The organism is Deinococcus sp. Arct2-2 (assembly GCF_004801315.1).
In the GTDB taxonomy this organism is placed as follows: Bacteria; Deinococcota; Deinococci; order Deinococcales; family Deinococcaceae; genus Deinococcus.
Map to the genome: position 1 here is coordinate 1 of NZ_SSNW01000032.1, position 53252 is coordinate 53252.

At 63.9% G+C, this 53252-nt stretch carries 49 protein-coding genes; 17 read left to right on the plus strand and 32 right to left on the minus strand.

The genetic code is table 11. The annotated features are described in order from the left end of the window. Positions 1-277: 277 nt before the first annotated feature. From E7T06_RS22095 to E7T06_RS13425, 3 genes are read left to right on the plus strand one after another with little or no spacing between them, the layout of a single operon-like run. Positions 278-400, plus strand: a complete 123-nt coding sequence (locus tag E7T06_RS22095; protein WP_276605572.1) for a hypothetical protein — start codon at positions 278-280, stop codon at positions 398-400. After that, a complete protein-coding gene (locus tag E7T06_RS13420; protein ID WP_136366294.1) occupies positions 397-1242 on the plus strand; it encodes a CoA ester lyase in 846 nt (281 codons plus the stop codon). The genes E7T06_RS22095 and E7T06_RS13420 overlap by 4 nt, the downstream gene beginning before the upstream one ends. Beyond that, positions 1206-2189: a carbohydrate kinase family protein gene (locus E7T06_RS13425; RefSeq protein WP_240741057.1), complete on the plus strand. Its 984-nt coding sequence runs from the start codon at positions 1206-1208 to the stop codon at positions 2187-2189. The genes E7T06_RS13420 and E7T06_RS13425 overlap by 37 nt, the downstream gene beginning before the upstream one ends. Before the next feature lie 123 nt (positions 2190-2312). On the opposite strand, the gene E7T06_RS13430 is transcribed toward E7T06_RS13425, so the two are convergent. Further along, the gene (locus tag E7T06_RS13430; protein WP_136366295.1) at positions 2313-2999 is read right to left on the minus strand and encodes a DNA-3-methyladenine glycosylase; all 687 of its coding nucleotides are present in this window, start codon (positions 2997-2999) and stop codon (positions 2313-2315) included. 111 nt (positions 3000-3110) lie between these two features. Here E7T06_RS13430 and E7T06_RS13435 point away from each other — a divergent pair, with 111 nt between their 5' ends. Further along, positions 3111-3596 (plus strand): YbaY family lipoprotein, encoded by a 486-nt coding sequence (locus E7T06_RS13435; RefSeq protein WP_168733533.1) that lies wholly within the window; start codon positions 3111-3113, stop codon positions 3594-3596. 40 nt (positions 3597-3636) lie between these two features. Here E7T06_RS13435 and E7T06_RS13440 read toward each other — a convergent pair whose 3' ends face one another. The 9 genes from E7T06_RS13440 to cdaA all read right to left on the minus strand — a co-directional run bounded on the left by E7T06_RS13440 (position 3637) and on the right by cdaA (position 13130). Next, complete coding sequence (locus tag E7T06_RS13440) at positions 3637-4971, minus strand: GH1 family beta-glucosidase (protein WP_136366297.1); 1335 nt, start codon at positions 4969-4971, stop codon at positions 3637-3639. 86 nt (positions 4972-5057) lie between these two features. After that, a complete protein-coding gene (phoU, locus tag E7T06_RS13445) occupies positions 5058-5702 on the minus strand; it encodes a phosphate signaling complex protein PhoU (RefSeq protein WP_136366298.1) in 645 nt (214 codons plus the stop codon). Between the two features lie 139 nt (positions 5703-5841). Further along, positions 5842-6822 (minus strand): ATP-binding protein, encoded by a 981-nt coding sequence (locus E7T06_RS13450; protein ID WP_136366335.1) that lies wholly within the window; start codon positions 6820-6822, stop codon positions 5842-5844. After that, positions 6819-7508 (minus strand): response regulator transcription factor, encoded by a 690-nt coding sequence (locus E7T06_RS13455; protein ID WP_064015659.1) that lies wholly within the window; start codon positions 7506-7508, stop codon positions 6819-6821. The genes E7T06_RS13450 and E7T06_RS13455 overlap by 4 nt, the downstream gene beginning before the upstream one ends. Before the next feature lie 555 nt (positions 7509-8063). After that, on the minus strand, positions 8064-8522 hold the full coding sequence (gene rsfS / locus E7T06_RS13460; protein WP_136366299.1) for a ribosome silencing factor: 459 nt from the start codon (positions 8520-8522) through the stop codon (positions 8064-8066). Continuing rightward, positions 8519-9970 (minus strand): LCP family protein, encoded by a 1452-nt coding sequence (locus E7T06_RS13465; RefSeq protein WP_240741058.1) that lies wholly within the window; start codon positions 9968-9970, stop codon positions 8519-8521. Before E7T06_RS13465 ends, rsfS begins: the two co-directional genes overlap by 4 nt. A gap of 71 nt (positions 9971-10041) precedes the next feature. After that, entirely contained in the window at positions 10042-10725 is a 684-nt protein-coding gene (gene yqeK / locus E7T06_RS13470) for a bis(5'-nucleosyl)-tetraphosphatase (symmetrical) YqeK (protein WP_136366301.1), read from the minus strand. 353 nt (positions 10726-11078) lie between these two features. Continuing rightward, positions 11079-12101 (minus strand): CdaR family protein, encoded by a 1023-nt coding sequence (locus tag E7T06_RS13475; RefSeq protein WP_136366302.1) that lies wholly within the window; start codon positions 12099-12101, stop codon positions 11079-11081. Between the two features lie 213 nt (positions 12102-12314). After that, positions 12315-13130 (minus strand): diadenylate cyclase CdaA, encoded by an 816-nt coding sequence (cdaA, locus tag E7T06_RS13480; protein ID WP_136366336.1) that lies wholly within the window; start codon positions 13128-13130, stop codon positions 12315-12317. Between the two features lie 335 nt (positions 13131-13465). Here cdaA and E7T06_RS13485 point away from each other — a divergent pair, with 335 nt between their 5' ends. Further along, positions 13466-14200 carry a metallophosphoesterase family protein gene (locus E7T06_RS13485; protein WP_136366303.1) on the plus strand — a complete coding sequence of 245 codons (735 nt, stop codon included), beginning with the start codon at positions 13466-13468 and terminating at the stop codon, positions 14198-14200. Between the two features lie 276 nt (positions 14201-14476). On the opposite strand, the gene E7T06_RS13490 is transcribed toward E7T06_RS13485, so the two are convergent. Further along, positions 14477-15277: a VC0807 family protein gene (locus E7T06_RS13490; RefSeq protein ID WP_136366304.1), complete on the minus strand. Its 801-nt coding sequence runs from the start codon at positions 15275-15277 to the stop codon at positions 14477-14479. A gap of 129 nt (positions 15278-15406) precedes the next feature. Between E7T06_RS13490 and E7T06_RS13495 the strand changes: the two genes are divergently transcribed. Then, positions 15407-15811, plus strand: a complete 405-nt coding sequence (locus tag E7T06_RS13495) for a hypothetical protein (RefSeq protein WP_136366305.1) — start codon at positions 15407-15409, stop codon at positions 15809-15811. A 77-nt stretch (positions 15812-15888) separates the two neighbouring features. On the opposite strand, the gene E7T06_RS13500 is transcribed toward E7T06_RS13495, so the two are convergent. From E7T06_RS13500 to E7T06_RS13515, 4 genes are all read right to left on the minus strand, one after another. Beyond that, entirely contained in the window at positions 15889-16329 is a 441-nt protein-coding gene (locus E7T06_RS13500) for a hypothetical protein (RefSeq protein ID WP_136366306.1), read from the minus strand. A 222-nt stretch (positions 16330-16551) separates the two neighbouring features. Continuing rightward, complete coding sequence (locus E7T06_RS13505) at positions 16552-17856, minus strand: S41 family peptidase (protein WP_136366337.1); 1305 nt, start codon at positions 17854-17856, stop codon at positions 16552-16554. A gap of 311 nt (positions 17857-18167) precedes the next feature. Beyond that, the gene (locus E7T06_RS13510) at positions 18168-19253 is read right to left on the minus strand and encodes a M20/M25/M40 family metallo-hydrolase (protein WP_136366307.1); all 1086 of its coding nucleotides are present in this window, start codon (positions 19251-19253) and stop codon (positions 18168-18170) included. A 326-nt stretch (positions 19254-19579) separates the two neighbouring features. After that, the gene (locus tag E7T06_RS13515) at positions 19580-20005 is read right to left on the minus strand and encodes a hypothetical protein (protein ID WP_136366308.1); all 426 of its coding nucleotides are present in this window, start codon (positions 20003-20005) and stop codon (positions 19580-19582) included. Between the two features lie 244 nt (positions 20006-20249). Here E7T06_RS13515 and E7T06_RS13520 point away from each other — a divergent pair, with 244 nt between their 5' ends. Beyond that, a complete protein-coding gene (locus E7T06_RS13520; protein ID WP_136366309.1) occupies positions 20250-21671 on the plus strand; it encodes a DR2241 family protein in 1422 nt (473 codons plus the stop codon). Positions 21672-21900: 229 nt separating this feature from the next. On the opposite strand, the gene E7T06_RS13525 is transcribed toward E7T06_RS13520, so the two are convergent. Together E7T06_RS13525 and E7T06_RS13530 are read right to left on the minus strand one after the other, a co-directional pair. Next, entirely contained in the window at positions 21901-22398 is a 498-nt protein-coding gene (locus E7T06_RS13525; protein ID WP_136366310.1) for a flavin reductase family protein, read from the minus strand. Positions 22399-22587: 189 nt separating this feature from the next. Beyond that, positions 22588-24279, minus strand: coding sequence for a family 10 glycosylhydrolase (locus tag E7T06_RS13530; RefSeq protein WP_136366311.1), 1692 nt, complete (start codon positions 24277-24279; stop codon positions 22588-22590). 190 nt (positions 24280-24469) lie between these two features. Here E7T06_RS13530 and E7T06_RS13535 point away from each other — a divergent pair, with 190 nt between their 5' ends. Together E7T06_RS13535 and E7T06_RS13540 are read left to right on the plus strand one after the other, a co-directional pair. Continuing rightward, positions 24470-25513 (plus strand): ISAs1 family transposase, encoded by a 1044-nt coding sequence (locus E7T06_RS13535; protein ID WP_136366312.1) that lies wholly within the window; start codon positions 24470-24472, stop codon positions 25511-25513. Positions 25514-25677: 164 nt separating this feature from the next. Beyond that, positions 25678-26130, plus strand: coding sequence for a hypothetical protein (locus E7T06_RS13540; RefSeq protein WP_136366313.1), 453 nt, complete (start codon positions 25678-25680; stop codon positions 26128-26130). A gap of 70 nt (positions 26131-26200) precedes the next feature. Here the strand turns inward: E7T06_RS13540 and dnaX are convergent, their stop codons facing one another. Next, entirely contained in the window at positions 26201-28618 is a 2418-nt protein-coding gene (gene dnaX / locus E7T06_RS13545) for a DNA polymerase III subunit gamma/tau (protein ID WP_136366314.1), read from the minus strand. A 440-nt stretch (positions 28619-29058) separates the two neighbouring features. Between dnaX and mutY the strand changes: the two genes are divergently transcribed. Further along, entirely contained in the window at positions 29059-30117 is a 1059-nt protein-coding gene (mutY, locus tag E7T06_RS13550; protein ID WP_136366315.1) for an A/G-specific adenine glycosylase, read from the plus strand. Here the strand turns inward: mutY and E7T06_RS13555 are convergent. The 4 genes from E7T06_RS13555 to E7T06_RS13570 all read right to left on the minus strand — a co-directional run bounded on the left by E7T06_RS13555 (position 30114) and on the right by E7T06_RS13570 (position 35439). Further along, positions 30114-30680: a 3'-5' exonuclease gene (locus tag E7T06_RS13555; RefSeq protein ID WP_136366316.1), complete on the minus strand. Its 567-nt coding sequence runs from the start codon at positions 30678-30680 to the stop codon at positions 30114-30116. The two genes, mutY and E7T06_RS13555, sit on opposite strands and share 4 nt — an antisense overlap. A gap of 214 nt (positions 30681-30894) precedes the next feature. Next, complete coding sequence (locus E7T06_RS13560; protein ID WP_136366317.1) at positions 30895-32886, minus strand: hypothetical protein; 1992 nt, start codon at positions 32884-32886, stop codon at positions 30895-30897. 178 nt (positions 32887-33064) lie between these two features. Further along, the gene (locus tag E7T06_RS13565) at positions 33065-34708 is read right to left on the minus strand and encodes a hypothetical protein (protein ID WP_136366318.1); all 1644 of its coding nucleotides are present in this window, start codon (positions 34706-34708) and stop codon (positions 33065-33067) included. Further along, positions 34705-35439 (minus strand): roadblock/LC7 domain-containing protein, encoded by a 735-nt coding sequence (locus E7T06_RS13570; RefSeq protein WP_136366319.1) that lies wholly within the window; start codon positions 35437-35439, stop codon positions 34705-34707. The genes E7T06_RS13565 and E7T06_RS13570 overlap by 4 nt, the downstream gene beginning before the upstream one ends. A gap of 418 nt (positions 35440-35857) precedes the next feature. Here E7T06_RS13570 and E7T06_RS13575 point away from each other — a divergent pair, with 418 nt between their 5' ends. From E7T06_RS13575 to rdgB, 5 genes are all read left to right on the plus strand, one after another. Further along, positions 35858-37048, plus strand: a complete 1191-nt coding sequence (locus E7T06_RS13575; RefSeq protein ID WP_136366320.1) for a glycine C-acetyltransferase — start codon at positions 35858-35860, stop codon at positions 37046-37048. Beyond that, entirely contained in the window at positions 37045-37461 is a 417-nt protein-coding gene (locus E7T06_RS13580) for a GNAT family N-acetyltransferase (RefSeq protein WP_136366321.1), read from the plus strand. Before E7T06_RS13575 ends, E7T06_RS13580 begins: the two co-directional genes overlap by 4 nt. Before the next feature lie 262 nt (positions 37462-37723). Continuing rightward, on the plus strand, positions 37724-38467 hold the full coding sequence (ubiE, locus tag E7T06_RS13585) for a bifunctional demethylmenaquinone methyltransferase/2-methoxy-6-polyprenyl-1,4-benzoquinol methylase UbiE (protein WP_136366322.1): 744 nt from the start codon (positions 37724-37726) through the stop codon (positions 38465-38467). A 407-nt stretch (positions 38468-38874) separates the two neighbouring features. Then, positions 38875-41445, plus strand: a complete 2571-nt coding sequence (locus tag E7T06_RS13590) for a polynucleotide kinase-phosphatase (protein WP_136366323.1) — start codon at positions 38875-38877, stop codon at positions 41443-41445. A 917-nt stretch (positions 41446-42362) separates the two neighbouring features. Continuing rightward, on the plus strand, positions 42363-43001 hold the full coding sequence (gene rdgB, locus E7T06_RS13600) for an RdgB/HAM1 family non-canonical purine NTP pyrophosphatase (protein ID WP_136366338.1): 639 nt from the start codon (positions 42363-42365) through the stop codon (positions 42999-43001). A 120-nt stretch (positions 43002-43121) separates the two neighbouring features. On the opposite strand, the gene E7T06_RS13605 is transcribed toward rdgB, so the two are convergent. From E7T06_RS13605 to E7T06_RS13625, 5 genes are all read right to left on the minus strand, one after another. Next, positions 43122-43712: an HNH endonuclease gene (locus E7T06_RS13605; protein ID WP_205750931.1), complete on the minus strand. Its 591-nt coding sequence runs from the start codon at positions 43710-43712 to the stop codon at positions 43122-43124. 79 nt (positions 43713-43791) lie between these two features. Beyond that, positions 43792-44469, minus strand: a complete 678-nt coding sequence (locus E7T06_RS13610; RefSeq protein ID WP_136366324.1) for a MarC family protein — start codon at positions 44467-44469, stop codon at positions 43792-43794. A gap of 63 nt (positions 44470-44532) precedes the next feature. Further along, complete coding sequence (locus E7T06_RS13615; protein ID WP_136366325.1) at positions 44533-45222, minus strand: hypothetical protein; 690 nt, start codon at positions 45220-45222, stop codon at positions 44533-44535. Between the two features lie 245 nt (positions 45223-45467). After that, positions 45468-45872, minus strand: a complete 405-nt coding sequence (locus tag E7T06_RS13620) for a transcriptional repressor (RefSeq protein WP_136366326.1) — start codon at positions 45870-45872, stop codon at positions 45468-45470. Between the two features lie 206 nt (positions 45873-46078). Next, the gene (locus E7T06_RS13625; RefSeq protein WP_136366327.1) at positions 46079-46420 is read right to left on the minus strand and encodes an NAD(P)H-dependent oxidoreductase subunit E; all 342 of its coding nucleotides are present in this window, start codon (positions 46418-46420) and stop codon (positions 46079-46081) included. 75 nt (positions 46421-46495) lie between these two features. On the opposite strand from E7T06_RS13625, the gene E7T06_RS13630 reads away from it, so the two are divergent. After that, positions 46496-47380: an EamA family transporter gene (locus E7T06_RS13630; protein ID WP_136366328.1), complete on the plus strand. Its 885-nt coding sequence runs from the start codon at positions 46496-46498 to the stop codon at positions 47378-47380. Positions 47381-47813: 433 nt separating this feature from the next. Here the strand turns inward: E7T06_RS13630 and E7T06_RS13635 are convergent, their stop codons facing one another. From E7T06_RS13635 to xseB, 5 genes are all read right to left on the minus strand, one after another. Next, on the minus strand, positions 47814-48554 hold the full coding sequence (locus tag E7T06_RS13635; protein ID WP_240741059.1) for an ABC transporter ATP-binding protein: 741 nt from the start codon (positions 48552-48554) through the stop codon (positions 47814-47816). Positions 48555-48872: 318 nt separating this feature from the next. Beyond that, positions 48873-49895, minus strand: a complete 1023-nt coding sequence (locus tag E7T06_RS13640) for an iron ABC transporter permease (RefSeq protein WP_136366340.1) — start codon at positions 49893-49895, stop codon at positions 48873-48875. A gap of 68 nt (positions 49896-49963) precedes the next feature. Next, the gene (locus tag E7T06_RS13645; protein WP_136366330.1) at positions 49964-50836 is read right to left on the minus strand and encodes an ABC transporter substrate-binding protein; all 873 of its coding nucleotides are present in this window, start codon (positions 50834-50836) and stop codon (positions 49964-49966) included. Positions 50837-51414: 578 nt separating this feature from the next. Further along, a complete protein-coding gene (locus E7T06_RS13650) occupies positions 51415-52095 on the minus strand; it encodes a lysophospholipid acyltransferase family protein (protein ID WP_136366331.1) in 681 nt (226 codons plus the stop codon). Positions 52096-52151: 56 nt separating this feature from the next. Continuing rightward, complete coding sequence (gene xseB, locus E7T06_RS13655; protein WP_136366332.1) at positions 52152-52418, minus strand: exodeoxyribonuclease VII small subunit; 267 nt, start codon at positions 52416-52418, stop codon at positions 52152-52154. Between the two features lie 40 nt (positions 52419-52458). On the opposite strand from xseB, the gene E7T06_RS13660 reads away from it, so the two are divergent. After that, the gene (locus E7T06_RS13660; RefSeq protein WP_136366333.1) at positions 52459-53133 is read left to right on the plus strand and encodes a flavin reductase family protein; all 675 of its coding nucleotides are present in this window, start codon (positions 52459-52461) and stop codon (positions 53131-53133) included. Positions 53134-53252 lie beyond the last annotated feature (119 nt).

Below are 53252 nucleotides of genomic sequence, written 5' to 3' on the forward strand. Positions count from 1 at the left end.
CCACAACAACCCCACGCCGCCTGACACGCGATTGGGGTAACCGTGGAAACTCTTGTTCTATGCACTTTTCGTAATTCAATGGAGTCGCTTTGGCAAGAAACTAGAGTGACGCCCTGACGCGGGGCGGGGGCGCTGCAAGCTGTCCCAGTCCCACAGGTGGAGAGGGCAACAACAGAGATTTGGAACTTGCTTTTGCCTTTTCTTAGACCCTTCGACCCTAGACCCTTAGACCTTGCCCCCTCGCCTCCAGTTCATGCCGCCCCGCTACACTGCCCGCATGCCCCGCCCCTTAACGTTCCTGCTGGCCCTGCTGCCCTTGTTGCTGGCCTCCAGCGCGGCTCGATCTGCCCGCAGAAGCCCCAGCAAACGCGCCGCCCGTCTGCACGCTCAAACCAAATGACTGCTCCTGCTCTGTGGCGCTCTGTCCTCTATGTTCCCGGCGACAAGCCCAAAGCCGTAGAAAAGGCGCGGGGGCTGGAGGCCGACGCCGTTATTTTGGACTTGGAAGACGCGGTGGCCCCCGAAGCCAAAGCACAGGCGCGGGAAAATGTGCGGCTGGCGCTGCGGGCGGGTGGCTGGCGCGTGCCCGTGCTGGTGCGAGTAAACGGACTAGGCACCGAACACGAACATGCCGACCGGGAAATGGCGTTGCTGTCGGGCGCGGCAGGGCTGGTGCTGCCCAAAACCGAGGACGCCCGCGCCGTCGCCGCGCTGAGCTTGGGCCTGCCGCTGTGGGCCATGATCGAAACGCCCGCCGGGGTGCTGAACGCCGCTGCCATTGCCGCCGTACCGGGTGTGGCGGGCCTGTTGGTGGGTGCAAACGATCTGGCCCGCGTCCTGCGAACCGAGGCCCACCCCGAACGGTGGCCCCTGTTGCACGCGCTGTCTGCGGTGGTGCTGGCCGCCCGCGCTGCCGGAAAAGTGCCGCTGGACGCCGTGTTCAACGACATTACCGACACGGACAGTTTTGCCCGCGAGTGCGCTCAGGGCCGGATGCTGGGCTTTGCGGGCAAAACGGTGATTCATCCGGGCCAGATTGCGGGGGCCAATGCCGCTTACGGCGTCACGGAGGAACAGGCCGCCGAAGCCCGCGCCCTGTTGGATGCGTGGGAAACCGCCCGTGCAGAGGGCAAAAGCGTGGCCACCCACCGGGGGGCACTGGTGGAACAGATGCACGCAGACGACGCACGGGATAACCTGACCTTGTGGGCACAGCAGACGCAACCGAAATCAACCTCTTGACCGCTCCTCCCCTGCCGCCCGCCCGCGTGGTGGTGGTGGGCGGCGCGAACGTGGATTTGAAGGCCCACACGTTGGCCCCCGTTATTTTGGGCACAAGCAATCCGGGCCTGACCACCCAAACGGCAGGCGGCGTTGGCCGCAATATTGCCGAGAATCTGGCGCGGCTGGGCATAAATGTGTCGCTCGTCAGTGCGGTGGGCCGCGACTATTTGGGCGACGCACTGCTGGCCGATTCCAAAGCGGCGGGCGTGGACATGCGCTTTGTGATGCGGGTCAACGACCAATTGACGGGCACGTACATGGCAACCCTCAACCATGAGGGCGAATTGCTGGTGGCCGTGTCCGATATGACCGTGCTGAACGTGCTGACTCCCACAACGCTGCATGACCGCCGGGCCGTGCTGCGCGGCGCGACGTGGGTGGTGGCCGACGGCAACCTCAGCGAAGCCACCCTCAATCATCTGATGACGCTGGCCGCAGAAGCAGGCGTGCCCGTGGCCTTCGAGCCGGTGAGTGTGCCCAAAGCCCTGCAAATCCGCTCCTCTGTGGCCGCCGGACTCCCGCCGCACACCATCACGCCCAATCTGCTGGAACTCGGCGCACTCGTAGGCCGCACCGTGCCCGACGTGTTGGCCGATATCCGGGCCGCCGCAGAAGAACTACACGCGCAGGGCATTCATACCGTGTGGGTGCGGCGCGGGCAACTGGGGAGCCTGCTGTCTGTGCAGGGAAGCCACACCGAATTGCCCACCATTCCCGCCAAAGTGGCCGACGTGACCGGAGCCGGAGACGCGATGCTGGCCGCTTACCTTGCTGCGCTGCTGGCAGGTGCGGCCCCCACCGAAGCCGCCCGACAAGGCCACGCCGCCGCCGCCCTGACGGTTGAAAGTACCCATACGGTTTCGCCGACGATGACGCGGGGAGCGGTGTTGGAGAGGCTGGGCTAGGAACGTGGGAGGTGGAACGTGGAGCGTGGGAAGGGCGCAGGTAAGCAGAAAGATCAAGGTTTTGGTTCTGAACTTTGGGAACCCCTTTAGAGATTCATTTCACATCTCCACGATCCACGCGCCTTACCCCGCCACCGGTTCTCCGCCCCCCTTGACCCGGTGATTTTCCGCCCACACGTAGCGGGCGGCCAGCGTCCTGTACGGTGCCCAGCTCTCCAGCACCTCGGCGGGCGGCGTCTGCGGGTGCAACCTCGTCAGCCCTTGCCTCAGCGCGAGGTCGCCCATGCTGAATACGTCGGGGCGGGCCAGCGCGAACATCAGGAACATTTCCACCGTCCAGCGGCCTATGCCGGGCAGAGGAATCAGGGCAGAAATCACGGCTTCGTCGGGCAAAGTGGACAGGTGGGCAAAATCCACCCGGCCATCCAGCGCAGCGGCGGCCAACGCCTGCACGGTGCGGACTTTGGCCCAAGAGAGTCCGAACGAACGCAAGGTTTCGCCCTCTGCGGCAAGTAAAGCTTCGGGCGTGACGGTGGCCGGAACGCCAGTCTCAGCATCCGGTTCACCCAGTGCCGCCTGACCCAACGCCGCCACCAGTCGCCCATGAATACTGGCCGCCGCCTTCACGCTCAGTTGTTGCCCGTTGACACTGCGAATGAGCGTGCCAAATGGGTCGGACGTAGGCGCGAGTACAGGCAGGTCGCCCACTTGAGCGATGACTTGGGCCAACAGCGAATCACGCGAGAGGTGCACCAGGGCCGCCGCGTGGTCGGTGAGGGGCAGATCGGGCAGCGGGGCAAGGGCAGACATAGCCGTATTGTGCCGGGCAACAGAGGGCAAGCTATACAGGGCAGGCCAAAATGCAACCAGTCTGAACCCCAAGTCATCTTCCCATCACATTCATCAGGTATGGATAGAAGCATGAACCGTTCACGCTTACTTGCTGCCCTCGCCGCCTTGCTGCTGGCGGGAGCCTCGGCCCAAACCAGCACCGTCGGCGGCATGACCATTACGCGCTCGGCCCCGGTGATTCGGCCCGCCGCTGCCGCCCCTGCCAGTGCCAATTCCAGCATTCCGGCTGGCTGGCGCGAGTTGCGCGGGCAAGTGCTGACGCCCAGCCGCATGGCCCTGCCCGCAGGCAGCACGGTCACGGTGGTCATCGAAGACGTGTCTTTGCAAGACGTGGCCTCGCGCCAATTGGTCAAGATTCAGTTCGCCGCACCGCGCCTGCCCGCTTCGTATCAGATCGTGTACAACCCGGTGCGCTTTTCGGCCAGCCGCAGTTGCGCGGTGCGGGCCACCGTGACCGATAAGAACGGCAAGCTCTTGTACGTGACCGATACGCGCACCGAACTGCCGATGACAAGCCGCGCCGTGCTGGACGTGAAGGTGATCCGGGTTCGCTGAGGCTGGAGCGTGGATCGTAGAGCGTAGGAAGGGCTAAAGATTATTGCTCGATTCGCCGTTTCAGCCAGTGAAAACTGTCTTTGGGCGTGCGCTCCTGCGTCTCAAAATCTACGTACACCAACCCGAAGCGCTGCGAATACCCTTCGGCCCACTCAAAGTTGTCCATCAGGCTCCACGCGAAGTAGCCGCGCACGTCGGTTCCTCCATCTATGGCGGCAGCCACGGCGTCTAGGTGGGCCTCGTGGTAGCGGCTGCGGGCCTCGTCGCGCACCCGGCCATCTATCAAGACATCGGGCTGAGAACAGCCGCTTTCGGTGACGTAGATGGGCGGGCAGTCGTCGCCATAGCGGGCCTTCAAGTCGGTCAGCGTTTGCGTGAGGGCTTCGGGCACCACCGACCAGCCGAAGTGGGTGCGCTCGCGGCCCGGCACGCCTTCCACTTTGGCTCCAAACGGAGACTGCGGGTCGGCGGTGACGTGATCGGGCTGATAATAATTGACGCCCAAGAAGTCCAGCGGCGCGGCGATGGTGGCGAGGTCGCCGGATTGAATCAGGTTCAGGGCTTCGGGCGCGTGGGCGTTGACCAGTTCCAGCACTGCCGCCGGGTACTCGCCGCGCAGGAGGGGATCGGTGAAGAGATGGTTGTGCAGCGCGTCCAGTTGGGCCGCCGCCTGATGATCGGCGTCCCGGTCTGTGGCGGGCCACGCCGGGGCGTAGTTGTTGGCGATGCCCACCTGCCGCGCTCCGGCTTCCCGCAAGGCCCGCACCGCCATGCCGTGTGCTAACAACTGATGGTGAGCCGAAGCAAAGCCGCCCGCCAGCCCCAACTGATGCCCCGGCGCGTGAATCCCCAGCATGTAGCCCAACGCCATCACCACAAACGGCTCGTTGAGGGTCATGAATCCGGCGGCGCGGTCGGCCAGTTTTTCGCCCACCGCAAAGGCGTAATCTTCAAATCGGTGGGCGGTGTCGCGGTTCAGCCAGCCGCCGTCGTCTTCGAGGGCTTGCGGCAAATCCCAGTGAAACAGCGTGGGCCAAGGCTGAATGCCCGCGTTCAGGAGTTCGTCGGTGAGAGCGTCGTAAAAGGCCAGTCCCGCTGCGTTGGTGCGCCCCCTGCCGTCTGGCTGCACCCTCGGCCACGCCACACTAAAACGGTAAGCGGTGAGGCCCAGTTCCTTCATCAGCGCCACGTCTTCTTTGTAGCGGTGGAAATGATCGCAGGCCACGTCGCCCGTATCGCCGTTCTTGATGCGGCCCGCCGTATGAGAAAAGATGTCCCAGACGCTTGCGCCGCGCCCGCCCTCCTGCACGCCGCCTTCTATCTGATAGGCCGCCGTCGCCGCTCCCCACACGAATCCCGCCGGAAGATCGCTCATGGGGTTCAGGGTAGCGCGGCGAACGGGAGAATGAAAAACCGCCCAATGAAGGACGGCGATTCTGTGGAGTGCGGTGTTCTTTCGGCTTACGCTTCCCGCTGCCCCGTGACCCAGTACCGCACGCGCTCGGCGATGTTTTCCATGTGATCACCCACGCGCTCTAGACTGCGGCCCACGCGCATCAGCATCAGGGCCTTAGAAATGTTGCGCGGGTCTTCCAGCATGTACGTGACCAGTTCGCGCTGAATCTGCTCGTACAGGTCGTCTACCTCGTCGTCCATGCCAATCGTCGCTTCGGCGCGGGTCACGTCGCGGTCTGCGAGGGCGGTGCGGAGATTCTGGCTCATTTCGCCCAACCGTTCCAGCATGCGGGCCAAATTCACGTAGCGCTTGAGGGCTGGAGCCTGCGCCAACTCCGAGCCGTCTTTGGCAACGTGAACCGTGTAATCGCCCATGCGCTCTATGTCGCTCAGGCTTTTGAGGATCAGGGCCACCATTCGCAGGTCGCGGGCCACCGGCTGATGCAGGGCGATGATTCGCAGGCATTCGGCCTCGATCTGGGCTTCCTGCGCGTCTACTTCGCGGTCAAGGGCGCGGATTTCCTCTAAGCGCTCGGTGCGCTCGTGGAGCAAGATGTCGGCGGCCACGGGCAACATACGCTCTACCGTGCCCAGCATATTCAGTGCGCCGTTCAGTACAGCACGGAGGTCAGATTCGAGGGCTTCACGCATAGGGGAACTCCTGAGCAGCAATCCGGTGGAGGCCGGAACAGTAGGGAAAGAGGGAGAGCGGGGGCGGGGCAAGGCGAAACGAAGCGCCGTATGAGAGAAAACTTACCATTTGGCGGGGCAACTCCGGGTCAGGGTTGCGTCAGCCGATACCTGCCACCCCCGGCAGGGTAAAGCAAAAAGCGTTCTGCTGGCCTTCGCGCTCGGCCCAAGCTTGCCCGCCCCAGCCATGCACGATAGAGCGCACGATGTACAGGCCCATGCCGCTGCCCTGCCCGGTGGCCCCCTGCCCGCGTGTATGGGCGCGAAACAGGTTCTCGGAATCCGAGATGGCGGGGCCGTGATCCAGCACCGCCACTTCTATCCATGTGCCGCGCTCGGCAGTCCGAACTTGAATCGGTTGCCCATTGGGGCCGTATTTCAGGGCGTTTTCGATCAGATTCAGCAGCACTTGCAGGAGCTTGTCGGGGTCGGCCCGCACGAGGTGGTCTTGCCCAAAAGTCAGGGTGGCCTGCCGCGCACTCAGGTCGGTGCCCAGCAGGCGTTCGGCGCGGGCAAAAGCTTCGGCCAGTGGCAGAGTGCGGGCGCGGGTAGGCCGGAAGCCTACGGCGAGGTCTTCCACGAGGCGGGCCAGTCGCTCGGTTTCTTGCAACCCTTGCCGCACAAAATTTTGGGCGAGGTCGGTGGGCATATCGTATTCCAGCGCCTCCAGCACACCGCGTAGGGCGGCAACGGGGGTGCGGAATTCATGTGACAGCACAGCGGTGGCCTCGCGCAGTTCAGCTTCGCGGCGGCGGTGCTCGGTCACGTCTTCCACGATCAGGGCGCTCTGCACGCCGTCGCGGGTGGCGGTGCATCGCAGGGTACGCCCACTCACTTCCAGTTCCATTTCGCCGCCACGCTCTGCGAGGGCTTCCAGCGTATGCCGCCGCACGATTTCCAGCACCGGGCGGCCAGCGGCGCGGTCTTGAGGCACCCCCCACAAGCGGGCGGCGGCGGCGTTCACGCGGGTCACATGCCCCGATTCGATCAGCAGCACGGCCTGCGGCAAGGCGTCCAGCCAAGCGCCCTGTGTCGGATCGCCTTGGGTTGAACCGCTTTCTGTCCGGGCCTGCGGGGTCATGCGGCGTCTGTCCATGGGCGCATCCGGTAGCCTTTGCCGCGCACCGTTTCCAGAAAGTCGGGCCGGGTGGGGTCGTCGCCCAAGTGCGCCCGGAGCTGCGTCACATGCTGATCCACCGTGCGCTCTCCACCGAGGAAATCTGCGCCCCACACGCGGTCTAGCAGTTCTGTGCGGGAGTAGACCCGGCCCGCATGCTGGGTCAGGAAGGCCAGCAGATCGAACTCGCGGCGGGTGAGGTTCAGGCGTTTGCCACCCATCCGGGCTTCTGCGGCGCTGATGTCGACGGTCAGGGGGCCGTTGGTCAGGGTTTGGGGCGTATCGGGCAAGGTGCGGCGCAGCAGGGCACGCACTCGCGCCACCAATTCTGCGGCGCTAAACGGTTTGGTCAGGTAATCGTCTGCTCCCGATTCCAGCCCTTCTACCCGTTCGGCTTCGGCGGCGCGGGCGGTGAGCATCAGCACAGGCAAGCGCCGCAGTTCGGGGTCGCCCCGCAGACGGCGCAGAAATCCCAAGCCGCTTTCTCCGGGCAGCATCCAGTCCAGCACCAACGCGTCGGCCTGAGCCAGCGCCTCTTCGGTGCCGCGTGTGGATTCAAAAGCGGTGACGCGCAGGCCTGCCCGTTCCAGATGAAAGCGCAGCACGTCGCGCACCGTGCCCTCATCTTCAATTACAACCACGTGGCTCATTGCCCTCATTCTGCCGTGTCAGGTCAGGCGGGTGTCAGGTGGGGGGATTTCAATGGTATGACGGGCAGTTTAAGGGTCTAGGGGCGGAGAGTCTAAGGAGGGGCAGGTAGGGCAATCGCTGGCGCTCACTCCCCCTCCCGCTGTTGCACAGCGCCCTCCCCCGCAAGGGGGCGAGGGAAATAAAACACCGCACTGCCACCCCACATCGTCCCCGCCCCATCCGTGTGAGGCCCCAAGGTGCGTGCAACGCGCGGGCCAATTCCATGTCCAAAATAACTGGCAATTCCGCTTCAAGTGAACGATTCAGCCGAGTCGGGATGCAACAAGATCAATCCTGCCGAGTGCAACGACAAACTCCCCTGCACCCTTTGGGGCCGGGGGCTGGGGGGTGGGGGGTGGGGAAAGGCGTGGCAGCAAGGGAGAAAAAAGAGATCAAGCAGGTCTTTTCGTTAACCTTCAGACCACACCACAAAAAGCCCGCACGCCTACACCGCCCCAACAGAGGCAATGCAGGCGCACGGGCCAGAATAATTGAGCTTTACCTCAGATCAGCCCTTACTCGGCCTGAGCAGAGTCGTTGGAGTCGGCTTGCATGGACTCGGCCTGCGTGGTTGCGGTCACGTTGGCCTCCGGATCGCGGGGCGCTTCGGCAAATTCCAGCTTGCGGGCGTCGCTCCACAGGCCTTCTAGGTCGTAGTAGTCGCGGGCGTCTTTGGTCATGATGTGAACCACGATGCCGCCGCCGAAGGCCAGCAACAACCAGCGTTCGCTGGGGCCTTCGACGCTGGGACGGGGCAGGCCAGCTTCCTGCGCCTTTTGCCGCACATTTTCCTGAATGGCGTTCAGTTGCAGGCCAGCCGTGGCGGTGCAGATAATGAAGTATTCAAGGGTAGAAGACACGTCGGTGAGGTCAAGAACGACGACATCTTCGGCGCGGCGTTCGCGGGCGGCGTCCACGATGGCGCGGAGTTGGGTCTTGACGGTCTGTGCAGAGTGCTGTGATGCTGAATTCATGGGTTCTCCGTGATGCTGCGTGCCGCCGTAAGGGACACTGTTTCTAATTGATTTCCGGTCTGGCCTGCTCCAGTTTGCCCTGTTCCAGTCTGCACTGCTCCAGTTTGCCCTGTTCCGGTTTGGCCCGTGCCGCTCTGATCAACACCCGTGCTACCGGGAGTCGTCTGGGCGGGGCCATCCGGATACGCATTCAGTGCCGCGAGGGTTTCGCGGGCGTCCGTTCCCAGCAGGATACCGATTTCTCCAGCCTCTACGGGGAAACGCTCACCTTGCAGGCGGGGGAGGCCCAAAGTATCGGCCAACTCACTGGCGGCCCGCACGTCGCTGCCTGTAAAGACCTGACTGGCTTCGGGGCTGGCTGGCACGGCTTCTGTGGTCACGGCGGTGTAGCCCAGCGCCGCCAAAGCGCGGGCCAACCGGGGGCCGAGTGTGGCTCCACTGGCGTCCTCTATTCGGATGCTGACTGGGCGTACAGTCCCTGCCACGTTCGGCGCAGCATTGCCCCACACCTCGGCCAGCCTTTCACGGTTCACGGCCAGATTGAACGATCCGCGAATCTCGTCGGTGGGCAAGGTGGCAAAAGTCAACTTGAGCTGGGGCAGATACGGCAACAAGGTGGGCAACAGGTTGGGATCGGCGTTGGTTTCTACACCGTTGCCGATGCCGCCCAGAATGGTGGGCAGGGCTGCCAGCCCTTTGGCCGATTTCAGGCGCGAGGCCAGTTGCGTGAGGGCCTGTTTTTGATGGTCTATGCGGCCCCAGTCGTCGCCAAAGCCTTTGCGGACGCGCAGGAACAGCACCGCCGTCGCGCCGTCCAAGTGGTGATTTCCGGCGTCCAGTTTCAGGTTCACGCCTGCCGCTTGGTCTATCCATTCAATCCCGCCCTTCGGCACGGTCACGTCTAAGCCGCCCAGCGCGTCTATCACGCGGGCCACGTAATCGGTTCGCACGATCACATGGGCGTCTACGCGCTCGCCCGTAATTTCCTCTACCGCGCGGGTCAGCCCTTCCGGCCCCTCGGCCCAGTAACGGCTGTTCACCTTCTGGGCGGCGGGCGAACCCCGGTAGTTGTAGTCGCCCACGTTGGTGTCGCGGGGAATGTTCAGTACGCTGACCCGTCCGGCGTCCACCTTCACCAGCATCAGGGTGTCGGTGTTGGGCGGCTGAATAATGCCTGTGCGCTGCTCCTGATCTTTGCAGGGCTGGCGGTAATAGCAGTACACGATGTCGCGGCCCGCCAGCAGCAACGTAAAGTGCGGCGCACTGCCCGCCACCAGCGCACTGGCCGGAGTATTGGCCCCCGGAGAACTGAGGACAGCCACGCCGCCAAGCGCCAAAGCCGCCAACGACAGCCCAAACGCTTGCAATGCCCTCAGCCGGGCCAACGGGCGGGGGTTGCCGGGTACATCAGACGGGGAATTAGGCGGCAACAAACTCACGCCCTCCAGCATAGCCAGTGGGCATGAGGGGCGCTGTTAGGCATACGACGCAACGAGGGTCGGAACTCACGACGCCGCATTCACGAAGCGGGACGACTGCGGCGCAGGGAAAGCCGGGGAGTCTGCACCTCGGCACTACAGGAATCGGCGGCTGGGGCACTGGCAGAAGCAGTATTGCCGTGATCGACCCGTACCAGCGGCAGCGCGTAGTAGGCCTGCAAAGTGCGTGGATGAACCTGAATGCCGCGCCCCTGAAGGTAAGTGACTTTGGAGGCGATAGCGCGGTGCAGGGCAGCGTCAAGGTCACACAGCGCCAATTCGCGGATGTCTTCGTTCACGCCGCGTCCGGGTTCCGACACATCGGCGACGTACACGCAGGCCGACACCGAATTGCCGCCGCGTGGCCCGGTGGTGTGGTCTTCTACGGCTTCCAGCACTACCAAATCGCGGTAGCCCCAGCGCTCCAGCAGGGTACGGGCAGCGCGGCCATGCAGGGCCAGCGGGTGCGCGGCGTCTATGGGGTGTTCGGGCGGCGCGAGGCGCAGGAGTTCGGCGTCGGGAAGGTCACGGGCGATGTCGTGCAAGATGCCCGCCGCATAAGCACGCGATTCGTCGAGGCCGTTGGCACAGGCAATTTGGCAGGCGAGTTCTGCAACCCGCAGGACGTGCTGGTAACGCTTGGGGCGCACCATCAGGCGAACGCGGTCTTCCCACCCGACCAGATCGGCGAGGGGGTGACGCGGTTGGGGCAGTGCGGCAATCATGCGCGCATGTGGACAAGGCTCCACACCATAGAGGCGAGTATACGCCACGCTTAGGCGCTTAAGCTGACGCAAAATATGGAATCGGTTCCATCTAGAGCGGGATTTTGGGGCGTCGTCGTTGGGTGGGGGGTTGGTCTAAGGGTCTAGGGTCTAAGGGCGGGTCAAGGGCAATCGCGTTGCTCACTCCCCCTCACCCCGCTCCTGCGGAGCGCCCCTCTCCCACAAGGGGCGAGGGCTAAAATCTTTTAGCTCCTCACCCTTGAGGGGGGAGGCTGGGAGGGGGTGAATGAGCGCCAGCGATTGCCCTTGCGCCCTTCCTTAGACCCTTAGACTTCCCCCTTCCTCTCCCCCATTCACGGCGCATCCCCATTCCCCGTACCACTCACAGGCGGGCGGGCCGCTGGGATGGGCACTACCCGTTCCACCGTCAAGCGCACACTGACTTCCTCTAGCGCCTGCGCCCCAGCCGGGATTTTGAGGGTCACGGGCGCGGTGTAGGTTCCCACGCGGTAGGTCACGCTGCCTGCGGCCTCGCGGAGTCGGCCCAGCAGTTCGGGGGCGGCCACCACGCGCACGGTGCTGGGCTGAATACTGACCGCCGTGACCCGCAGGCCCGCCGGGGCGTCGTTCAGCACGACTCTCAGGCTCTTCACGGGCAATTCTCCGGTATCTATTCGGCGCACGGTGACGCTGGCGGGGCTGGTCTGCACGCCTTCGACTGGGTCACCCTTTTCGTCTAGGGCAATAAGTTTCACTTCACTGGCTTCTCCGGGCAGCAAGGGCGCGGGGCTGGTGATCAGGCGGCGCACGGTGGCTACCACACGGCCCGCACCGCTCACGGTGGCCTGCGCGGGGGCCACGTCGTAGCGCAGCAGGCTGGTGTCGGACGGAGAAGCCACGCTGAGGGTAATGGCAAGGGTGCGGGTCAGTTGGGCATCGACAAAGCCCTGCACCCGCTCGGGCGCTTGCCGCCGCAATGTGGTTCCGCCGGGAACTTGTACGGCAATCGGGCGGTTGAAACTGCCTTCCGGCACGCCCGTCACGTCGACTACCGCTTCAATCGTTTCGCCGCTCAGTTCGCGCAGGCGTTCCGGGCGGCCCGATAAGGTTACGCGCACGGTGCCGGGGTTCAGGTCACTGGTGGCGCGGCGGGTTTGGCCCCCGGTGGTGTCGCGAACAGTCACGGGTACGTCAAACCCCTGCTCCACATTGGCGCGGCGATCTGCGGTTGCCACGAACCACAACGTCAGCGCCACCACCAACGACAGCACTTTGGGCAGCAGATTGTGAATGACCCGGCCCCACACGTAGCGTGGCCTGAGCCAGCGCTGGGCCGCACTCCACAAGCCGCCGTCATGACTGTTACTGCCGCTCATGCGCTTGCCTTATTGATTCCTGCACAACTGAGCAACGTCCAGACTTGACGGTTCCGGGCGAACCCCCCCGTTGCTTCGCAACGCCCCCCCTTAGAGGGGAGGACAAAAGCTGTTGCGCTCCCCTTGAGGGGGGCTGGCTGCGAAGCAGACTGGGGGGTTCACCCACAAGTTCAATCTCCACAAAGTGTTGCCAAGCCGAGCAAGAGTCAATCATCATGCTCTCTCCGGGGGCAGGGCGTCATCGGGTTCGGGGGGCGCTTCTCCCTTGCGGCGGGGGGGCGACGAATCGGGTTGATCGTAGACCAGCGTCCGCAACTGCTCGCGTAGCTCGGTGCCGTTCAGGTCTGGCCCCAATCGGCCCCCCAGCGCAATTCTCATGCTGCCGCGTTCCTCACTGGCTATCAGCACCACCGCGTCGGTCAGCTCCGACAGCCCGATGGCCGCCCGGTGGCGCGTGCCGTAGCGCCGATAAGTTCCGTCTCCAGCCTGAAGGGGAAACAAACAGCCTGCCGCCACTACCCGCGATCCCTGCACGATCACGCCGCCGTCGTGCAGCGGGGCGTTGCGGGCAAACAGGGCTTCCAAAAAAGGCACGCTGACCACCGCATCTAACCGCACGCCCGTATCGGCGTATTCACCCAGCGGCGTGCGGCGTTCTATGGCAATCAGCGCCCCGGTTTTGCGCTCGGCGAGGCGTTCCAGCGCCCGTGCGAGGTCTTGCAGGGCCGCCCCGCCGCTGGCTTCCCGGCCACGTGGCCGCCCCACCCGCTCCAGTGCCCCGCGCAATTCGGGCTGAAACAACACGATCAGGGCAAACAAGCCCACCGTGCCCGCCCGCCCCAAAAGGTAACTGAGGGTGGTGAGGCCCAACAGTTGCGCCGCCACCCACACGCCCGCAAACACCAGAATGCCGCGCACCACGTTCACGGCCCGCGTGCCCACCACCAACATATAGGCCTGATACACCAAAAACGTGACCAGACCAATGTCCAGCACATCACGGGCACTCAGGGAACCGAGGGGCGGCACGGGCGTTGACGACTCCTTCCCGCCGCAGCACCACAAATGCGGGCTGGGCGGCACGGCACCTACTATACAAGCCAATACCGCACGGCTGAGTCCGGGCAGGATGTGAACGGAGCGGCCCGTACCTTCGTCCTGCTCTCAAAACGTAGCTCATTGCTGAGTGGGCGTCAGCAAATCACTTTGGAATACATCCCACATTTTTCGCCGCCGGAGTGGAAGGGCGGACGTGAGAAAGTCTGGATTCTAGGTTGCTGAGGCGCACCAACCCTAATCTTTATCTTCCGTTTCTCTTTAGTTTTGCCCGGTACGGTACAGAGGGGTAGGCTAGACTGCCCGCCATGATGCGCCTAGCCATTCTCGCGGACTTGCACGCCAACTTGGCGGCAACACTGGCAGTCCACGCAGACGTGCAGCGGCGCGGTATTTCTGAAGTGTGGGTATTGGGCGACCTCGTGGGCAAAGGCCCGCGCCCAAAGGAAGTGGTGGAGTGGACTCAGGCCCACGCCTCACGCGTGATTCAGGGCAACTGGGACGCCCGCGTTGCCGGGGCCACCAACCGCCCCCAAGACCTGTGGCCGCGCAGCCGCCTCACGCCGGGGCAGCTGTCTTACCTAGGAGCCTTGCCCTACGGCATAGAGGAACAGTTCAGCGGCGCGTGGTGGCGGTTTGTACACGCCAGCAGCCGGGGCCTGTTTCACCGCCTGTACCCGCACAGCAGCCTTGCCGAGCAACTGGACGCCTTTTTGCCCAACAGCCAATACGGACTGGCCCAACACGCCGACGCCCTCGTGTACGCCGACGTTCACGAAGCCCTGATGCTGGATGTGGAGGGCCGCCCGCTGATCAACTGCGGCAGCGTGGGCAACCCCCTCGACAGCACTCTCCCCTGCTACCTGATTCTGGAATTCGACCCACACAGCCCCGCCCACAGCGCTACTTTTGTGCGCCTCACCTATGACCGAGACGAAGAACTCGGCGCGGCAGAAGCCAGCGGAATGCCGTTTACGCGGGAATACATGGCGGAGTTGCTGACCGGGGCGTACCAGAAACGGCGGGCCAGAACGGGGGAGTAGAGCGCCAAATTAATCCAGCGCCTCAAAAAAACCGCCCCAGCCTTCCTTCAAGCTGGGGCGGAACACTCCTGCTCAGTCTTAGAGCGTGTTTATAAAGTTCCGTTGAGTTTGCTCAGAAGCCTAGAAACGCCGTAGAACTGGGGCTGTTGCTCCCTCTCCCCTTGCGGGGGACTCGCAGAGCTGCGGAGCAGGGGGCTGGGGAGGGGGGAGGTGAGCGGAGCGAATGCCGTTCTACACGCGACCCATCGAAACTGGCGACCCTTTATAAACACGCTCTTACGCCCGCAACTCCCCCTTCTCGCGCATGGCCTGCGTCAGTTTGGCGGGTTCGAACAGGTTGGCTCCTTCGCCGTAGCGGGCTTTCACGGCACGCTGCACCAGCCACACGGCGGCAAACACGCCCAGCAAACTCAGGGCCAACGACGGCACCCGCATCAGCGCATTCACCTCGGCAATCTGGGCATTGAAGGCGTCCGAGCCGAACTTGGCGACCACGCGGGCATAGTTGACCACGCTATTGATGACGCCGCCGATCAGATCGAACAACGCGAAGACGACTGTGCCCAGCGCCAAAGCCTTATGAACGGCGGGATCGCGCATGGCCTGCTGGGTGGCGGCGCGGTGTTCCGGCGTTTCACCGATGGTGGTGGCATCGAGAAACACGCGGAACAGGGGCACGCTGGTGGCCGCCGAGATCAGAAACAAAATGCCGGTGAGGTAGGAGCGGGCGCTGTCCTTGATGGCGTACCAGAAGCCGTCGACGTACCAAAACGCCAATGCGCCGCTGAAAATTGCGCCCGCACCGCCGATCAGGGCCACCGGACTCACGTTGCGGTTGACCAACAAATCCCACAGCACGTAGGCCACCGGAATCAGGGCGGCCAGCAGATAAGAGCGCACGTTGCCTGTGGTGCCGCCGCCAAACACGGTGTCGGACACGCTGACGCCGCTGCCGAGAATATTGGGACTCAGAATCAGAATTGGGATGAGCAGGGTAAACACCAAATCCCAAACGGTTTTGGGAACTCGCGCCCGCGCTTTGGGGGGGGTGGCGGGCGAGGAGGCAGGATCAGTCATGGGGCCTATTCTCTCATTCCAGAATGAGGCGCGGCCAGAGGAATCCGCCCCCCGCAGTGTGGCGGCAGGGGGTCTGATAGCAGAGTGTGATGGCGGTTGGCCCCACTCACCTTGTACGCTAGAGCTACCATGAAACCAGTCGCGGCGTTGGTGGGTCTGCTGTTCGTGTCGTCTGCTCTAGCTTGCCCCGTCAAAAAGGGCTTTATTGCGGGCGGGCTGATGCCGATGCCTGCGGGGTACGCGCCCAAATGCGACGACTGGTACGCCAGTTCTAAAAAGGGGTTGCAGTCTTCGCTCGGCAGCGGCCAGAAGATGAGTTGGTTTGAGATGTACAGCGTGGACGCCAAAGCCCTCAACTTTGACAACCTAGTTACACAACTGACCAAGCGGGGCTACACCTTCGTCATGAAAACCGATTACGGCGGCGTTCTTGGGCGGCGACTGCGCGACAAATCGGGCCGTTTTCTGGACATAGCGGCCCGCAAGATGGAAGGCAACAAATATTTTGTCAGCCTGAGTCTGATTAAGTTTTAGCGGCGTCAAGCCTTACGCCAGCACAACCGCTGCCCGTCACTGAGACTTGGGCAGCGGTTGAGTAAAAACAAGAAAGGCTAGGCGGCGCGTTCGCTGCGTTCGGCCTGCACCAACACGCGCAGCAAGGCGCTCAGGGGATCGAAGGCGCGGGCAGAGGCCACGATCATGCCGCCGTGCAAGCTGGCTTCATAGACGCTCTGATCGCCATTCTCATCGAATTCGTTGGCGAGTTCTAGGCGTACCCGGTGATTGCGGCGGGCGGCCCAGTGCATCAGATGAAGCAGCAAATTGGGCGAATCGCCGCGCAACCACTGAATATCTTGGGTGCCGTGCGCCACCGACAGATGAATGCGGGGCTGGTCGGGAATGCCACTTTCGGGAATACTGCGGTATCCGGCATAAAAATTCTCACTGCCCGTTGCAGCCACGCGGTGCAGTGCGCCCATTTCTGGGGCGGCAAGAGCGCGTAAGTCAGGAAGGAGCGTGTCCACAAGGGCCATGCTGTCAGGCGCAGGCAAGTGGGGGCTGTGTAGTTACTCACATTGCCGTCCGGCCTGCCGCCCAAAGTCGGCCTTTATCTGGCTGTAAAAAACCGGTGGGTCAGACCTGCGAAATACAGTCTGCCTCACGTTTGGGCGCAGGTCATCAGTCTTCATCTAATGGGGTGACTGCTGGCTTTTGGCTGCGACTCCCCCCATTAGGGGTGTAGTGCCGTTAAGGGTGGAGTCGCAGGCGGGCGCTTAGGGGCTGCCGGGTTGCCCGCGCTCCTGAGACAACACCGGAGCGCCGTCCAGCGCCTTGACCCCCAGATTCAGGAGTTCGTCTTCACCCTGAGTCAGCAGGCGGGTGGTGGCTTCGCTCTGCTCGTCGGCAATATCGGGGGTCAGGCGGGTGGGGTACGGCGTGCCGTCAGGTTTGGCGTAGTTCAGAATGGTCAGTTGCAGAGCGGCGTCTTCTCCGATGGGAAAGACACGGGTGGCGGTATTGCCCACGCCTGCCGTCGTTTCACCCAAAATCGGGCCACGCGCCGCGTTCTGAATCTCGAAGGCAAAAAATTCGCTGCAAGAAGCGCTGCCGCCGTCTACCAGCACCGACAGTGGCCCCGTCCAAAGCTGCGGATTGGTCACGATACCGCTGGTTCGTCCGGCCTCTACCCGCGCTCCCCGGCTGACCAGCGTGCGGCTGTTGCCCTCCGCGCTGCGGGCCACCCGCGTAAAGCTGGGCACAAAGGCACTGACCGCGCCGTCGCACTCGCTGAGGCTGCCGCCGCCGTTGCCGCGCAGGTCGACGATAATGCCCCGCACCCCCCGCGCCCGCGCCTCTCCCACCAGATCATGCACGCCCTGAGCCACGCCCCCGCCCGAAATAAAGGTAGGAATGCGGATCACGGCCACGTCTTGGCTACCGTCTGCGCTGGCTTGGTAGCTCAGGCGCGGCAAATCGCGGGTGCTGCTTTCCTGCGAGGTCAGGTTGACGACCCGCTCTAGGCCGCGTGTACTGACGCCGAGGGCAATGGGCCGCCCCGCTTCCCGCGCTGCACGCAGGGCGTCGTAGGTGTAGGGCTGACCGTCAATGCTGGTCAGGACATCGCCGCGCAGCAACCCGGCCCCTGCCGCCACACTGTTGGGCACGACTTCCAACACTACGCGCTGTTGGCCGTCCAGCAGGGCCAATTTCACGCCAAATTGTCTGCGGTTACCACCCGTAGCGCTGGCAACAAATTCCTGAAAATCTTCCGGGGTCTGAAAAAAGGTATGTTCGTCGTCCAGCGCGGTCATTTCAGCCTCTATGACCGGGTAAGACTTTTCGGCGGCGCAGTTGGTGGGGGTGGGCGCACATACGGCGTCTAGCCTGAGCTGATACTCGCGGGCAAGGCCCTCACGGTCTACTGGAGACAGGCCGCCATACGACGTTTGCAGCAGCAAGTTCACCTGATCGAATACCGCCTGAGCCGGAGACACCGAAGCCGCAGACTTAAACTGAGTGCTGGTGGCACTGCCCGGCCTGCCCACCTGCGACTGCGCCAGAGCGGGCAAACTGAACATCAGCGACAGAGAGAGCGACAGTTGAAGTGCTGAAGTGAGCGCCGATCTTGGGGCGCGTGGGATGCGGCGCTGCGTTGGCTTCATATTGACCCTTATTCTGCTCTGAACAGATGGGAAATGGGTGGGAAACAATCCCCACACAGGTTACAAAAAACCCGTGTGATTCGGTACTTTTTCAGATTGTGGGCCAGTGCCGAGCGGGAGGAAGGTGACTCGTTGACCCTCCGCCGAAATCTGTTCGGGACAGTGCGGCTGTTTAGGACAGTGCGGGTTACAGAGTACGGGTCACAGACCAGTCCGGCAGCGTCCAGCTACGGCAGTGGGCGGTGTTGGTACAACTCCACCATGCGGCGCAAAAAGCGCAGGCCCGGTGTGAGGCTGCTGTGCTGCACCCATTCGTCTTCGCGGTGAGCATTGCCGCCCCGGTACACGCCCACCGCAATAGCGGGCAAGTCGTGCGGCACAGCGGCGTTGGCATCGGTGCTGCTGGAGGCGAGGCGCAAATCCATGCGGCCTTCGCGGGCAGCTTCGTGGGCCATATCCAGCAGGGGGCCGGAGCGCAGGTCGCCGCCCGGACGGTCTCCGACCCGCTCTAGGCGCACATTCACGCCCGCTTCCCGCGCCGCACTGTGCAGCACGCCCTGAGCGCGGCTGTCGAGTTCGGCTAGGGCTTTGGCATCCAGCGAGCGCAGATCAAGAAGGAGTTCGGCGCTTCCGGCAATAGAATTGACGCTGTTCCCGCCCGACGCGAGGCCCACATTCAGCGTGGTGCGCGGCGTATTGGGACGGTGCAGGGCGTACAGACCCGCAATGGCGATGCCCAGCGCGTGCAACGCACTCGGAGCCTGATCGCCCCAAGAGTGGCCCCCCGGCCCGATAAATGTAGCCCGGTAGCGCCGCACGCCCACCGCCCGCGTGACCGCGATGCCCAAGTAGCCGTCTACAGCCACAAACGCGCCTAGTGAGGCCCGGTGCTTGGCAATCAAGTGCTTTGCGCCGCGCAAGTCTCCCAGCCCTTCCTCGCCTACATTGGCCGCTACCCAGAGGGGCCGCCGCAGGGCCACCGGTTGCGCGGCGTGCCCCGCCAGCAGCGCCGTGACCACCGCTAGGCTGGCGCTGTTGTCGCCTACTCCCGGCCCCACCAGCCGCGTTTTTTCGTCGCGCACCGTGACATCGGTGCCTGCCGCGAACACCGTATCTAGGTGGGCCGCCAGCAGCAGTGCGGGCTTTCCTTCTGTGCCGGGGGGCGTAATCCGGGTCAGCACGTTGCCCACTTCGTCGCGCTCGCAGGTAAACCCCAGCTCTTGCCAGAGGTGGGTCATCAGGTCGGCCCGCGCCCCCTCATCAAAGGTGGGGGCAGGCGTCTGCGCTATGCGCGGGAGGTACGACAGAGGCATTGCAGGCGATTCTAACGGGTGCAGGCGGGAAAACAGTAAGCCGCGTGGTCAGGCGTTGCGGGTTGCTTTAGGGAGGGGGGAGACAGGAAGGCGGGGGAACCTTCCGAGTCAGATTGAAGCCGCGTGTAAACCCCCCAGTCTGCTGTGCAGCCAGCCCTCCTCAACTTGCAAAGCTCCGCAGGAGAGGGGAGCGCAACAGCCTCTAGTCCCCACCTCTAAGGGGGGCGTTGCGAGAGCAACGGGGGGGGTTCACCTTCCAACCTGCTGACCCACACCCAACAAAAAACCCCCAACCACACAGGCTGGGGGCTAGAGTCAAGTGGTCTTCAGCGGCGCAGCATCTTGCTGCCGATCATGGCGGCGAGGCCCACCAGTCCGGCTTTCACCATCGGGTTGCCCAGTAAGCCGCCCTGACTAAAGGCTGCTTCGAGAGGGCTGCGGCCATCTTGGGCAGGAGCCTGAGCGGTGCGGGTAAAAGCGTCGGCGAGGTCGTTGGGATCGTCGGCCCGCACGCTCTGCACGGGGTTGGCACTACTCTGCACAATCGCGTCGCCCATCTGCTGGCGCTGATCAGGACTCATCTGGGTCATGTAGCCGCGCAGCAACTCGTCACGCTCCTGCGGGGTGGCGGTTTGCAGGTAGTCCTGAATGTAGGCGGCGGCTTCCTGCGGGCTGACGACGCCGTCTCCGTTGGTGTCGCGGGGGTCTAGGTTAGCCATCTGCTCGTGACGATCTTTTTGTTGAAAAAACATGGTGAAACCTCCTGAAGGGGTGCGGCCCTATATCCGACTAGCGGCGTTCGACTGGCTGCCAAACCACAGAGCACCGAGATAACTGTGTACGGCCTCTACGCTACGGAGCCGCCCGGTCAAATGGGTGAGGAGACACTAAGGACAAGCTTTACGCCGCCTGAACCTTGCTTGGGGTCGGTGTCCGAGCAATACGGCAGTAAGAGGGACAATTCGGCGCTCTGCACGGCGCTACAGTGGCGGGCGTATGCGTTCTCTCGTCCTGATCGGTCATGGTTCCCACCTCAACGGCGAGTCGGCAGGCGCGGTTTACCGGTATGCCGAACTGATTCGCGAGCGTGGCCTTTTTGATGAAGTGGTGGAAGGCTACTGGAAAGAAGAACCCTCTCTGCGGCAAGTGCTGAAAACCACCGCCAGCACCGATGTCACCGTGATTCCTATGTTTATCAGCGAGGGCTACTTTACCGAAACGGTGATCCCGCGTGAAATGGGTCTAGGACATCAAGGGCCAGTGCCGCCAGAAGGCGTAGCCCGCGTGCTGGGCGGCAAAACCGTGCGTTATACCTTGCCTTACGGCGTGCATTCCAGCATGGCCGACGTGATTTTGGAGCGGGCGCGGGAAGCCCTGCCCGATTTGGGGGAGGAAGGCACGCCGCCGACTGCGCTGGTAGTGCTGGGCCACGGCACGACCCGCAACGAAAACAGCAACCGCGTGGTGTACGAAAACGCCGAGCGACTGCGGCACAGTGGGCTGTTTTCGGAAGTCGAAGCCCTATTTCTCGATGAAGACCCCAAGGTGGGTCTGTGGCCCGAGCGGGTACATGCGCCGCGTGTGGTGGTGGTTCCTTTCTTCGCCTCCGAGGGCTGGCACACGCTGGAAACCATCCCCGAAGATATGGGCCTGACGGGGGCCGTGACCGAATTTCCGGAGAATCCTCACGGCCCACAAACTGTGCATTACGCCCGCCCGGTGGGCACACACGCCCGCATTGCCGAAGTGATTTTGCAACTGGCCGAAGAAGCACGCGGCACAGGCGGGCGCGGCGGCGATGAAGACCGGCTGCACGCCCAAGCGTGGGCCGCTTTCATGACGATGGCGCGGCGCGGAATGCGTGTGGGCGAAGTGCTGATTACGCCGCAACTGGGCATGTTCGAGGTACGCCACGCGCTGGATGAAGGCATTCCCGGCGGCGACCTGACCACCACCGTGACGCCCGAAGGCCTGCGCGACCAGACCCGCCGCGACGAAGGCGGCCACCACCGCCCGGTGCATACCCTCCGCAATCTGCCGCGTGGCTGGCGTGCCGTACTGAGTGAAGCCGACTTGCCTCGCGCCATGCACGCGCTGTATCCGGCGATTGTGGAAGAGGGCTACGCGCACCAGCAACACGCGCTGCGGGCCACGCCTTGGGCCACCACCGCCCGCCGCCAAACCGGAATCTATGCCAAGGTGCAAAAAGCCACGCCGGAACAGGTGGAGCATGTGGCCGAGGACGTGTGCAGCGGGTGCCTCCGCACGCGCCTGTGGGCCTCCGAACAGTTGCCGCGCACCTTCTTCGACGGTGTGCCGGGGGCCATTCCCTGTGCCGAAGCCTGCACCTACTTGGTGGCCGAAGTGCGTGAAGAGGTAAGTGGGAAGCGCGGGACGGGAGCGGGGCATAGCCACTAGGCATAGTCACTGAGGGAAGTTGAGCCGCGTGTAAACCCCCCGTTGCTGACGCAACGCCCCCCCTTAGAGGTGGGGACTAAAAGCCGTTGCGCTCCCCTCAAGGGGGGCTGGCTGCGCAGCAGACTGGGGGGTTTACACGCGGCTTTAATCTGACTTGGAAGGTGAACCCCCCCGTTGCTTCCGCAACGCCCCCCCTTGAGGGGAGGACCACAGCCTCTCCTGCTCTACCCTACCCCAACTCGTGGTACTGGCCCCGGAAGTACACCAGCGGATCGTCGTCGGTGTAGCGGGCGTATTCCACGAATCCTAGGTACAGGGTGTGGTCGCCCGCCACGATCATTTGCTGCTTGCGGCACACCAGTTGGGCAATGCAGCCGCCAATCAGGGGCAGGCCTTCATGCTCAAACCAAGGCACACTTTCTTCGGGGCCGGGGCGTCCGGCAAAGTGGTCGGAGAGGTGGCGCTGGGTGCTGCTGAGCAGATTCACGCCAAAGCGGGTGGTTTCGGGGCGGCCCAAGACCGCGTGCATATGGGCGCGGTGATCCACGCTGACTAGAATCAGCGGCGGCGTGAGGCTGACCGAGACGAAGGCGCTGGCGGTCATGCCCCGGCGCTGCTGGCCGTCTAGGGTGGTCACGATGGTGACGCCGCTGGCAAAGCGCCCCAGCGTTTCGCGGAATTCAAAGGGCGTCAGGCCGCCTTCGGCCTCTGCATTCGGAAGGGTCATAGCGGCAGTGTAACGCGGCGGGGGCAGAGGCAAGGGGCGCTTTATGGCGGTGAGGGCAGGAGCATGAGGCTACCGAACCTCAACAGTCTGGGGGCGAATCCAGAGTCAGTAGGCTGACTTTCTCTGAACTTGCCTATAACTTGGATTGATTGACTAGCACACCTTTCCCGCTCTCCACCCACTGAACCCTCAGGGCTGAGCGGGCGTTACGACTGGCGCGGGCGACACAGGCACACTCTTCGCAGGCGGCAGCGCCGGAACAGGTTGCAAATCCCGCACCAACAGGTCAGGCAGGCGCACCACGCCCTTTGCCGGAATGGTATCCACCCACCGCTGCCCACTCACACGGATTTCGGTGCTACCCGCTTTCAGGGCCGCAAAGCCGTAGTAACCGTTGCCGTCAGTGAGGGAGCGGGCCACCACTTCGCCGCCTTGCAGGGCTTCTACCACGCGGTTGCCCAGTACGGGTGCGCCCGTGACCCGGCCCAACAGTCCGCGTGAGGTAGGTGGGCTGGCTGTCCAGCGGGTAGGCACATTCAGGGCGGCTCCGGGGGCGGTCAGCAGGGCGCGGATCACGTCCAGACCTTGCGCGGTGGTGGCCTTATTGCCGTACACATCCACGTTGGGCGTGCGGTAGGAGTAGCCCACCCAGCCGAGGCCCGCGTTCACTGCACGGGCCGCCTGTGCCGCGATGACTGCTGGGGAATTCAGGTACAGCGCCGTGCCCACCGCCAGTTCGGCCTGCCCGCCATCGGCGCGGGGGCGCATAGAGGCCGCAAAGGCGTTCCAGCCGTCAAACCACGCGGCTTGATCGGCCATACCGTCGCGCTTGTAGTTCATGATCACGTTCAGGTCGAGCAGGCCGTCACGCATCCATGTAGGCCAGTCTTGCAGCACATCGTTGTAGGTGCGGGTGCGCCGGAACGACACCAGATCGCCCGCACGCGGCGGTTGCAGATAAGTAATGGTGGCCGCCGTGACCCACAAATTAGAGCGCACGCCCTTCACTTCCAGCGCGATTCGGCGCACGAGGGCCGTGACCTGATCTCGCTTCCAGTCTTGCCACGCGGGATCGGCGGCGGCAGGAATGCCAGTGGCCCCCGTTTCGGCATTGAAGCGGGCGATGACTTTGGGATCGTAGCCCCACACGCCGCCGTCGGGGTAACGGATTCGGTCTAGCTGAATGCCGTCTACAGCATAGTTTTTGACCAAACTGACCACGCCCGCCGTAATGTAATCGGCGGCAGCAGGAATGCCTACATCCAGCCAAGCGTCGCTGCCCTCTAAATACGTTCCATCAGGGCGGCGGGAATACCAAGACTGCGCCCCCATGTTTGGCCCGTGCGTGCGTGAAATATGCGCCGGATTGCTGTTGGGCACGGCAGCGTTGGCAACTCCGGTGACGCTGGCCCACGCGATCACACGCATGCTACGCGGCTTGGCGAGCTTGATGACGGCTTCCAGCGGATCGAAGCCCGGTTGCAAGTCGGCGTCGGTAATCATGGGCAGGCTGGAGCGGCGGCACAGGCAATCGGAACGGCGAATGGCCTGCACGAACAGCGTGTTGATGCCCATTTTGGCGGCGTCGTCTACCATGCGCCGCACCTGCGCCGAGGTCTTCAGGCCGGGGCCGAAAGCGTCTACCCATAGGCCGCGCACCTGAACCGCCGCCGGAGCGGGCGTCGCCACAGTGGGTACGGCGGCCACCGGAACAGGTTGTTTGGGCGCGTCTGTGGCGGCAGCAGGCAGGGCTGGCACCGGCGCTGGTATAGGCACTGGCACTGCCGCAGACCCGCCCGCCAAACCTCCAAGAGTGGGCAACACCAACGCCAGAGAGAGGGCGAGGGCGGCGGCGCGGCGCGGAGGTTGGAAGGAGGGCATAGGTTCGGCGCTCAGGCTAGCGCACCGGTACGGAGCAAGCATGAACGGCGGGCCGCCCCCAGGGGCAACTTACGTCGGCGTTAGAAACTGAGGGGTGACTGACGAGCAATTGAGGCAAGCGGTGTCGAGTTTTGCGGAGATTCCCGATGCGCGCAAGCCGCGAGGACTGCATCACAGCTGAGTGAATATCGTGACCATTGCCCTGTGTGCGGTGATGAGTGGGGCAGACACGTATCCAGAAATCCAAGCCTTTGGGGAGACCAACGAGGCGTGGTTGAAGGGTTTTTTAGAGCTTCGCCGGATTCCAGATCACGGGACCTTTCGGCGCGTGTTTGCTCAACTCGATCCTGTCCATTTCCAGTCCAGTGCACTGGACTGGATTCGTCAAGCCATTGGCGGACGATTGCACGGTGGGGACATCGTGAGTATCGATGGCAAACGGCTGCGGGGCACGTCCGCCGATGAGGTGCCGGGCATCCCTAGGGTGAATGTCTGGGCTGCTCGGCAAGGCTTGTGTCTGACCGCCACCGCCGTGGAAGGTAAAAGCAATGAGATCAGCACGCTTCCCAGCGTGCTGGACACGCTCTCACTGCTGGAACTGTCTGGGTGTGTGGTGACGTTGGATGCCATGGGCACTCAGCGCGACGTGGCCAAGAAACTGGTGTCTGTACAGGCGCAGGATCTCTTGGCCCTCAAGGGCAATCAGGGCCGCCTGTTTGAAGACGTCCAAGACCTGTTCGAGATGGTCTTGAAAGAGGCGACACCCGGTGACACGCTGTCACACATCGACACCGTGGAACAACAGCGTGCCCGTCAAGAACGGCGAACCTGTTGGATGCTGCCTGCTGCGCCCTTTCTCGATCACCATGCGTGGCCCGGCCTCCACAGCGTCGTCATGGTGCGCTCACAGCGCACCATCAAGGGCGTCCTGTCCCAAGAAGACCGCTATTTCCTGAGTCCCCTTCCGGTTGATGCCTCCCGTGCCTTACAGGGGATTCGCACCCACTGGCACATCGAAAACAGGCTCCACTGGGTGCTTGATGTCGCATTTCGCGAAGATGACTCGAAGACCCGGACAGACCACGGCCCAGAAAATCTCGCCACCCTTCGACGCTGGGCCTTAAATCTCATGCGGCTCGAAGGCACTGCTGGGGGTCTTGCCAAAAATAGAAAGCGCGTCGGCTGGGACGACGCCTACCGTTCTCGGCTTGTCGCCCTACTCGCTCCGACGTAAGTTGCCCCTAGGGCCGCCCCTAATTGCTGGAAGCTTGCCGCCCCACTGCACTTGTTCAAATTGGACTTCTCGAAATGGGACTTCTGCAAACTGTACCCATTTATGCTCACGCCCTCTTCATTTCCGTGTTAACTTACGGTCAGGTCAATTACGGAGGTATTTACATGAAACGAATCGCAATGATGGCTCTCGTCAGCACCCTCGCCCTTTCCGCCTGCAACCAACCCAACGTGGTGGGCAACAGCGTCAGCAAGGACTTTTCGGCCCTACTGAACACCGCCAGTGGCTACACCGCCGCCGCCGGAACCGCTGTGTACGTCGATCTTACGGGTGGAGACCGCCGCACGGTTCTCACGGCCACTGGCCTGAAAGCCAACACCGCCTATATCGCTCACTTTCACTCCAAGGGCACAGCGGCAGGCAGCACCAACGACTGCACGTCTGGCGGCCCTGTCGTAGGCGGCAAAATTGGTGGCGACACCGTATTTAGCAGCGACGCTGACGGCAAAGTCACCATTAAGGGCTTCCAGACCACCGCAGACCTGAAAGACGCCGCCTACATCAACATTCACGAGAGCGGAACGCCCAGCGTGATTCCTCTCTGCGCCGACATCTAAACCTGCTGGACTAAAGCAGGAGCGGGAAGCAAGGCACACAGCCAAGCTTCCCGCTTCTTGTTGCCTTGAACTAGACCTCGCCCACGTCCTCATCCTCTCCATCGGTTTCGGCCACCACAGACGCAGGGTTGCGGTTCTTGCCGATTTCGCGCACGCGGCCCGAGAATCTGCCTTTGATTTCCTCATATATGGGGTGGGCGCGGATGTCGGCGGGGCGGCCCGGTGCAGCCTTGAGAGGCGTGGCTTTCAGCTCTGGCGGCGTCAGCTTGGGCACAGGGTCGGGTCGGGGTGCGGGTGCGGCACGTTCGGGCATGAAGGAGGCATAGGGCGCGTCATCTAATGACGGTGGAGAGGTGCTGCTCTGAGCCGTGCTGCCCTGTGGCGTCTGGGCCTGAAACTCGCCGCCTACATCGCCCCAATCGGGTTCTTCGGTGATAGCCTCCACGATATACAGTTCGCGGCTGGCCCCCACAGGCGTAATGCGGTCTCCGCTTCCGGCATCGCTAGGCGCGGGCGGCGCGTCGGCAACGTGTTCGGCCTCCCAAGGGGCGGGGTCAAGTTCGGGCAGCGGTGCGGCGGCCACATCGTCAGGGCTGGAACGCTGATGAACACGGGCAGCGGGCGGTTCTATCGTGGCAATTGGAGCAGTGCGGGGCGCGGGCTGGACGGCCACGTTCTGAACAGGCTTGGACGCCACAGGAGCCGTGTCTATCGGCGCAAACTCTGGCCCCCGGTTGCTGGTGGCAGGGTTACTGGGGGCCGGAGTGGTGGCGGGGCGCTGGGTGCGGGTGGGCTGGAAGGCTGGCACTTCGGACGCTGGGGGGATGGAGGCGGCGGGCGTCGGAGTGGGTGACGCGGCGGCTTTGGCACGGGCTGGAGCCGGAGTCGAAACAGCCTGAGCCACTGCACCAGTTCCCATTGCCCCAGTATTTATTCCACCAGCGCCCATCTTCTGCCGCTTGGTACCTTCCGGTGTTACCAATTCAAACGCCACCGGCCCGAACACACGCAGCACCAGCGCAGCCAGTTCGTCGTATTTGCTCACCACTTGCTTGGCATGAAAAGCGTTCTTATCGTCGTAAGTCAGGCTAACAAATCCGGCTTCGGCGTGCGTGCGGGCAGGCTTGAGGAAGGCCCGGAGTTGCATGCTGGCCTGCCGGGTCACCTCGGCCCAACTGCCCTGCACTGCGGCTGGCGCGGCTTCTTCCAAGTCTTCTAGCGCAGCGTTGACGGCTTCCCGCACAGGCGCAGGCCCGTTGCTTCTGGCCCCCACACTCTGCCGCGCCCCCGGATCGAAGTCGGCCACCGCAGGGCCAGAAGTCGCCACCCGCGCTCCGCCCGCTTTCAGGCTCGCCAATTCTTTTTCTAGACGGTTCAGACGTTGGGTCATGTCGGCGGGAATGGCGGCGGCGGTTTGGGTGCGGCCCGCACTGGCAGAAGCGATACCTCCGCCCCCGGCGTCGGCAGCCAACAGCGCGTGTGTGAGCGCGAGTTCTAGGCTCAGGCCATCGGCAGAGCGGGCAAAGCGGGAATCTTGTTCGTCCAGCGCGGCCTGCAATTTGAGAAGCCGGGGCACGTCTGCGCCGTCCATCTTCTCGCCGCCCAAGCCAAGTTCGGCGTGGAGGGCCAACCCAAAGGCCGCCACCAAGCCTTCTACCACCGTGCGGGCCGCGAATCCATCGCGGTAGAGCTGGCCCGCACCCTGAATCGCGCCGCCTGCATCGCCCAGCATCAGGGCCGAAGCGATGCCGCGCACGCGCTCGCTGGGAGGCAGGCCCAAGGCGTCTTCTACGGCTGCCCGCGTGACCGCCGTGCCCGCCGCCAGCATCCGTTCCAGCAGGCTTTCGCCGTCGCGCATGGCTCCATCGGCCAAGCGCCCGATCAGTTGCAGGGCGTCCGGGTCGGCGTTCATGCCTTCCTTTTGCGCCAAGCCCGCCAATTTTCCGGCGATTTCTTCGGGCGTCAGGCGGCGGAATCGGTAGTGCTGGCAGCGGCTCAGAATAGTTGGGATGATCTTTTCCGGCTCGGTTGTGGCGAGGATAAAAATAACGTGGCTGGGCGGTTCTTCCAGCGTTTTCAGCAGCGCGTTGAAGGCGTTGCGCGTCATCATGTGCGCTTCGTCCAGAATGTAGATTTTTTTGCCGCCGCGCATGGCCGCGAGGCCCACTTTCTCGCGCAAGTCGCGCACATCGTCTACCGAGTTGTTGCTTGCCGCGTCAATTTCCAGCACGTCGGGATGGTTGCCGCTTCGCACACTCAGGCACGATTCGCACTCGCCGCACGGCTTCGGACTTGGCCCGGTGCAGTTGGCGGTCATGGCGATCAGGCGGGCGGTGGTGGTTTTGCCCACGCCACGCGGCCCCGAAAACAGGTAGGCGTGCCCCACGCGGCCCTGTTCCAGAGCGGCTCGCAGCACATCTTTGACATGTTCTTGCCCCACCACTTCATCCCAACGAATAGGCCGCGCCCGCTGATAAATGGCGCTCATCGGGAGGCCTTATTCCGGTTGAATCCCGTCTGTCTGGAATTCAGTCCGGCCCGTTGGACGGAGGCCGTATCAGCGGGGGCATGTGGGGTGTGGAGTGTGGGGTGTACGGCAAGGCTCAGGGCCGAGATTGGCCCCAGCAGGCGGCATTTTTCTTCTGACCTCTGACCACGTTGCACTGACCCTTGCCCCCACAATTCATTCACCTGCACAGTCTAAAGCGGGGGCGCGGCGGGCGGGGTGAGGTAGGCGGGAGTTGGGCGGGGAGGGAGGCGGAGGTGGAAGGTGAACCCCCCCGTTGCTGGCGCAACGCCCCCCCTTAGAGGGGAGGACCAAAAGCTGTTGCGCTCCCCTTGAGGGGGGCTGGCTGCGAAGCAGACTGGGGGTTGTTCTTCCCGCCTTTCATCACGGAAACTCCTGCCCCACCCCTTTACACTCAGCCCGTGACCCCCGCCCCGCCCCAGCAAGGAAAACCCATTCCCGCCGTGCAGGAGGCGCTCCTGTCGTGGTTTGACCACTCCGGGCGGGCGCTGCCGTGGCGCTTGGGCGAAGAAGGCGCACGCGATCCGTACCGCGTGTGGGTAGCCGAAATCCTGCTTCAGCAAACGCAGGTGGCGCGGGGGTTGGTGTACTACGAGCGCTTTCTAACGGCCTTTCCGAGTGTGCAGGCGTTAGCCGAAGCGCCCATAGACGCCGTGCTGAAGGCGTGGGAGGGCTGCGGCTACTACGCCCGCGCCCGCAATTTGCACAAGGCAGCGGGCGTGATGGTGACGGGCGGCGTTCCAAGCACCTATGCGGGTTGGCTGGCCTTGCCGGGGGTGGGGCCATACACAGCGGCGGCAGTGTCTAGCCTCGCCTTCAACGAGGGGCGGGCCGTGAACGACGGCAACGTGCGGCGCGTGCTGGCGCGGCTGTACGGCGAACGTCTGCCTACTGAACCTTGGGTGCAGGCGCGGGCCGACGCTCTGCTTGCCCAGAGTCGTCCCGGAGCCTTCAACGAAGCGGTCATGGACTTAGGAGCCACCATCTGCACGCCCAAAGCGCCGCGTTGCGAAGCGTGCCCGCTGGCCGCGTGGTGTGAGGCGAGCGCCAGTGGCGAGCCGACAGCGTTTCCGGCCCCCAAAGTGCGGGCAGCGGTGCGGGATGTGGGGGCGGTGGCCGTCCTGATCGGCAACGGGGAAAACGCTGTGCTGGAGCGCCGCCAAGGGGCCTTGTTGGGCGGTCTGATGGGCTTGCCCTCCGAACTGCGGGAGCCGGATGAAGCGGCGGCAGAGGCTTTGGCCCGCTTATGCACCCGCTTAGACGCCACGCCGGGGGCCATGTTGGGCACAGTCACGCACGCCATGACACACCGCCGCATCGTGCTGGACGTGTACGCCGCCAACTCAGCGCAGGCCCGGACGCCCGTGCAGGACGCCGCCCTGTCGCGGCTGGATCACAAAGCGTTGGGGCTACTGGAAGCGCGGCGCGGGTCTTTGTTTGGGGTACAGGATTTGGTTTAGTCCGCAGCAGGCCACTGCCCCGCCTGCACTAGTCCAGCCACCAGTGCGGCGATATTCCAAGCGTCGTCTTCGCCGCAGTGGTGGCGGCCTTCTAGGGGTAAACCCGCGTGCGCCAAGGCCTGCGCCATGCCCAATCGCGGCGAGTTGTGGGCAGCGGCATAGACCTGTTTGGCGTTGCTGTGGCGCGAACTGAACGGGTACGGCACGCCTGTCGCCCCGCACTGCCGCCTGAATTGATTGCGGTCATAGTCTCCCCAACTGGCCCAAGAGCGCGAATCGGCGTGGTACTCACGGCGCAGCATTTCGCATGCCTCTGCAAAGGTCAGGCCGCCCTGTACGTCTGCCGCCGTAATCCCCGTCAGTTCGGTGCAAAAGGCGCTCACTTCTGACCGCTCTGGGCGCACCTTGATGCTGCGGCGCTCTACGCGTTCCAGCGTGCGGAGGTTCAGCACACATAGACCGATTTCTATAATTTCGTTGACCTGTCCGGGCGGCGGCTGGGTATCCCAACAGGTGGCTTCTATGTCGATGATGTTCAGCAGATCGGCGTCAGCGTAAGTCATGGCTTCCTTTCCAACGCGGCGCGGGGCAGGTTGGTGAGGCTCAAGCTAAAGCGTTCATTCTCGCCGCGCCTGTGCCAAATGACTTGGGCCAAATGACTTGGGCCAAATGACGTGGAGCAAATGACTTGTTCACGGCCCTCTGCACATAAAAACGCTTCACACCCTAAAGAGCATGAAGCGCCGCAGTGCCCTGTATTCCAATACCCCTGCTCCTCTACCCCCCCTCCACCCAGCGCCCAGCATTCAGGCTGAGGCTGGCTTCGTCGCGGGCGCGGGCCAGTCGCCAGCGGCCCTGTGCGTCTTGCCGGGCCACCCACGCCGAAGCTGCGTCGCTGGCGCTGAGGTGACGCAGGCCGAGTGCGCCAGCTTGTTCCAACAGACTCGCCAATTGCACGGCTCTAGCATCGTGCACACCTTCCAAAATCACGCCGCCTTGTACCAACCAAGCGTCGTTGGGGCGCGGGGCAGCAGAAGCCGGAGCCGCCGCAACCGTTCCCACAGCACCGCCAAATAGGCCCCCTAGCGCACCGCCGCCCACGTCTTCTCCACCCATTCCTCCGCCACCTAGCCCCCCACCAAAGTCGAACACGTCCAGCAGGCCGCTCAGCGCGTCGGCCCCGAAGGTAGAGGTGACTTCCTGTGCGGCGCGGTATTCGGCGCGGGCTTCTTGCAGCATGGCTTCGGCGTCGGCCAAGGTTTGGGCGTAGTTTTCGCGGGCATCGGCAGACATCGGGCCTAAACGCCGCTGGGCACGCAAGGTATCGGCCAAGCGGCCAAGGCGCTGGGTGGTTTCTCCGGCCAAGTGCCGCACCGTGTCGTATTCGTGAACCACATGATCGGCGCGGGCATCGAAGTCTTCGCGTTGCTGGGCGGCCTCTCCCATTCGGCGTTCCAGCAGTGTCCAGAGGGTGGCCGGGTCTACGTCTTCGCCGCGTGCCAGTGCAGCGCGGGCGGCCTCAAGCGCGGGGGCCAAATCCATGTCTGCGCCGGGAACATCGCGGGCGGCGCGTTCCACGTCCATCAGTTCGCGCTGGCGCTCCAGCAGCAGTTCTGCGGCGGCCTGATCCAAATCTGGGCTGGTGAGGGTGTTCAGGGTGGCGCTCAGTTCGCGCAGTTCGTCGGTAGCCAGTCCGCCGCCGCTGACGGTCATTCGGGCTACATCCAGCGCTAGGCGGGCAGCCTGCACCGCCGCGCTGTCCGGCAGTCCGACCAGTTGGGCAGCAATACTGTCGAGTTCCGCACGCTGCACACTCAGGGCTGCGTCACGCGCCGCTTCCAGCTCAATGCGCCACGCACTCACCACTTCGGGCAGCAGCGAACCGCCGTGCTGCTGGTTCTTCAGTTTGTTATGACGGGCGTCCAAGTCGGCGCGGGCGTGCAGCAGCGGCCCAAATTCGCGGCCCAAGTCGGCCAGTTGGCGGGTGGCATGTTCTTGCTCCAGCACCAACACGCGGGCCTGTGCCTCGGCCTGCACTTCGGCAGACACGGGAACCATCTGGGGCGCGTCTACGGTTCCTTCGGCGGTCAGGGTCTGCACCACCGACGATTCCAGTTGCTTGCGGAGGGTAAAGGTGATGTTGCGGGCGCGTTCTACCTCGGCAGGCAGCAGCGTGCCCTGCTTTTGGGCATCCGCCACCTGCGTGATCAGGTTATCCAAGCGGCGCACTTCTTTGCCGCCCATCGCCTGCACCCGCCGGAAGGTGGCTTGCAATTCCGCCAAATCCTGCGCCTGTGCCACCAGCCCTTCTTGCAGGCGGCGCTCCATGCGGGCAATCAGGTCTTGACCCTCTTGCAGCAGCATCCCGGTATCTTTTCCGGCCTCTTCTTCCTGCCGTGCCACACCCAAAATGCCGCGCAGGCGCTGAGCTTCGGGCCAGTCGAAGTACAGCCCGAACCGCTTGGCCCCGTCTTCCAGTTGCACGATGGTGTTCTCGGCAAAACTGGGCAGCAGGCGTTCCTGCGTAGTCTTCATCAATTGATCGATCACGTCCGACACGCGCCGTTTGGCGAGAGCCGCCGGAACGCTCAGTTGCAATCTCTTGAAAACTTCCCGCTTGAGAATGTCTTCGAGCATTCCAGCGTCGAGTTTTTCGGACGTGGTGCCGCGAGCTTGCGCGGCGTCTTGCAAGATGCGCTCTAGGGCGCGGGGCGACACCAGGTCACCCAACATCCGCACGGGCAGGCGGTGCAAGGCGGAGGGACTCATAAGTTCAGCCTACCGCCGCGCCCACACGCTGTCGTTGTGCCATTCGTCATTGATGGGGCAAAGCTTTCGGTCAGTGGTGAGTGGTCAGTGGTGAGTGGGAAAGGCGTGGGGGCCGTACCGTCTGCGCTCCAAACACGGACGGCAGTGTTGAAACCCATGCCCCTAGCCGGACTCTGGGTCATACTTCTTCATCCCAGTCCAAGCTCTGCTGGGTGGCGTTTTTGGGCGTGCTGGGTTTGCCGAGCAGCCCAAATTGCTCGCACAGGCCCCGGAATCCGAAGGCGGTCAGGCCAATCGCCAGCGCACTGGTCAGCGCCCACAGCGGCAGGCCATACGCGCCCTGCATCAAGCTGAAGTTGGTGGCGGCCCGCAGGAAGCCCACGCCGGTAGCGTCCCCAATTGCGCCCAACAGTCCCATCAGACCCTCGAGCAGCAGCGGCAGCAGCAGCAAAATCAGGCCCCCGGCAATGGCCCGCCAATAGGTGTTGCGGCCCCCGAAGGCGAGGTTCAGCAGGTACAGCGGAATAAACGCCAACAGCGCCAGCAGTGCGAATACGATGACGCGCAGCCAGCCGCCAAACGAGCGGGCCACACCCGCCGAAGTCGCGTTCAGGGCACTGGCAGGCTGTCCGGCCACCCGGCGTTCCAAGTTGCCCACTTCTCCGATGAGAGCCTGAATATCGGCGGGGCGCAGGGCTTGGCGGGTTTGCGCGGCAGTCAGGTCTTGCACCAGATCGGGGTAGCCGCTGTCGCTCCGGGTGTCTTCGGAGGTAGTCGCCAATGCCGTAGTGGCCGAAGCCAAAGCGGTGCGGGCGGTGGGGCCGTCGGCGTGGCTGGCAGCGTTCAGGGCGCGGCCCAGTGCGCCGTACACGCCGTCCATACCCCGCGCGGCTGCGGTGGGTGCCGTCGTTGGGGCGGGCGTAGGGTCAGGCGTGGTTGTCGGCGCTGGCGTGGGAGGAACTTGAATGGGAGAGGGCGTGGGCGCCGTGCCGCCTGCCGGGGCAGTGCCACCCGCTGGAGCAGTGCCGCCCGCCACCGCTGCTTTGGGCGGATTGGCTAAGGCGCGGTTCAGGGCCGCCGTGCCCGTTCTGAGCGCCGTCAGAGACTGACCCAGCGCCGCCGTTTCGCCTGCTGTGAGTTGCCCCAGTGCGCCCGTAAACTGCTCGACTTTCAGGCTGCCCACGCCCTGCGCGTTTTGCACCACCGTAAACCAACCGGTGGCCCGCGCCAGATTCAGGTAAGCCGCGCCGCTGCGAACCGGGCGGGCCGAGGCCAACGCCGTACTGACCTGCAAGGCCGCCGAACGTTGCAAGCGCCAAGCTACGCGCTCCAGCTTCCCGGCGCGTGCATCGGTGGTCAGGGCTTGTGCGCCCGAAGCACTCAGGCCAAATTCACGCGCCAGCACGCGCAGTTGGGCGTCGCCGTTGGCGGGTGCGCCCGCCAGCAGGGTCAGGGTCTGGTCTTGCAGGGCGCGGCGCATCAGGCCACGCGCCAGCAAAATCTGGGCCTGTACCTCGGCGGGCGTGCGGGCCAGTGCAGCGCGTGCGCCCGCCAGTGCGTCGCTGATGCCGCCTGCGATCTGGCGGTTGCGCAAGGTGGGATCAAGCTGCTTGAAGGACTCTGCCGCCCGGTCAAGCTGCGTCAGGGTGGCTTCCGCGCTGGTGGTGCGGGCCGTGTACGCCGCGTCGAGGCTGGTGGCAACCGCGTTGTAGGCGCTCAGGTCTTGTGCGCCCGCACTGCCCAAGAGGGCCAGCAGCACGGTGCCTGCGAAGGCGGCGGACGCTTTGGCCCACTGCCCGCCGTGATTCTCACTGGTCTTCATACCGTGACCCGAACCTGAACCTGACCCAATTCGGCCAGCAGGCGGCCCACATTGATGTTCGGCCCGGCCACCACCGCCACGCAGTACTGGCCCAGCGGCCTCATGCACACCGTTTGGCCGCCCAAATCTGCCGACATCAGTTTTAGGGCGCGTTTTTGAAACAACATGGCGGTGGCCGCCACCACCCCGCTGAGGCCCGCCGCATCTCGCAGCGCCCGCACGCGCAACACTTCGCCCGTAGAGCGGCAGACCATCACGCCCAATACGCCCTGCATTCGGGCAAATTCCAGAATCAGGTCGTCTTGGCCGCTGGCCGAATCGAGCGCGTAGCTTTTGACTTCGGTTGGCCCCGTGTAATCGGGATCGTCAAATTCAAAATCATCGGCATTCAGGTGCGGCAGGTCGTCCCAACGGGTGTTGGTCATCACAGGGTTTTCATCCCACGCGGCCACCGGGCGGGTGTCGTTGAACAGGGTGGGCGCTTTGGGGTACTGCACCTCTAGGCGGCTGGCAAGCGCCTGCAATTCGGCGCGGGCGCGGGCCTGCGGCAACACCGTAGACAAGCGGTTGAGCAGCGGCCCCGACAAGACCCGCTGCATTTCTAAGGCGCTGACGCCTTCCGAAGTCAGGTTCTGTTCGCGCAGCGCGGCACGCAGCATCGTTTCGGCGGCGCGTTCAGACACACTGCCTGCAAGGGCACGCACAATCATGGAGTACACGGCGTTCGTCATGGGAAGAACCTCAGAGGAAAGGGCGGGAAGGGGGCAAGAATCAGGGGGAAGGCGGAGCGGGGCGGTTCATAACTGCGCCGCATCAGCAGAGAAAAGGAAACACCCTAGGCGTTGACCCGATCCGGAGCGGCGCAAGTGAGCAACGTGAGAAATCCTCACGCGAGTATAAGAGCGTCCACCTTACATTTTTGTCTCACCAGCGGCGCTTTTAGAGCATTTATCACAAAGAATCTGGCCCTGTTCATGAATCCTGCGCCCCAAGTGTAGCTGACTGCCTATGCAACTTCTTCGGCCCGCTGCTGCCCGTGCCGACAGACGACGGTTGTTGACAGACAGCGGTGTCTGCACTCATTGGACAAAGCGCTTGAGACGATGTGGCCCCGGACGACTGCCGCCCCCGCGCCCTAAACTGCACAGCATGTCTACCACCCTCTCGGCCCGCCTGAGTACCGAACTTTCTGCGCTCAGAGACAGCGGCCTGCTGATTCGCCCCCGCGTGCTGGAAGCCCCGCAGCGTGCCCGCACCCGTGTAGACGGCGTGGACGTGGTGAACCTCGCCAGCAACAATTATCTGGGCTTTGCCGATCATCCCGACATTAAGGCGCGGGCCGCCGAATACTTGCAGACGTGGGGGGCGGGCGCGGGCGCAGTGCGGACGATTGCCGGAACGCTGCAAATTCATGAAGACTTCGAGATGCAACTGGCGGCCTTCAAGCACACGGGCAGTGCGCTGGTACTGCAAAGCGGCTTTACGACCAATCAGGGCGTGTTGGGCACGCTGCTGCAACCCGGCGACGTGGTGGTCAGCGACGAACTGAATCACGCCAGCATCATCGACGGCCTGCGCCTGACCAAAGCCACCAAAAAGATTTACAAGCACAGCGACCCCGCCGACCTAGACCGCGTGCTGAGTGAAAACGACACCGAGGGTCTGAAAATGGTGGTCACAGACGGCGTATTCAGCATGGACGGCGACATTGCCCCGCTGGACGAACTGGTGGCGGTGGCCCGCAAACACGGCGCGGTGACGTATGTGGACGATGCTCACGGTTCGGGCGTGCTGGGCGCAGACGGGCGCGGCACGGTGCATCATTTTGGGCTGGAGGGCGCAGAAGACGTGATTCAGGTGGGCACGCTGAGCAAGGCGTGGGGCGCGGTGGGCGGCTACGCGGCGGGTCACGGCGACCTGCGCCAACTGCTCATCAACCGGGCGCGGCCTTACCTGTTTTCTACGGCCCAGCCGCCTGCGGTGGTGGGTGCGTTGGCGGCGGCCCTCGAACTGGTGGTGCGCGACCCCAGCCTGATGGAGCGCCTGTGGAGCAACACGCGCTACTTCAAGGCAGAGTTGGCGACGCTGGGCTTCGACACGATGGGCAGCCAGACGCCCATTACGCCGGTGCTGTTTGGCGAACCGGAAGCCGCGTTCGAGGCCAGCCGCCGCCTGCTTGCAGAAGGGGTCTTTGCCGTGGGACTGGGCTTTCCCACCGTACCGCGAGGACTGGCCCGCATTCGGAATATCGTGACCGCCGAGCATACGAAAGAAGACCTCGATTTTGCGCTGGGAGCCTATGAACGGGTGGGCAAAGGTTTGGGGATTATCGGGCCGTGAGTGCCGATTCCGTCAGCTACCACGTGCGGGCCGAGATCGATCTAGCCGACTTGGGCAAGCTGCGGGAAGCCGCGTGGGGCGGGCAGGATGACGGCGCGTGGTGGAAGCCTGTGCTAGAGCGCAGCCTGACTTGGGTCACGGCGCATGACGGCGAGGCGTTGGTGGGCTTCGTGAATGTGGCGTGGGACGGCGGCGTTCACGCCTTCTTGCTGGATACCACCGTGCATCCCGACTGGCAGCGGCGCGGCATCGGCACGCAACTGGTACGCCGCGCTGCTGAGGCCGCCCAAACCGGAGCCGCCCAGACTGGAAAGGTGGAATGGCTGCACGTGGACTTCGAAGCCCACCTGAGCGAGTTTTACGCCGGGTGCGGGTTCCAGAGTACGGCGGCGGGCTTGGTGCGGTGGAAGTGAGTGGCGGAGGTGGTGACTAAACCCCCCCGTTGCTGACGCAACGCCCCCCCTTAGAGGTGGGGACTAAAAGCTCTTGCGCTCCCCTCAAGGGGGGCTGGCTGCGAAGCAGACTGGGGGGGTTTGCCGGGAGATTAGATTGCGGCTTGGCTCCCACCAAACGCTGCCGAGTCGTACAGGCACTGAGAAAGACCGGCGCGTCCAACACAGCAACTTCAGCACAGGGCCACACGCCCCCGCCCGCCGCGCCTATCATCAACGCCATATGACTTCCCCGCCGTCCATTCCGCCAGTAGGAGACAAACAAGACAAGGGCGCGGGCGTGCAGGCCATGTTCGCCTCTATCGCGCCCCGTTACGACCTGCTGAACCGGGTGCTGAGCCTCGGCATAGACCGCTCTTGGCGGCGTGAGGCCACCCGCGAAGCGTTGGCGCTGAGCAACCCGAACGGTACAGGCGCACGGGTGCTGGATGTGGCGACGGGCACGGCAGATTTCGCGCTGGAACTCAAGGCCACAGCGCCGGAAGCTGAAGTCATCGGCAGCGACTTCGTGCCCGAAATGTTGGCGATTGGCCGAGTGAAGGCTAAAGCCCGCCAGATAGACATCGTGCTGGAAGAAGGCGACGCCCTGAATCTGCCCTACCCCGACGCCAGTTTCGACGTGATTACCTGCGCGTTCGGCTTTCGCAACTTTGCCGACTACGCACGTGGGCTGGCCGAGTTTCACCGAGTCCTATCGCCGGGTGGACGGCTGGTGATCTTGGAGTTTCCACCGCCGCGTGCGGGCCTGTTTGGGAGCGTGTTCCGCTTCTATTTCCGCCATATCCTGCCGCGTATCGGGGCGCTGGTCAGCGGCAATGCCGGGGCCTACACCTACCTCCCCGAAAGCGTGCTGGCCTTCCCCGACCCCGAACGCTTGGCGGGCCTGATGCGGGCCACAGGCTTCCGCACCAGATTCAAGCTGCTGAGCGCGGGCATTGCGGCGATTCATGTGGGGGATAAGGGGTAGGGAGCGGGCTGCACGGGCCAACCCCCCCATTGCTCCGCAATGCCCCCCCTTGAGGGGAGGTGCAAAAACTCCGACATCGCCACCCAATCACGTCCTCGCCCAACTCCGTGTGAGGCCGTCGTCCACGCAGTGGGCGGGCCAATTCCATATGGGAATGAACAGGCAATTCCGCTTCAGATGAACGCGCTAGCCGAGTCTAGACGCGACAAGATCAATCCTCCCGAGCGGAGCGACAAACTCCCCTGACCCCTTTGGGGGCGGGGGCTGGGGGGTGGGGGAGTCCAACGTTGGAGAAGACCCAAAACTCACCGCCCTAAATTAAGCCAGAGCCAAAGCAACAGCCTCAGCCACCTAGCCCATGCCCCGCCGCCCCCGCATGTGCAAGGATTCGGCGCAGAGGTTCCCGCATGACCGACACCCCCACTCCCGCTGCAACTACGCCCACCATCACCGACATCGCCCTCCCCGAACTGGCCCTCGTGGCCCTGATCGGCGCGTCGTCGGCGGGCAAAAGCAGCTTCGCGGCACGGCATTTTTTGCCCAGTGAGGTACTGAGCAGCGACGCTTTCCGCGCCCTTGTCAGCGACGATGAGAACAGCCTAGAAGCCACCGCCGACGCCTTCGACAGCCTGTTTTATATAGCAGGCAAACGCCTGAGCCGGGGCCGCCTGACCGTGATAGACGCGACGAACGTGCGCCCCACGGATCGCCAAAAACTGGTGGACTTGGCGCGGGCGCATGACGTGTTGCCGGTAGCGATTGTGCTGGATTTGCCGCGCAGCACGCTGGAAACACGGCACGCGGCACGCACAGATCGGGACTTCCCGGCGTCGGTCATCGTGCGGCAACTGACCGAGCTGAAGCGGACGCTGCGCGGGCTGGGCAAAGAGGGCTTCCGGCACGTGTGGGCGCTGCGTTCGGAGGTGGAAGTAGACACGGCCCGCGTGCGGCGCGTGCCCCTGCACACCAATCGCCGCGACCTGACCGGGCCATTTGATTTCATTGGCGACGTACACGGCTGCTTGCCCGAACTACGCGAACTGCTGACCAAGCTGGGCTATACAGCAGACGGCGAAAGCTTCACGCCGCCGCTAGGCCGCACTGCCATCTTTGTAGGCGACCTTGTTGACCGGGGGCCGGACAGCGTGGGTGTGCTGCGACTGGTCATGAAGATGGTCAACACGGGCGCGGCGCTGTGCGTGCCCGGCAATCACGACGAAAAGCTGAAGCGGGCGCTGGACGGCAAAGCGGTACGGGCCTTGCACGGCCTAGACGAAACGTTGGCCGCGCTGGAGGGGGAAGGCGAAAACTTTAAGCGCGAGGTCAAGACCTTCATCGAGCGCCTCGTGAGCCACCTCGTACTAGACGGCGGGCGGGTAGTCGTGGCCCACGCGGGCTTGCCGGAGCAGTATCAGGGCCGCAGTTCGGGGCGGGTGCGGAGTTTCGCGCTGTACGGCGACGTAGACGGCAGCAAAGACGAACTGGGACTGCCCGTGCGCCGCGACTGGGCACGCACTTACAAGGGCGCGGCGCAGGTGATTTACGGCCACACCCCGGTGGCCCGCCCGGTGTGGGTCAACCGCACCATCGACATAGACACCGGCTGCGCGTTTGGCGGCAGCCTCACCGCCCTGCGCTACCCCGAACAGGAAGTGGTGAGCGTGCCCGCCCATGGCCAATACGCCGTGCCACCGCGCCCTTTGGCCGAAGCTGAGGCGGAAGAAATCGCCGCTTTCGACCTCGCTACGTTCAGTCAGCCGGGTAAGATTCTGACGCGCACGTTTGGCGGAATCTTGGTGAAGGGTGGCGAGCGCATGGCCGCCGTAGAAACGTGGAGCCGATTCGGAATCGAACCCGGCTGGGGCGTGTATTTGCCGCCCACCATGAGTCCGGTGGAAACCAGCAGCCACCCCAACTTTCTGGAACATCCCGCCGAGGCGTGGGCGTATTACCGCGCTCAGGGCGTAACAAACGTCATGTGTCAAGAGAAGCACATGGGCAGCCGCGCCGTGTTGGTGCTGGCCCGCACGGGCGAAGCGGCGCGGCGGGTGTTTGGCGTAGAGGGTGCGCCAGACCGCACAGGCCGGATTTATACCCGCACTGGGCGGGCCTTTTTCAGCGGAGAGAAATCGGGCTGGGAAGCCCCGATCCTTGCCCGCGCCCATGCTGCCGCCGAAGCTGCGGGCCTGTGGGACACCCTCCAGTCGGATTGGGCCGTGCTGGACGCCGAAATTTTGCCGTGGAGCCTGAAAGCCGGGGAGTTGTTGCGTGGGCATTACGCCCCCGTGGGAGCCGCCGGAAACGCCGTGCTGCCCGCTGCCGCCGCTGCTTTGGCCGAAGCCGCCGCACGTGGGCTTGATGTGGCAGACCTTCAGGCCACTACCCAAGACCGCGCCGCCGCCTTGCACGCTTACCGCGAGGCCTACCGCGCCTATGTGCGCCGGGTAGACAGCGTGGACGACGTGCAGATTCGGCCTTTTCACCTGCTGGTGTCGGAAGGGACGGTGCATACCGACAGGGATCACTTGTGGCACCTGAACACGCTGGGCACGCTGGCCGACGCCGATCCGGGGCTGTTTGGGCGCACCGATTACCGCGTGGTGCACTTGGCCGACGCCGCAGCAGTTGCCGACGCTGAAGCATGGTGGCACGCGCTGACCGAATCGGGCGGAGAAGGCATGGTGGTCAAGCCCCTCACGTTTTTGGATGCCGAGAACCGCAGCCTGCAACCCGCCGTGAAGGTGCGCGGGCGCGAATACTTGCGGATCATTTACGGCCCGGAATACACCCGCCCCGACAACCTGAACCGCTTGCGGGCGCGGGCTTTGGGGGCCAAGCGGGCGCGTGCCTTGCGCGAATTTCATCTGGGGCTGGAAGGGTTGGCGCGGCTGGCAGAAGGCGCGGTCAACACCAGCATTCAGGAGTGCGTGCTGGGCGTGTTGGCGCTGGAAAGTGACCCGATAGACGCCCGGTTGTAGGGGCTGACCCGGCAGCGACTCTGGTCTGACTAGCCCAACCCAAGTGCCGTCCCATTTCAGTCAGAGCTGAACGTTAGACTTTCTTCATGTCCAATCCAGATTCAGTCGGAACTCAACCGTCTGGCCCCCCGCCACCCCCTCTCCTCGGCCACCCCGATCAGGAAACGAAATTTGCCGTGTACCTGTGCCCCCCGGCGGTCAGCGACTTGTACCGGGTAGGCTCGGGGCTACTGGGCTACGACGTGCGGGCAGGCGAGATGGTGCCGATGCTTGAATTTATGCGCCCGGACTGGCAAACCGACGCCAAACCTTACGGCTTTCACCTGACGGTGACGGAGGCGTTCAGCACCGACCCCGCCAACTGGCCCGACATAGAGGCGGAGGTGCGGGCGTGCGTGGCTTGCCTGACACCGGGGGCTTTTTTGGGCCTGTCGGGGGGCCGGGTAGAGGCGTGGGAAGACGGCAAAGTTTGGGTGCAGCGCCTGAACGCCAGCCCCGCGCTGACCGTGCTGCACACGCTGCTCTCTGCGCGGCTTGCGCCCTACGTGAGCGCCTCGCCCTTTGACTGGGAAGTGCGTGAAGGCAAATATTCCCGCCCACATGAGCAGGCCCGGATGGAACTGCTGCACACCCCACGTGGGCTGGATTCTTGGCAGCCGCACTTTACGCTGGCGCAGCCCTACAGCGGCCACGACCCCGAACGGATGCGGCATGAACTGGAAGCGCGGATGGCTCCTTTTCAGACCCAGAGCTACTCGGGCGTGACCTTGTTCGAGCGGCGGGCAGGAGAACCATTCTGGCGTGTGCGGGCCGATATTCCCTTGGTAAGCCCCCTGATGGGGGGAGTGCCGCCGCAGGGCCTCGCCCACGAAACTTCACGCGCAGGGGCGGCGGCCTCGCCTACACTCGGAGAGATGATGAACGATAGCACCACCAACACCACTGCCCCTACCCGCAAACGAATTGTGGTGGCCACTGGCAACGCCGGAAAAGTCCGCGAGATAGAAGAAGCCCTGAGCGACCTGAACTGGCAACTAGACGGCATGGGAGCCTTCCCGATGCCCGAAGAGAGTGGCGTGACCTACGAGGAAAACGCCGCCATGAAAGCCTGCGCCGCCGCCATTACGATGGGCCGCACCGCGCTGGCCGACGATTCGGGCCTAGAAGTAGAGGCATTGGGCGGCGAGCCGGGCGTGTACTCGGCCCGCTACGGCAACCGCCCCACCGACCTCGACCGCAATATGTACCTGCTGGAGCGCCTGCGCGGAAAATCCAACCGCCGCGCCAAGTTCGTCAGCGTGGTTATTTTGGCCTACCCAGACGGCCATCTGGAATCTTACCGGGGCGAAGTGCCCGGCGTCATCTTGGAAGGGCCACGCGGTGACGGCGGCTTCGGCTACGATTCCCTCTTCGTACCAGACGGCGAAACGCGCACGTTGGCCGAAATGACTGTGGCCGAAAAACGCGCGATCAGTCACCGGGGCCGGGCACTGGCAGCCCTGCTGGAAGCGCACAAGGCCGGGGAGCCGGAGCGGGAAGTGACGAGGCTGGAATAGGAACGTGGTGGGTGGACCGTAGAACGGAGAAGGGTCAAACCCAAAACAGCGGGGCAAGCCAATTGGTCCGCCCCGCTGTGCTGTTCATCTTTTAACCACGCTCCACGATCTACGTTCCACCTACTGCCCGATGTACTTGGCCCACCCCGGCTGCCAGTGGGCAAACTGCCCATGCGCGTACACGCCGAACGTCGGGGCGCGAGGCCGGGTGCGTAGGTGCATTCCGGCCTCGTCGGGGGTGCGGCTCCCCTTGCGCTGGTTGCACACCCTGCACGCGGTGGTCACGTTGTCCCAGTTGTGCCGCCCACCACGCGAGCGGGGCATCACGTGATCGAGCGTGAGATCGTCGGGCGAGCCGCAATACTGGCAGGCAAAGGTATCGCGGCGCAGCACGTTGCGGCGGTTGAAGGGCACCGGATGCACGCGGGGGCGGCGCACATAGCGTCGCAACCGGATCACGCTGGGCACGTTGATGGTGGTGCTGGGCGACCTGACCACGTCGCTGCTGTCTTCCAGTACCTCGGCCACCCCGTACTGCACGAGTGTAATGGCGCGCTTGGCGCTCGTGACATGCAGCGGCTCATAGGAAGCGTTCAGCACCAGCACTCGCGGGGCGTTTAGATCCGGCGCAACGCGGGCGGGTGGCCTCGTTGCTTCCTCTCCTCCATTCACGGTTTTGATCCCACTCGTCGGGGTGTTCATGCCCCGCATAATACGGCGCAGTTGTCAAGCAATTGGTGCGCCGGGTGGCTTATCGCTGGCCTAGATCGGCCTCAGAAAGGGGGCGAGATCAACCCAAGCCCGGCAGACCCAGACCCGTGATCTTCAGGCCACCGCGCATAAACTCCAGCACACCATCGGCCACGTACTGCACGGCCAACGCCCCTAGCAGGACGCCCAGTACCCGCGTCACCACATGCACCCCGGTGAGGCCAATCACGCGGGCAATTTGACCCGACAGGCGCAGGGCGAGGTAACACAGCAGCAGCACCCCGAACGTAACCACAAAAACTGCGCCCAGCAGCAAGCCGTCGCCGTGTGCGTCGCTGGCGAGAATCATGATGCTGGCGAGGGTTCCGGGGCCAGCGATGAGCGGAATAGCCAGCGGAAACACGCTGATATCTTGGCGTTCTTGGGCTTCTTGTTCTTCTTCGGGCGTTTCCTTGGAGCCGCTGGGCCGTGCAAACACCATGTCCAGCGCAATGAGGAACAGTAGGATGCCGCCCGCCACCCGGAAGGCGCTCAGGCTGATGCCCAAATGCTCCAGCAGCGCCCGCCCGAACAGCCCGAACAACAAGATGATGATGCCCGCCACCACCGACGCCTTGAGGGCCACCCTCCGGCGCTCGAAGGCGGGGCGGTTGCCTGCCAGCCCGATAAAAATGGGCGCGAGGCCGATGGGATCCATGACCACCAGCATGGTCAGGAAGGTTTGAAGACTAATGCTGGACAGTTCGGCCACATTCACGCCCCGTAGCGTACCCCTAGGGGCGTCACGGAAGCGTCACCCGAGTTAGTAGCGCAGCAGACCTCAGGGCCGGGCGTTGACTTCCAGCGTGCCCACCGCCGCCACCGATTTGCCCCTCACGAGTTGGCGGGCCTGCACACCCACCGTATAGGTATTGACGCCCGTATCGGCTTTTACGCTGACGACAACGGGGAATGTCTCGCCCGCCCGCACCTGAGTTTTAGACAACTTCACGGTAATTCCGGGGGTGTTGCTGTCGGCAGCGAGGGTGAATAGGCCCGGATGCGTGGTAGGCGTGTAGCCACCAACCCGGCCCGACAAGGTGCGCGACTGGCCCACGCGCAGGCTGAGGGTGGTCAGCGAGGAACTGCGGTCAGTGGGGCCACCTGCCGTAGACAGCACCACGTACCCGCCCGCACAGCCCGTGCTGCGCAGCACACCAATATCACGCGCCCCTACCGACAGCGCAGGCAGCAGCGAGGCCACCACCAGCCCCAGCCCCAGCGCCGCCCGTTTGGGCCGCCGGAAATTGAAGGCCGTAAAGCCCAGTCCACCCGGCCCCAGCAGCAGCGGCAGCAGCAGGGCCAGCAGCGTGTGCCCCTGACAGGGATCGGGCAACAAGGCCATGCCTAGCGCCCGCACCCCAAAGACCAGCGCCGCGCCGATTCCCCAGCCCAGCAGGAAGGCCGGAAGAAATTCCGCCGCACGGTAAGACGGAAATTCATTGGGGGCAGGAGACAACGGCAAACTCATGGTGTGAGGCTAGCGCGGCGGCGCGGGGACAAAGAGGCAGGCCAGAGAATGAGGGCTTTCTGCCGTGCTTGGGGACACGTTGGAACGTTGAGGTAGAAGGTGAACCCCCCCGTTGCTGGCGCAACGCCCCCCCTTAGAGGGGAGGACAACAGCTTTTGCGCTCCCCTTTAAGGGGGGCTGGCTGCGAAGCAGACTGGGGGGTTCACACGCAGCGTCAGCGCCAAATACACTTGGCAACCACTTGCTCAGCCGTCTTGGGTTGGCTTGGCCGCGCAGCCCTTACACATGCCCATAAATTCTAACCGCACTTCGGTCACGGCAAAGCCTGCGGGCAGGGCCGCCGCCGGAATACTGGGAATGGCTGCCGCGTCCACATCGAAAATTGCGCCGCAGCCCCGACAAACCGCGTGATGGTGATACTCGCCGCCGTGTTTGTAGTCGTAGCGCGTAGCCTGCCCCGCCCGCTCGATGGTCAGGAGTACGCCGTCACGCACAAGGGCGTCGAGGGTACGGTACACGGTGCCGAGGCTCACGCTGGGCAGCGATTGCCGCACCTTGCCATGAATCCACGCCGCGTCAGGGTGGGCACGCGAGGCCTGAAGCACCTCGATCACCGCCTGCCGTTGCCGGGTTTGCCGCACCATCGTCATAGCGGGAGAATAGCAAATGCCTCGCGGGGGAAATGGGATGTGGGGTGTGGGGTAGGTCTAAGGGTCTAAAGGTCGAGGGTCTAAGGCGCTGGGGCGTTGCGGTGTTTGGGTGGGCAGATCAGCCAAAACAGGCGGCTAGGGTTGCCTATCTGTTCTTAAACCCTTAGACCCTAGACCCTTAGACGCCCTACCTCCATCCCAGCGCCTTACGGCCCGTATTTTCCCCCCTCCGGCAAAGGTTCCCCGGCGTGCATAGCGCGGGCCACACTCAAGGCTTGCGGCAGGTCGGTGGCGGCGTACCAGCCTTCTTCTAGGCCGCCTTCCGGTTTGGTGCGGTACGCGCAGAGGGTTGGGCCATAGCTGCACGCGCCGAGGCAGCCGCTTTCGGTGAGGCGCAGGCTGCCGCCCTTTTTGTAGTAGGCAAGCGATTCGCGCTCTAGAGCGTTCCAGAGAGCGCGGTGCAGCAGCGCAGAACCCCGCGTTTGGCAACTTTGGCCCTGACAGACCAGCAGGTGTCCACGAGTGGAAAAATAGAGAGGGCCGGACATAGATGCTTAGGCTACAGACCAAAGCGCGGCGCATTGGCCTGCTTGCTCTCAATCTGCGGCGGGTAGATTGGGGCAATGCCGCTCCGAAGCCTGCTGTTGGCCCTGTTGATTACCTTTATCTGGGGCGTGAATTTTGTGGTGATCAAACTGAGTGTCACCGACGCCCCGCCGCTGTTGGTGGCCGCGCTACGCTTTGCGTTGGCCGCCTTGCCCGCCGTGTTCTTTATTCCGCGCCCGCTGATGCGCTGGCAACTGTTGGTGGGCTACGGCTTGGCGGTGGGCGTGGTGCAGTTTGGGCTGCTCTACCTCGCCATTCAGTTGGGCATGAGCGCGGGCCTCGCCAGCCTGCTCATGCAGATGCAAGCCTTTTTTACGGCGCTGCTGGCGGCGGCTTTATTGCGAGAAAAACTGGGGCCGAACCAAATCTTGGGCATGGCGCTGGCCTTTGCGGGCATGGGCGTCATTGGGCTGCTGGCCGATCATCAGACCAGTCTCATCGGATTCGGATTGGTCTTGGTCGCGGCGGGCGGGTGGGCCGTCAGCAACATTTTGGTGAAATCGGCGGGCAATGCCAACATGCTGAGCCTCGTGGTCTGGTCGGCCCTGATTCCGCCCCTTCCCCTCACGCTACTGGCAGGCGTCACCAGCGGCTGGGACGCTGTAGGCCGTACCCTCACCAGCAGCGGCCCCGGCTTTTGGCTGGCGGTGGCCTTCATGGGCTACTTCAATACCGTGTTGGGTTTCGGCATCTGGAATTGGCTGATTCAGCAGCACGGGGCCAGCCGGGTCGCGCCGCTGTCTTTGTTGGTGCCTGTGTTCGGCATGCTCAGCAGCGCCCTGTATTTTCAAGAATCCTTTCCGCCGTTAAAAGTATTGGGCGCGGCGTTGGTGTTCGTGGGCCTGATCGTGCATGTGTTCGGGGGCGCGTGGTGGGGGCGGTGGCGGGCGGTGCAGGGGTGAAAGGGACGGTTTTTAGTTTGTGGGGCTTGTCTCACGTTGGACTCCCCCACCCCCCAGCCCCCGCCCCCAAAGGGTGCAGGGGAGCAGACGTTGCACTAGGCAGGATTGACCTTGTCGCGTCCAGACTTGGCTGAATCGTTCGTTTGAAGCGGAATCGCCAGTTCATTCTGAGATGGAATTGGCCCGCGCGTTGCACGCACGACGGCCTCACACGGATGTGGGCGGGAACGGTGTGAGGTGGCGGTGTCGGGGTCGTTGCTCCCTCACCCTTGAGCGGGACTCGCAGAGCTGCGGAGCAGTGGGCTGGGGACTCGCAGAGCGTCTTGATCAGAACGGACGCGCATGAGCACGCCTGACCGCTGCGAAGCAGAGGGGGTGAATGAGCGCCAGCGATTGCCTTTCCTCAGACCCTAGACCCTTAGACGCAGCACCCCTAAACCCCTTCCCCGCCGTCCTGCGGCAGCACCACCAGCCGCCCGTCATGCCGGATCACCTGCGCGTGAATGCCATAGGCCGTGTGCAAAAGCGCGGGCGTCAGCACTTCTTCGGGGGGGCCAGCCGCCAGCACGCGGCCTTGATGCAGCAGCAACAAAGCGTCGGCGCGGGCCGCCAGATTCAGGTCATGTAGCACGGCCACCACGCCGAGGCCCCCGGCCACTTCGCAGCGCACATACCGGATCACGTCCAGTGCGTAGGCAAGGTCTAGGTGGTTGGTGGGTTCGTCCAGCAGCAGAAACCGGGGCTGCGAGGCCAGCGCCCGTGCCAACGACACCCGCTGCCGTTCGCCGCCCGACAATTCGGACACGCGGCGGTGTTCGAACCGCAGGGTATCGGTACGGGTAAGCGCGTCGGTCACGGCGGATTCGTCGGCATCTGTCCACGGGCGGGTGGGAATGAGGCCCCAGCGCCACGCGCCCGCGCCCCGGCCCAGCGCCACCACATCGCGTACCTGTGCCGTGTCGGGCAAGCCTTCGCCCTGCGCCAGATAGGCCAGCGTCCGCGCCCGCTCAGACCGGGGCCAGTCGGCCAGCTTGCGCCCCAGCAACCGCACTTCGCCGTGTTCGGGGGGACTGAGGCCCAGCAGCGCCCGCAGCAAGGTACTTTTGCCCGCACCGTTGGGGCCGATGACGGCAGTAAACACGCCCGCCGGAAAGGTGGCACTCACCTCCTGCACAGCGGCAAAGGTTCCGGCCCGGACGTGGAGAGCATGGGCTTCTAGGGTGTGGGAGTGCGTTTCTTGGATGGGAGTCACCTCGCTTTTGGGGGGTGGGTCTAAGGGTCAAAGGTGTGGGGGCGGGTTTGTCTTCCCGGTCGCCCCCTCACCCCGCTGCTGGTGCAGCGCCCCTCTCCCGCAAGGGTAGAGGGCAACAGATCAGTGCAAAAAGCTCGGTATTGCTCCCTCTCCCTTTACGGGGGAGGGCCGGGGAGGGGGTGAGTGAGCGCCAGCGATTACCCTTCCTCAGACCTTAGTCCCTTAGACGCCTTTCGCCCCTCAATCACTCCGCCCACGCGCCAGCAGCCACAGAAAAAACGGCCCCCCCAGCAGCGTCGTCACCACCCCCACCTGACTGAGAACAGTGGTGCGCGACAGCAGATCGGCCAGCACCAGCAGCGCCGCACCCGCCAGCGCACTGATCGGCAAGAGGACGCGGTGGCCCGCACCCCACACCAGCCGCACCAGATGAGGCACCACCAAGCCCACGAAACCGATGATGCCCACATACGCCACCGCCGCCGCCGTCGCCGCGCTGGCGGCTATGACCACCAGCAAACGCAGGCGCTCCACAGGCACGCCGAGACTGCGGGCGGTCAGGTCTCCGAGTTGTAACGTGTCCAGCGCACGGGCCAGCGCCATCAGTACGCCGCAGCCGATGACCGCGTAGGGCAAGATGGTCAGCACGTCGCGCCAGCCGCTAAAGCCCAGATCGCCCAGCGTGTAGGCCAGCACTTGCCGCGCCCGGTCTTCTCCGCGCAGGATCAGGAAGGTGGTAAATGCGCTCAGGACACTGCCCACCACCACGCCCGCCAGAATGAGACGCGTGGGCGGAAAGCGCCGCCCCTCCCGCGAGAGGGCCAGTGTTGCGCCCACCGCCGCCAATGCAAAAGCCAGCGCCGACAGCGGAATGCTGGAGCGGGGCCAGCCTGCCACGATGCCCACGGTGGCTCCCAGCGCACCGCCACTGGCGACGCCCAGCAAGTAAGGATCGGCCAGCGGATTGCGGAACACACCCTGAAACGCCGCCCCACACACCGACAGGCATGCGCCCACGACAAGCCCCATGACCACGCGGGGCAAGCGGATTTGCCACACGATGATGTCGTTGCCACTCAGTTCTGCGCCGCTGCCGAGGCTCAGCACCCCGCGCCACAGCGCCCCCAGCACCTCGGCAGGCGGAATGAACACGCTGCCGAGGCCCACCGCCAGCACGATGGAGGCCAACAGCACGGCCAGCAGCGCCAAAGTGCGTGGCAGCAAGCGGCGGGGTGGGTGGGTGGTGGAGTGTGGATCGTGGATCGTGGTCAACGGCAACGCCTCCCCTGTTCGCACTCACCACGCAGCCCTACCCACTTACGTCGTTTCACCTACTTGAACAGGCCCGGATGCACCAGCTTCGCCAACCCGCGCAACGCTTCCGGCAAACGGGGGCCGGGGCGAGACAAAATCGTGCCCAGTCCGGCAGGCAAGTCCACGACACGGCTTGTTTTGACTGCCGCCAGCGTGTTCCAGCCGGGGCGGGCGCTCACTGTTTTGGCATCTACACCCAAAATCAGTTGGGGGTTGGCCTTCACGATAAATTCGGGGTCAACTTTGGGGAAGTCGCCCATGCTAGCCGGAATGATGTTGCGTGCGCCCGCTTTGGTGAGCAGCACGCCCATAAACGAGTTTGGGCCAATGGAATACGGCGTCGGGTCAATTTCGTAGTAGGCGGTGGGCTTGTTCACCACGTTTTTGGTCAGAATCTCGGTACGGGCGATGTCTTGGCGCATCTTGAGGACTAACGCTTTGGCCTGCGCTTCCCGGTTCACCAACCGCCCCAGCACCAGCGTTTTGCTGAACACTTCATCGTAGGTTTCGGGGTTGACGGCTATAACCGTAATTCCAGCCTGCGCCAGCGGTTCGGCCAACTTGCCGTACTGACTGATCAGCACCAGATCGGGCTTGAGGGCCACGATTGCTTCTATGTTGGGGTTATACAGTCCGCCCACTTTGGGGAGCTTCGCAGCTTGCTGCGGGTAATCGGTGTAATCGTCTACGCCCACCAATTTGTCGCACGCGCCGATGGCACACAGCGTTTCGCTGGAGCTGGGCAGCACGCTGATAATCCGCTTCGGCTCGGCCTTCAGGGTGACTTTGCGGCCTAAGTCGTCGGTGATAGTGAGGGGGTAGGTGGTGGCAGAGGCCGAAGCCGAAAGCGCCAAAGCAGAGGTCAAAACAAATGCTGAAACAATCTTCATGGTGGATCTCCCTTGTGGGCAGTCCTCCGCAGAATAAAAAACGCCCCGCAGTGGGGGCGAAAGTGAACACGTCCGGGGCCGCTGCCCACGGATGGGAGCCTTGCCCTAGGCGTCCCTCCTTCCGCGAGAGGTGTGGCCGCATGCCCGCACGTGCTGTCTTCTGACGGGGCGCGGGGCATGGACAGGTAGGGCGTTCGGACTTCGCCGCCAATTCTGGAATCGGGTTCTAGAATCAGGGCGTTACCGTTGCGCGACAGTGCCGGACTGTGCTGATTAATCAGCAGTCACCGGACTTCCCCCACGCCTATCGGGGGCAGTATACGGCGGTTGGGGGCAGTTAAGGGTCTGGGTGGGAATTTGTCTGAGTGCCTACGGTGAGGGCGTACATCGGTTGTGGTTCTCTACTTGGAAGGCGGAGCCCCCCCGTTGCTCCGCAACGCCCCCCTTAGAGGTGGGGACACAAGCACTTTCGCTCCCCTTTAAGGGAGGCTGGCTGCAAAGCAGACTGGGGGGTTCACACAGCGTCAGCGATTGCCCTTCTTAGACCCTTCGACCCTTAGAGGCCCCCAAACCGCCGTCTAAACCTTCTCCCCCACCGGCTGAGCCAACTCTGCCAGCCTCTCGCCCACTTCTACGGTCAGTGCCTTGATGCCCCCACGCGACGGCAACGGCGGGCCAAAACGCACGATCCAGCGCCGCCCAACCCGGCTGATGCCTACGGGCAAAATCGGGGCGCGGCCTTTGGCGGCAATCAGGGCCACACCGCCGTGCAGCTCTCCGCCGCCGCGTGTGCCTTCGGGGAAAATGCCGACTGTGCCGCCCGCCGCCAAGATTCGCAGGCTGGTTCGCACAGCTTTTACATCGCTGATATTGCGGTCTACTGGGTAGCTGCCGCCCGCCGTAATCAGTGGCCCGGTAATTGGCCCGAACAGTTCTTTTTTCGCCATAAACTGCATATAGCGCCCCGGCGGCAGGGCGCGTGCGATCAGGAACGGGTCTAGGCCAGAGCGGTGGTTGGCGGCCACCACCAACGGCGTTCCCGGCGGCGGCACATGCTCGCGCCCATGCACTTCTAGGTGCATCCCACTCAGCAGCACAGGCAGGTAAGTGATATCGACGACGAAGCGGTAGACGCGGGGATTGACCACCGGAGCCAATTCCGGTTCTTTTGGCTTGGTGTGCGGGGCGGGGAGTGCAGCAACAGACCCTGAACGGGCGCGATCAGCACCCAAGTCGGGAGAGGGGGCAGCGTCGTTCATACGGGCAGCATACCCGCGCTAGGCCGTTTCGTCTTCCTTAGTTCAGTCAGGGATGTTCAGTAAGGCTCATCCGTAGCGTCGTCCGGATCTTCTTGCTCTGAGCTATCCGCGTCCACCCCAGCCACTTCCGCGCCCCAGCTTCCGGCCAGCACCGCCCGCACCGCCTCTATGCGCTCATGGCAAGCGGCGTAGGCAGCTTTGGCTTCCTCTAGCAGCGGCAACACGCGGTCTAAGTCGGCCTCGCCCGATTCCAGTTCGGCGGCAATCCGCGACAATTTCGCGTAGGCGTCGCGGTACCCGAGAGGGGAAGAAACGTCAGGCATAGGCCAGATTCTAGCGCCGCAGCGGGTTAGGCTGAAATCTATGTCACAAAGCTCCACACCCCCCGACTTCACTTCCCCAGACTTCACACACTTTGACCTGACCGTACTCCCCGCCGCCGCTTGCTACAAGCTGGTCACAGGAGTGGTGGTGCCGCGTCCGATTGCGTGGGTCAGCACGTTGGGGGAGGGCGGGCATGTGAACCTTGCGCCGTATTCCTTTTTTGGTTTGATGGGGTCCGACCCGCCTGTGGTGGCCTTCGCCCCCGGTGACAGGGCCGACGGCGTACCCAAAGACACGGCACTGAACATCGGCGCTGGCGGCGAATTTACGGTGAATCTGGTGTCGGCAGAGTTGGCCGCCACCATGAACGCCACCGCCACCGACTTTCCGCACGGCGTTGGCGAGGCCCAGACGCTGAATGTGCCGCTGGCAGACGGCGTAAAGGTGCGCGTGCCCCGTGTGGCCGCCAGTCCCGCCGCGCTGGAATGCCGCGAAGTCCAAACCATCCTAATTGGCCGCACCCGAATTATTCTGGGCGTGGTGTTGGGCGTCACCCTCCGCAGCGACGCCGTGCAGGACGCCGAACGCCACCATGTGGACACCAACTCCCTAGACCTGATCGGGCGCATGGGCGGGCGCGGCAGCTACGCCAGGACGCGGGAAACGTTCGTGCTGGAGCGAGTGAGTTACAGCGAGTGGGAGAAACGACGGTAGGAACGCGGTGGGCATGATCGCTACAGTTGTTGCCTTTGAACTCTGGCAACAACCCTAAAGATTCATTTCACATCTCCACGATCCACGATCCACGATCCACGATCCACGATCCACGATCC

What these genes read in the sequence shown, in the direction of transcription:
- E7T06_RS22095 (WP_276605572.1), top strand. Translation starts at nt 278, where the DNA reads ATGCCCCGCCCCTTAACGTTCCTGCTGGCCCTGCTGCCCTTGTTGCTG.
- E7T06_RS13420 (WP_136366294.1), top strand. Translation starts at nt 397, where the DNA reads ATGACTGCTCCTGCTCTGTGGCGCTCTGTCCTCTATGTTCCCGGCGAC.
- E7T06_RS13430 (WP_136366295.1), bottom strand. Translation starts at nt 2,999, where the DNA reads ATGTCTGCCCTTGCCCCGCTGCCCGATCTGCCCCTCACCGACCACGCG.
- E7T06_RS13435 (WP_168733533.1), top strand. Translation starts at nt 3,111, where the DNA reads ATGAACCGTTCACGCTTACTTGCTGCCCTCGCCGCCTTGCTGCTGGCG.
- E7T06_RS13440 (WP_136366297.1), bottom strand. Translation starts at nt 4,971, where the DNA reads ATGAGCGATCTTCCGGCGGGATTCGTGTGGGGAGCGGCGACGGCGGCC.
- phoU (WP_136366298.1), bottom strand. Translation starts at nt 5,702, where the DNA reads ATGCGTGAAGCCCTCGAATCTGACCTCCGTGCTGTACTGAACGGCGCA.
- E7T06_RS13450 (WP_136366335.1), bottom strand. Translation starts at nt 6,822, where the DNA reads ATGACCCCGCAGGCCCGGACAGAAAGCGGTTCAACCCAAGGCGATCCG.
- E7T06_RS13455 (WP_064015659.1), bottom strand. Translation starts at nt 7,508, where the DNA reads ATGAGCCACGTGGTTGTAATTGAAGATGAGGGCACGGTGCGCGACGTG.
- rsfS (WP_136366299.1), bottom strand. Translation starts at nt 8,522, where the DNA reads ATGAATTCAGCATCACAGCACTCTGCACAGACCGTCAAGACCCAACTC.
- yqeK (WP_136366301.1), bottom strand. Translation starts at nt 10,725, where the DNA reads ATGATTGCCGCACTGCCCCAACCGCGTCACCCCCTCGCCGATCTGGTC.
- E7T06_RS13475 (WP_136366302.1), bottom strand. Translation starts at nt 12,101, where the DNA reads ATGAGCGGCAGTAACAGTCATGACGGCGGCTTGTGGAGTGCGGCCCAG.
- E7T06_RS13485 (WP_136366303.1), top strand. Translation starts at nt 13,466, where the DNA reads ATGATGCGCCTAGCCATTCTCGCGGACTTGCACGCCAACTTGGCGGCA.
- E7T06_RS13490 (WP_136366304.1), bottom strand. Translation starts at nt 15,277, where the DNA reads ATGACTGATCCTGCCTCCTCGCCCGCCACCCCCCCCAAAGCGCGGGCG.
- E7T06_RS13495 (WP_136366305.1), top strand. Translation starts at nt 15,407, where the DNA reads ATGAAACCAGTCGCGGCGTTGGTGGGTCTGCTGTTCGTGTCGTCTGCT.
- E7T06_RS13505 (WP_136366337.1), bottom strand. Translation starts at nt 17,856, where the DNA reads ATGTTCAGTTTGCCCGCTCTGGCGCAGTCGCAGGTGGGCAGGCCGGGC.
- E7T06_RS13510 (WP_136366307.1), bottom strand. Translation starts at nt 19,253, where the DNA reads ATGCCTCTGTCGTACCTCCCGCGCATAGCGCAGACGCCTGCCCCCACC.
- E7T06_RS13515 (WP_136366308.1), bottom strand. Translation starts at nt 20,005, where the DNA reads ATGTTTTTTCAACAAAAAGATCGTCACGAGCAGATGGCTAACCTAGAC.
- E7T06_RS13520 (WP_136366309.1), top strand. Translation starts at nt 20,250, where the DNA reads ATGCGTTCTCTCGTCCTGATCGGTCATGGTTCCCACCTCAACGGCGAG.
- E7T06_RS13525 (WP_136366310.1), bottom strand. Translation starts at nt 22,398, where the DNA reads ATGACCCTTCCGAATGCAGAGGCCGAAGGCGGCCTGACGCCCTTTGAA.
- E7T06_RS13530 (WP_136366311.1), bottom strand. Translation starts at nt 24,279, where the DNA reads ATGCCCTCCTTCCAACCTCCGCGCCGCGCCGCCGCCCTCGCCCTCTCT.
- E7T06_RS13540 (WP_136366313.1), top strand. Translation starts at nt 25,678, where the DNA reads ATGAAACGAATCGCAATGATGGCTCTCGTCAGCACCCTCGCCCTTTCC.
- dnaX (WP_136366314.1), bottom strand. Translation starts at nt 28,618, where the DNA reads ATGAGCGCCATTTATCAGCGGGCGCGGCCTATTCGTTGGGATGAAGTG.
- E7T06_RS13555 (WP_136366316.1), bottom strand. Translation starts at nt 30,680, where the DNA reads ATGACTTACGCTGACGCCGATCTGCTGAACATCATCGACATAGAAGCC.
- E7T06_RS13560 (WP_136366317.1), bottom strand. Translation starts at nt 32,886, where the DNA reads ATGAGTCCCTCCGCCTTGCACCGCCTGCCCGTGCGGATGTTGGGTGAC.
- E7T06_RS13565 (WP_136366318.1), bottom strand. Translation starts at nt 34,708, where the DNA reads ATGAAGACCAGTGAGAATCACGGCGGGCAGTGGGCCAAAGCGTCCGCC.
- E7T06_RS13570 (WP_136366319.1), bottom strand. Translation starts at nt 35,439, where the DNA reads ATGACGAACGCCGTGTACTCCATGATTGTGCGTGCCCTTGCAGGCAGT.
- E7T06_RS13575 (WP_136366320.1), top strand. Translation starts at nt 35,858, where the DNA reads ATGTCTACCACCCTCTCGGCCCGCCTGAGTACCGAACTTTCTGCGCTC.
- ubiE (WP_136366322.1), top strand. Translation starts at nt 37,724, where the DNA reads ATGACTTCCCCGCCGTCCATTCCGCCAGTAGGAGACAAACAAGACAAG.
- E7T06_RS13590 (WP_136366323.1), top strand. Translation starts at nt 38,875, where the DNA reads ATGACCGACACCCCCACTCCCGCTGCAACTACGCCCACCATCACCGAC.
- rdgB (WP_136366338.1), top strand. Translation starts at nt 42,363, where the DNA reads ATGAACGATAGCACCACCAACACCACTGCCCCTACCCGCAAACGAATT.
- E7T06_RS13605 (WP_205750931.1), bottom strand. Translation starts at nt 43,712, where the DNA reads ATGCGGGGCATGAACACCCCGACGAGTGGGATCAAAACCGTGAATGGA.
- E7T06_RS13615 (WP_136366325.1), bottom strand. Translation starts at nt 45,222, where the DNA reads ATGAGTTTGCCGTTGTCTCCTGCCCCCAATGAATTTCCGTCTTACCGT.
- E7T06_RS13620 (WP_136366326.1), bottom strand. Translation starts at nt 45,872, where the DNA reads ATGACGATGGTGCGGCAAACCCGGCAACGGCAGGCGGTGATCGAGGTG.
- E7T06_RS13625 (WP_136366327.1), bottom strand. Translation starts at nt 46,420, where the DNA reads ATGTCCGGCCCTCTCTATTTTTCCACTCGTGGACACCTGCTGGTCTGT.
- E7T06_RS13630 (WP_136366328.1), top strand. Translation starts at nt 46,496, where the DNA reads ATGCCGCTCCGAAGCCTGCTGTTGGCCCTGTTGATTACCTTTATCTGG.
- E7T06_RS13645 (WP_136366330.1), bottom strand. Translation starts at nt 50,836, where the DNA reads ATGAAGATTGTTTCAGCATTTGTTTTGACCTCTGCTTTGGCGCTTTCG.
- E7T06_RS13650 (WP_136366331.1), bottom strand. Translation starts at nt 52,095, where the DNA reads ATGAACGACGCTGCCCCCTCTCCCGACTTGGGTGCTGATCGCGCCCGT.
- xseB (WP_136366332.1), bottom strand. Translation starts at nt 52,418, where the DNA reads ATGCCTGACGTTTCTTCCCCTCTCGGGTACCGCGACGCCTACGCGAAA.
- E7T06_RS13660 (WP_136366333.1), top strand. Translation starts at nt 52,459, where the DNA reads ATGTCACAAAGCTCCACACCCCCCGACTTCACTTCCCCAGACTTCACA.